The 56402-nt window shown below is 64.2% G+C and carries 54 protein-coding genes and 1 other annotated feature (2 of these 55 cut by a window edge); of the genes, 24 read left to right on the forward strand and 30 right to left on the reverse strand.

Annotated elements, in window-relative coordinates:
• The 5 genes from GM910_RS01025 to GM910_RS01045 all read left to right on the forward strand — a co-directional run.
• Positions 1 to 42 carry the 3' end of an ABC transporter substrate-binding protein gene (locus GM910_RS01025; protein WP_159585616.1) on the forward strand. Its footprint begins 1098 nt before the window's first position, so 42 of the gene's 1140 nt are visible here — the last part of the coding sequence; its start codon lies off the left edge, out of view; it ends in the stop codon at positions 40 to 42.
• Positions 43 to 153: 111 nt separating this feature from the next.
• Positions 154 to 1074, forward strand: coding sequence for a branched-chain amino acid ABC transporter permease (locus tag GM910_RS01030; protein WP_159585617.1), 921 nt, complete (start codon positions 154 to 156; stop codon positions 1072 to 1074).
• Positions 1071 to 2054, forward strand: a complete 984-nt coding sequence (locus GM910_RS01035) for a branched-chain amino acid ABC transporter permease (RefSeq protein ID WP_159585618.1) — start codon at positions 1071 to 1073, stop codon at positions 2052 to 2054. The genes GM910_RS01030 and GM910_RS01035 overlap by 4 nt, the downstream gene beginning before the upstream one ends.
• A complete protein-coding gene (locus GM910_RS01040; RefSeq protein WP_159585619.1) occupies positions 2047 to 2796 on the forward strand; it encodes an ABC transporter ATP-binding protein in 750 nt (249 codons plus the stop codon). The genes GM910_RS01035 and GM910_RS01040 overlap by 8 nt, the downstream gene beginning before the upstream one ends.
• Positions 2793 to 3479, forward strand: coding sequence for an ABC transporter ATP-binding protein (locus GM910_RS01045; RefSeq protein ID WP_159585620.1), 687 nt, complete (start codon positions 2793 to 2795; stop codon positions 3477 to 3479). The genes GM910_RS01040 and GM910_RS01045 overlap by 4 nt, the downstream gene beginning before the upstream one ends.
• Positions 3480 to 3488: 9 nt before the next feature.
• Here the strand turns inward: GM910_RS01045 and kynU are convergent, their stop codons facing one another.
• The 8 genes from kynU to GM910_RS01085 are packed head-to-tail and all read right to left on the reverse strand — an operon-like array spanning position 3489 to position 12654.
• The gene (gene kynU, locus GM910_RS01050) at positions 3489 to 4736 is read right to left on the reverse strand and encodes a kynureninase (protein WP_159585621.1); all 1248 of its coding nucleotides are present in this window, start codon (positions 4734 to 4736) and stop codon (positions 3489 to 3491) included.
• Positions 4733 to 6718, reverse strand: coding sequence for a 3-hydroxyacyl-CoA dehydrogenase NAD-binding domain-containing protein (locus tag GM910_RS01055; RefSeq protein ID WP_246225797.1), 1986 nt, complete (start codon positions 6716 to 6718; stop codon positions 4733 to 4735). The genes kynU and GM910_RS01055 overlap by 4 nt, the downstream gene beginning before the upstream one ends.
• A gap of 7 nt (positions 6719 to 6725) precedes the next feature.
• A complete protein-coding gene (locus tag GM910_RS01060) occupies positions 6726 to 7121 on the reverse strand; it encodes a RidA family protein (protein WP_159585622.1) in 396 nt (131 codons plus the stop codon).
• Positions 7122 to 7165: 44 nt separating this feature from the next.
• The gene (locus tag GM910_RS01065; protein WP_159585623.1) at positions 7166 to 8314 is read right to left on the reverse strand and encodes an acyl-CoA dehydrogenase family protein; all 1149 of its coding nucleotides are present in this window, start codon (positions 8312 to 8314) and stop codon (positions 7166 to 7168) included.
• A complete protein-coding gene (locus GM910_RS01070) occupies positions 8314 to 9117 on the reverse strand; it encodes an enoyl-CoA hydratase family protein (RefSeq protein WP_159585768.1) in 804 nt (267 codons plus the stop codon). The genes GM910_RS01065 and GM910_RS01070 overlap by 1 nt, the downstream gene beginning before the upstream one ends.
• Before the next feature lie 11 nt (positions 9118 to 9128).
• Positions 9129 to 9605, reverse strand: coding sequence for a MarR family winged helix-turn-helix transcriptional regulator (locus tag GM910_RS01075; protein ID WP_159585624.1), 477 nt, complete (start codon positions 9603 to 9605; stop codon positions 9129 to 9131).
• A complete protein-coding gene (locus GM910_RS01080; RefSeq protein ID WP_159585625.1) occupies positions 9599 to 10363 on the reverse strand; it encodes an SDR family NAD(P)-dependent oxidoreductase in 765 nt (254 codons plus the stop codon). Before GM910_RS01080 ends, GM910_RS01075 begins: the two co-directional genes overlap by 7 nt.
• Positions 10363 to 12654, reverse strand: coding sequence for a bifunctional salicylyl-CoA 5-hydroxylase/oxidoreductase (locus GM910_RS01085; RefSeq protein WP_159585626.1), 2292 nt, complete (start codon positions 12652 to 12654; stop codon positions 10363 to 10365). Before GM910_RS01085 ends, GM910_RS01080 begins: the two co-directional genes overlap by 1 nt.
• A gap of 206 nt (positions 12655 to 12860) precedes the next feature.
• On the opposite strand from GM910_RS01085, the gene GM910_RS01090 reads away from it, so the two are divergent.
• A complete protein-coding gene (locus tag GM910_RS01090) occupies positions 12861 to 13460 on the forward strand; it encodes a YdeI/OmpD-associated family protein (protein WP_159585627.1) in 600 nt (199 codons plus the stop codon).
• A gap of 77 nt (positions 13461 to 13537) precedes the next feature.
• Here the strand turns inward: GM910_RS01090 and GM910_RS01095 are convergent, their stop codons facing one another.
• The 7 genes from GM910_RS01095 to GM910_RS01125 form a co-directional block, all read right to left on the reverse strand.
• Positions 13538 to 15085, reverse strand: a complete 1548-nt coding sequence (locus GM910_RS01095) for a sulfatase family protein (RefSeq protein WP_159585628.1) — start codon at positions 15083 to 15085, stop codon at positions 13538 to 13540.
• Positions 15086 to 15115: 30 nt separating this feature from the next.
• A complete protein-coding gene (locus GM910_RS01100) occupies positions 15116 to 16009 on the reverse strand; it encodes an SUMF1/EgtB/PvdO family nonheme iron enzyme (RefSeq protein ID WP_246225798.1) in 894 nt (297 codons plus the stop codon).
• Between the two features lie 55 nt (positions 16010 to 16064).
• The gene (locus GM910_RS01105; RefSeq protein WP_159585630.1) at positions 16065 to 17618 is read right to left on the reverse strand and encodes a sulfatase family protein; all 1554 of its coding nucleotides are present in this window, start codon (positions 17616 to 17618) and stop codon (positions 16065 to 16067) included.
• A gap of 23 nt (positions 17619 to 17641) precedes the next feature.
• A complete protein-coding gene (locus GM910_RS01110) occupies positions 17642 to 18751 on the reverse strand; it encodes an ABC transporter ATP-binding protein (RefSeq protein ID WP_159585631.1) in 1110 nt (369 codons plus the stop codon).
• 13 nt (positions 18752 to 18764) lie between these two features.
• Positions 18765 to 19643: a carbohydrate ABC transporter permease gene (locus tag GM910_RS01115; protein ID WP_159585632.1), complete on the reverse strand. Its 879-nt coding sequence runs from the start codon at positions 19641 to 19643 to the stop codon at positions 18765 to 18767.
• Positions 19636 to 20604, reverse strand: a complete 969-nt coding sequence (locus GM910_RS01120; protein ID WP_159585633.1) for a carbohydrate ABC transporter permease — start codon at positions 20602 to 20604, stop codon at positions 19636 to 19638. The genes GM910_RS01115 and GM910_RS01120 overlap by 8 nt, the downstream gene beginning before the upstream one ends.
• Before the next feature lie 224 nt (positions 20605 to 20828).
• Positions 20829 to 22373, reverse strand: a complete 1545-nt coding sequence (locus GM910_RS01125; RefSeq protein WP_246225799.1) for an ABC transporter substrate-binding protein — start codon at positions 22371 to 22373, stop codon at positions 20829 to 20831.
• Positions 22374 to 22515: 142 nt separating this feature from the next.
• Between GM910_RS01125 and GM910_RS01130 the strand changes: the two genes are divergently transcribed.
• Positions 22516 to 23433, forward strand: coding sequence for a LysR family transcriptional regulator (locus GM910_RS01130; protein ID WP_246225800.1), 918 nt, complete (start codon positions 22516 to 22518; stop codon positions 23431 to 23433).
• A gap of 59 nt (positions 23434 to 23492) precedes the next feature.
• Here the strand turns inward: GM910_RS01130 and GM910_RS01135 are convergent, their stop codons facing one another.
• The 9 genes from GM910_RS01135 to GM910_RS01175 all read right to left on the reverse strand — a co-directional run bounded on the left by GM910_RS01135 (position 23493) and on the right by GM910_RS01175 (position 31537).
• Entirely contained in the window at positions 23493 to 24380 is an 888-nt protein-coding gene (locus tag GM910_RS01135; protein WP_159585770.1) for an amidohydrolase family protein, read from the reverse strand.
• The gene (locus tag GM910_RS01140) at positions 24380 to 25522 is read right to left on the reverse strand and encodes a vWA domain-containing protein (RefSeq protein ID WP_159585635.1); all 1143 of its coding nucleotides are present in this window, start codon (positions 25520 to 25522) and stop codon (positions 24380 to 24382) included. Before GM910_RS01140 ends, GM910_RS01135 begins: the two co-directional genes overlap by 1 nt.
• Positions 25519 to 26400, reverse strand: coding sequence for an AAA family ATPase (locus tag GM910_RS01145; RefSeq protein ID WP_159585636.1), 882 nt, complete (start codon positions 26398 to 26400; stop codon positions 25519 to 25521). The genes GM910_RS01140 and GM910_RS01145 overlap by 4 nt, the downstream gene beginning before the upstream one ends.
• 3 nt (positions 26401 to 26403) lie before the next feature.
• Positions 26404 to 27417 carry a molybdopterin cofactor-binding domain-containing protein gene (locus tag GM910_RS27710; RefSeq protein ID WP_159585637.1) on the reverse strand — a complete coding sequence of 338 codons (1014 nt, stop codon included), beginning with the start codon at positions 27415 to 27417 and terminating at the stop codon, positions 26404 to 26406.
• 3 nt (positions 27418 to 27420) lie between these two features.
• Positions 27421 to 28788, reverse strand: coding sequence for a molybdopterin cofactor-binding domain-containing protein (locus tag GM910_RS27715; protein ID WP_159585638.1), 1368 nt, complete (start codon positions 28786 to 28788; stop codon positions 27421 to 27423).
• 11 nt (positions 28789 to 28799) lie between these two features.
• Entirely contained in the window at positions 28800 to 29282 is a 483-nt protein-coding gene (locus GM910_RS01160) for a (2Fe-2S)-binding protein (protein ID WP_159585639.1), read from the reverse strand.
• Positions 29283 to 29331: 49 nt separating this feature from the next.
• Entirely contained in the window at positions 29332 to 30132 is an 801-nt protein-coding gene (locus GM910_RS01165; protein WP_159585640.1) for an FAD binding domain-containing protein, read from the reverse strand.
• A 15-nt stretch (positions 30133 to 30147) separates the two neighbouring features.
• On the reverse strand, positions 30148 to 30588 hold the full coding sequence (locus GM910_RS01170; RefSeq protein WP_159585641.1) for an SRPBCC family protein: 441 nt from the start codon (positions 30586 to 30588) through the stop codon (positions 30148 to 30150).
• 118 nt (positions 30589 to 30706) lie between these two features.
• Positions 30707 to 31537 carry a helix-turn-helix transcriptional regulator gene (locus GM910_RS01175; RefSeq protein WP_159585642.1) on the reverse strand — a complete coding sequence of 277 codons (831 nt, stop codon included), beginning with the start codon at positions 31535 to 31537 and terminating at the stop codon, positions 30707 to 30709.
• Between the two features lie 321 nt (positions 31538 to 31858).
• On the opposite strand from GM910_RS01175, the gene GM910_RS01180 reads away from it, so the two are divergent.
• Genes GM910_RS01180 through GM910_RS01200 form a run of 5 tightly spaced genes read left to right on the forward strand, consistent with a single transcriptional unit; the run spans position 31859 to position 36662 of the window.
• On the forward strand, positions 31859 to 33007 hold the full coding sequence (locus GM910_RS01180; RefSeq protein ID WP_159585643.1) for an extracellular solute-binding protein: 1149 nt from the start codon (positions 31859 to 31861) through the stop codon (positions 33005 to 33007).
• Between the two features lie 5 nt (positions 33008 to 33012).
• On the forward strand, positions 33013 to 33891 hold the full coding sequence (locus GM910_RS01185) for an ABC transporter permease (RefSeq protein WP_425482642.1): 879 nt from the start codon (positions 33013 to 33015) through the stop codon (positions 33889 to 33891).
• 2 nt (positions 33892 to 33893) lie between these two features.
• Positions 33894 to 34718 (forward strand): ABC transporter permease, encoded by an 825-nt coding sequence (locus GM910_RS01190; protein WP_159585645.1) that lies wholly within the window; start codon positions 33894 to 33896, stop codon positions 34716 to 34718.
• A 17-nt stretch (positions 34719 to 34735) separates the two neighbouring features.
• Complete coding sequence (locus GM910_RS01195; RefSeq protein ID WP_159585646.1) at positions 34736 to 35827, forward strand: ABC transporter ATP-binding protein; 1092 nt, start codon at positions 34736 to 34738, stop codon at positions 35825 to 35827.
• The gene (locus GM910_RS01200; RefSeq protein WP_159585647.1) at positions 35820 to 36662 is read left to right on the forward strand and encodes a glycerophosphodiester phosphodiesterase; all 843 of its coding nucleotides are present in this window, start codon (positions 35820 to 35822) and stop codon (positions 36660 to 36662) included. The genes GM910_RS01195 and GM910_RS01200 overlap by 8 nt, the downstream gene beginning before the upstream one ends.
• Positions 36663 to 36760: 98 nt before the next feature.
• Here the strand turns inward: GM910_RS01200 and GM910_RS01205 are convergent, their stop codons facing one another.
• Both GM910_RS01205 and GM910_RS01210 read right to left on the reverse strand, forming a co-directional pair.
• Complete coding sequence (locus tag GM910_RS01205) at positions 36761 to 37573, reverse strand: inositol monophosphatase family protein (protein ID WP_159585648.1); 813 nt, start codon at positions 37571 to 37573, stop codon at positions 36761 to 36763.
• A gap of 78 nt (positions 37574 to 37651) precedes the next feature.
• Positions 37652 to 38881: an MFS transporter gene (locus GM910_RS01210; RefSeq protein ID WP_425482640.1), complete on the reverse strand. Its 1230-nt coding sequence runs from the start codon at positions 38879 to 38881 to the stop codon at positions 37652 to 37654.
• An 84-nt stretch (positions 38882 to 38965) separates the two neighbouring features.
• Between GM910_RS01210 and GM910_RS01215 the strand changes: the two genes are divergently transcribed.
• From GM910_RS01215 to GM910_RS01225, 3 genes are all read left to right on the forward strand, one after another.
• Positions 38966 to 39811: an AraC family transcriptional regulator gene (locus tag GM910_RS01215; protein ID WP_159585650.1), complete on the forward strand. Its 846-nt coding sequence runs from the start codon at positions 38966 to 38968 to the stop codon at positions 39809 to 39811.
• Between the two features lie 81 nt (positions 39812 to 39892).
• Positions 39893 to 39948 (forward strand) — a sequence feature (sul1 is cis-regulatory element that is thought to sense ions involved in sulfur or methionine metabolism; They are found in Alphaproteobacteria).
• Positions 39949 to 40023: 75 nt separating this feature from the next.
• On the forward strand, positions 40024 to 41508 hold the full coding sequence (locus GM910_RS01220; protein WP_159585651.1) for a SulP family inorganic anion transporter: 1485 nt from the start codon (positions 40024 to 40026) through the stop codon (positions 41506 to 41508).
• 17 nt (positions 41509 to 41525) lie between these two features.
• A complete protein-coding gene (locus GM910_RS01225) occupies positions 41526 to 42380 on the forward strand; it encodes a universal stress protein (protein ID WP_159585652.1) in 855 nt (284 codons plus the stop codon).
• Positions 42381 to 42432: 52 nt separating this feature from the next.
• Here the strand turns inward: GM910_RS01225 and GM910_RS01230 are convergent, their stop codons facing one another.
• Together GM910_RS01230 and GM910_RS01235 are read right to left on the reverse strand one after the other, a co-directional pair.
• Positions 42433 to 42939, reverse strand: a complete 507-nt coding sequence (locus tag GM910_RS01230) for a GFA family protein (protein ID WP_159585653.1) — start codon at positions 42937 to 42939, stop codon at positions 42433 to 42435.
• A 9-nt stretch (positions 42940 to 42948) separates the two neighbouring features.
• Complete coding sequence (locus GM910_RS01235; protein WP_159585654.1) at positions 42949 to 44193, reverse strand: NAD(P)/FAD-dependent oxidoreductase; 1245 nt, start codon at positions 44191 to 44193, stop codon at positions 42949 to 42951.
• A gap of 346 nt (positions 44194 to 44539) precedes the next feature.
• On the opposite strand from GM910_RS01235, the gene GM910_RS01240 reads away from it, so the two are divergent.
• From GM910_RS01240 to GM910_RS01280, 9 genes are all read left to right on the forward strand, one after another.
• On the forward strand, positions 44540 to 45619 hold the full coding sequence (locus GM910_RS01240; protein WP_246225802.1) for an amidohydrolase family protein: 1080 nt from the start codon (positions 44540 to 44542) through the stop codon (positions 45617 to 45619).
• Entirely contained in the window at positions 45616 to 46713 is a 1098-nt protein-coding gene (locus GM910_RS01245) for an amidohydrolase family protein (RefSeq protein ID WP_159585656.1), read from the forward strand. The genes GM910_RS01240 and GM910_RS01245 overlap by 4 nt, the downstream gene beginning before the upstream one ends.
• Positions 46710 to 47165, forward strand: a complete 456-nt coding sequence (locus GM910_RS01250; RefSeq protein ID WP_159585657.1) for a Rieske (2Fe-2S) protein — start codon at positions 46710 to 46712, stop codon at positions 47163 to 47165. The genes GM910_RS01245 and GM910_RS01250 overlap by 4 nt, the downstream gene beginning before the upstream one ends.
• A gap of 286 nt (positions 47166 to 47451) precedes the next feature.
• A complete protein-coding gene (locus GM910_RS01255; RefSeq protein WP_159585658.1) occupies positions 47452 to 48573 on the forward strand; it encodes a C4-dicarboxylate TRAP transporter substrate-binding protein in 1122 nt (373 codons plus the stop codon).
• Entirely contained in the window at positions 48574 to 49104 is a 531-nt protein-coding gene (locus tag GM910_RS01260) for a TRAP transporter small permease (protein WP_159585659.1), read from the forward strand.
• 10 nt (positions 49105 to 49114) lie between these two features.
• Positions 49115 to 50428, forward strand: coding sequence for a TRAP transporter large permease (locus GM910_RS01265; RefSeq protein WP_159585660.1), 1314 nt, complete (start codon positions 49115 to 49117; stop codon positions 50426 to 50428).
• 8 nt (positions 50429 to 50436) lie between these two features.
• Positions 50437 to 52089, forward strand: a complete 1653-nt coding sequence (locus GM910_RS01270) for a GMC family oxidoreductase (RefSeq protein WP_159585661.1) — start codon at positions 50437 to 50439, stop codon at positions 52087 to 52089.
• A 21-nt stretch (positions 52090 to 52110) separates the two neighbouring features.
• The gene (locus tag GM910_RS01275) at positions 52111 to 53580 is read left to right on the forward strand and encodes an FAD-dependent oxidoreductase (protein WP_201285379.1); all 1470 of its coding nucleotides are present in this window, start codon (positions 52111 to 52113) and stop codon (positions 53578 to 53580) included.
• A gap of 48 nt (positions 53581 to 53628) precedes the next feature.
• Positions 53629 to 54522 carry a LysR family transcriptional regulator gene (locus tag GM910_RS01280; protein WP_159585662.1) on the forward strand — a complete coding sequence of 298 codons (894 nt, stop codon included), beginning with the start codon at positions 53629 to 53631 and terminating at the stop codon, positions 54520 to 54522.
• A gap of 76 nt (positions 54523 to 54598) precedes the next feature.
• Here the strand turns inward: GM910_RS01280 and GM910_RS01285 are convergent, their stop codons facing one another.
• Together GM910_RS01285 and GM910_RS01290 are read right to left on the reverse strand one after the other, a co-directional pair.
• Positions 54599 to 55504 carry a LysR family transcriptional regulator gene (locus GM910_RS01285; protein ID WP_159585663.1) on the reverse strand — a complete coding sequence of 302 codons (906 nt, stop codon included), beginning with the start codon at positions 55502 to 55504 and terminating at the stop codon, positions 54599 to 54601.
• Between the two features lie 58 nt (positions 55505 to 55562).
• Positions 55563 to 56402 carry the 3' portion of a TRAP transporter large permease gene (locus GM910_RS01290; RefSeq protein WP_159585664.1) on the reverse strand. Its footprint extends 483 nt past the window's final position, so the window shows 840 of its 1323 coding nt (coding positions 484-1323); its start codon lies beyond the right edge, outside the window; the stop codon is at positions 55563 to 55565.

Consider the following 56402-nt stretch of genomic DNA (forward strand, 5'->3'; position numbering starts at 1 on the left):
GACCACAAGGACGCCTACGCCGAACAGTGCAACATGCAGTAGACGGCACAGTTGCCTTCATGCCGCGCCGTCGTGAGTGACGGCGCGGCCACTCCGCCAGCTTGACGCTGAGGAAACAGCGATGCGTCAAATCGCAGATCCGGATCGCCCTCCTTGTCCACCGCACTCCTGATCGAGCAACTGCTGAACGGACTCCAGCTCGGGGTCATGCTGTTCCTGATGGCAGCGGGGCTGACGCTCATCTTTGGCGTCATGGGCCTGATCAACCTCGCCCACGGATCGTTCTACATGGCCGGCGCCTTCGCTTGCGCGACCGTCGCTGCCGCCACCGGCTCCTTCTGGATTGGGCTGATTGCGAGTTTGATCACTGCTGCCGCCGCCGGCGCGATCGTCGAGATGGCCGTCATCCGACGGCTTTACGAACGCGACCATCTCGACCAGGTGCTTGCCACCTTCGCGCTGATCCTGATTTTCTCGGAAGGCACGCGCTGGCTGTTCGGCTCCTTTCCGCTCTATCTCGATATCCCTCCCCTGCTCCAGGGCGCGGTCCCGCTGCCGGGAGGCGGGCAATACCAGCTCTACCGGCTCGCCATCATCGGCGTTGGCATCGTCGTGGCGATCGGGCTCTACCTGCTCATCTCCCGTACGCGGCTCGGCATGCGCATCCGCGCCGGCGAATCCGACCGCGAGATGATCGCCGCACTCGGCGTCGACATCTCGACGCTCTACACGGTCGTCTTTGCGCTGGGTGCGGCACTTGCCGGGCTTGCGGGGGCGCTGGTCGGCGCGCTGCAATCGGTGCAGGTCGGTATGGGCGAGCCGGTGCTGATCCTCGCGTTCGTGGTCATCGTCATCGGGGGCATCGGCTCCATCAAGGGCGCGCTGTTCGGCGCCGTCCTCGTTGGCGTGGTCGATACGATGGGGAGGTTCCTCCTGCCACAGGCACTCATGCTGGTGCTTCCCCCCTCGCAGACCGCACTCATCAGCGGTGCACTGGCGTCCATGTTGATCTACATCGTCATGGCGCTCATCCTTGCCTTCCGGCCAACCGGCCTCTTCGCCGCACAGCCATGAGACAGATCGTAACGCGCGAAGCCATCACCAACGCGGGCCTTGCCCTCCTGCTCCTGGTGGTGCCGCTTGCGGCTTCCGTCATGGATGAACCCTTCTACGTAACGCTCGCCACGCGCATCACCGTTCTGGCGCTCGCGGCAGTCGGGCTCAACATCGCTCTCGGGCTCGGTGGTCTGGTCTCTTTCGGCCACGCGGCCTTTTTCGGCCTCGGCGGATACGCCGCCGGCATTCTTGCCACCCATGCCTTCAACGCTCAGCCGCTTTTCCTCGGCATTCAAGCCACCACCTCCATGCCGGCGATCTGGCTGGTGGCCGTCGTCGCCTGCGGTCTCGTGGCGCTTCCTGTCGGTGCGATAAGTCTGCGTACCTCCGGCGTGTACTTCATCATGATCACGCTCGCTTTCGCGCAGATGATCTACTACTTCGCCATTTCCTGGCCCGCCTATGGCGGCCAGGACGGGCTGTCGATCTATGTCCGGAACACCTTTCCGGGCGCCAACACGGCGCAGCCGCTCCCTTTCTTCCTGATTTGCTACGGGCTGCTTCTTTTGGGGCTTGCGCTCTTTTGGGCGCTCGGCGGCTCGCGCTTCGGCGCCGCGCTTCACACGGCACGGCAGAACGCAACCCGGCTTGCGGCCGTCGGCATCGCGCCCTTCAAGATCCGGCTCACGGCCTTTGCCATCTCGGCAATGGTCACCGGGCTAGCCGGCGCGCTTTTTGCCGACCTCAACCGGTTTGCAAGCCCGTCCATGCTCTCCTGGCATATGTCGGGCGAGTTGATCGTGCTCATCATCCTTGGCGGCAAGGGCCGGCTGTTCGGCCCGGTGGCGGGAGCGATGCTCTATGTGCTCTTCGAATACGCTCTCGGCGGCATCACCGAGCGCTGGCAACTCTTCCTCGGCCTTATCCTTCTCGGTGTCGTGCTCTTCGCGCGTGGCGGGCTCATGGGCCTCGTTGCGGGAAAGGAGCGATATGGCTGAGCCGGTCCTCGAAATCCGCGATCTGAGGAAGAGCTTCGGTGCGCTGAAGGCAACCGACGGCGTGAGCCTTCATCTCGTTTCCGGCGAGATCCACGCCCTTATCGGCCCCAACGGTGCCGGCAAGAGCACGCTCATCCACCAGATCTCCGGCTCGCTGACGCCGGACAGCGGGACGATCCACTTCCTCGGGCAGGACATGGCAGGCCTCGACATGGCAGCGCGGGCGCAGCTGGGGCTGGCGCGCAGCTTCCAGACCTCCTCGCTGGCGCAGGAATTTTCCGCGCTGCGCAATGTGATGCTCGCGGTGCAGGCAAGGCAGGGGTCGAGCCTGCGCTTCTTCCGCCCGGTGATGCGCGACAGGAGCCTTGCGGAACCGGCCATGGCCATGCTGGAGCGCGTCGGCCTTGCGGATCGTGCGCATGTGCCCGCGGAGGAGCTGTCGCATGGCGAGCGCCGGCAGCTTGAGATCGCCATTGCGCTGGCGCTCGGACCGAAGGCGTTCCTGCTGGACGAGCCGATGGCCGGCATGGGACCGGAGGGCTCGAAGAACCTGACGGGATTCCTCGACGCTTTGCGCCGGGAAGCGCCAATCCTTCTGGTCGAACACGACATGGATGCGGTGTTCGCGCTCGCCGACCGCGTTTCCGTGCTCGTCTATGGCCGCATCATCGCCACGGGCAAGGTAGACGAGATCCGCAATGATCCCGAAGTCCGCCGGGCCTATCTCGGAGAACCGGCGTGAGCCTGATCGAGCTTAAAGGGGTGGAAAGCTTTTACGGTGCCTCGCAGGCACTGTTCGGTGTAGGCCTCGATGTGCAGGAGGGCGAGGTAGTGGCTCTGATGGGCCGCAACGGCATGGGCAAGACGACGACGATCGGGTCGATCTTCGGTCTCGTGCGCCTGCGCTCGGGCTCCATCCGCTTCGCGGGACGGGAAATCGCCGGCCAGCGACCACACCGCATCGCGCAGCTGGGGCTTGGGCTGGTTCCGGAGGGCCGCCGCTGCTTCCCCAACCTCACAGTCTCGGAAAACCTCGTTGCGGCAGCGCGCGCCGGCGAATGGACCTTCAAAAAGGTGGTGGAGCTCTTTCCCCGCCTGGCTGAACGGCGCGACCAATACGCCAACACGCTGTCGGGCGGCGAGCAGCAGATGCTGGCGATCGGCCGCGCCTTGATGACCAACCCGCGCCTCCTGATCCTCGACGAGGCGACGGAGGGCCTCGCGCCCGTGATCCGCCGCGACATCTGGGCGGCGATCGCCAAGCTCAAGGCCGGCGGCCAGTCGATCCTCGTGGTCGACAAGACGCTCGCCGAACTCCTGCCCGTTGCCGACCGCTGCTTCGTCCTGGAGAAGGGCGCGACGGTGTTCGAAGGTCCGCCCGAGGCACTTACGCCAGAGCTTCAGGACCGTTATTTGGGGGTGTGAGAGCCCACCTCACGTTACCGCTGCACGGGCGGCGAAGCGTTCATCCTTCCAGGCCTGCGTCCGCAGCACCTCCTCAAGCGCCTCGACCGCGCGCCAGACATCCAGATAACGCAGATAGAGCGGCGTGAAGCCGAAACGCATTGTGGCGGGCGCGCGGAAATCGCCGATCACGCCACGTGCGATCAGCGCCTGCACGATTTCATAAGCGTGGTTATGGGCGAAGGAGACCTGGCTGCCACGCTTTGCGCCCTCACGCGGGCTTTCGAGCACGAGGCCGAAAGATCCGCACCTAGTCTCGGCGAGCCGGATGAAGAGGTCCGTGAGTGCGAGACTCTTCTCCCGCACCAACGCCATATCGACGGCATCCCAGACGTCGAACGCCGCTTTCAGCGCCCGCAACGAGAGGATAGGCTGCGTGCCGCATTGGAATTTGCGGATGCCCGTATCCGCGTCGAAGCGCGGTTCGAAAGCGAAGGGTCGCGCGTGACCCCACCAGCCGCTGAGTGGCTGACGCGCCTCGGCCTGATGGCGCTTGGCGACATAGATGAAGGCTGGCGAGCCGGGGCCTCCGTTCAGGTACTTGTAGGTGCAGCCGACGGCGAAATCGACATTCGCGCCATCGAGGTCGACAGCCAGTGCGCCCGCCGAATGGCAGAGATCCCAGACGACCAGAGCGCCGGCTTCATGTGCTCTGCGTGTCAGCGCCGCCATATCGCGCAGTTCGCCGGACTTGTAGTTCACGTGGTTGACGAGGACGACGGCGACGCGGTCGTCTATCAATTCCTCGATCGTCGGCGCATCGACACCTTCGAGGAGCAACCGCGTGCCCGGCCGGGTGGAGACGACGCCTTCCGCCATATAAAGATCGGTCGGGAAACTGCCCCCTTCAGCGACGATGACCGAGCGGCCAGGCCGCAGGCCCATGGCTGCATGGAGCGCCTTATAGATGTTGATCGAGGTCGTGTCGCCGACAACGGTTTGCCCGGGCGCTGCACCAGTCAGCCGGCCGATGCGGTCGCCGAGCTCGATCGGCAGCTCGAACCAGCCGGCGCTGTTCCAGCTGCCGATCAAGCCTTCGCCCCACTCCTCTCTCGCGGCCTTTTCCAGTTCGCCGAAGACGGAGGGCGATGCCGGCCCGAGAGAGTTGCCGTCGAGATAGACGACGCCGTCGGGCAGGCTGAACCGGTCGCGCATCGAGCGCAGGGGATCTGCCTCGTCCATGGCTTCGATGGCGGCGAGATCCGGAAGCTGGTTCATGGGCGCAATCCTTCCTTCGCCACATACATCGGCCCGCCCCTATGTGCGGGAAAGCCGTAGCCGTTGATGATGACGAGATCGATATCGCTCGCCCTTTCGGCAATGCCTTCGGCCAAAAGGGCATCGCCTTCCGCAGCCATGGCCGCAAGCAGGCGTGATACGATCTCGCCGGAAGAAACCTGCCGTGGAGCGATGCCCTTGGCCTTCCGGCACGCCTCGATCACGGCGGTTACCTCCGGATCGACGGTACGCTTTCCATCCGGATAGGCGTACCAGCCGCGGCCCGTCTTCTGGCCGAAACGGCCCATCTCGCAGAGCCGGTCTGCGATCTCGACATAGCGCTGCGAAGGGTCGCGGGTGGCCGCCTGGCGCTTGCGCCGGGCCCAGGCGATCTCGAGGCCTGCCAGATCGAAGACGGCAAACGGGCCCATGGCGAAACCGTAGTCCTCCATCGCCGCGTCGATCTCCTGTGGCCAAGCGCCGTCCTCGACCAGGAACTCGGCCTCACGCCGATAGGCGGAGAAGATGCGGTTGCCGATGAAACCTTCGCAGACGCCGCACACGATGGGCAGTTTGCCGAGCCGGCGCGCGACGGCGATTCCAGTCGCCAGCACCTCCGGGTTCGTCTTGGCGCAGCGCACGACCTCGACCAGCCGCATCACTTGCGCGGGCGAGAAGAAATGGAGGCCGCAGATGCGCTCCGGCCGCGATGTCGCCGCCGCGATGGCGTCGGGATCGAGATAGCTTGTGTTGGTGGCGAGAATGGCGTCCGGCCGGACGATCTTGTCCAGCTTCTCGAAAAGCTTCGTCTTGACATCCAGGTCGTCGAAGACCGCTTCGACCACGAGATCGGCAGCGGCAAGGGCTTCCAGATCGCTGCCGACAGAAAGGCGCTGAAGGCGCTCGGCCCGGCCCGCCGCATCGATGCGCCCTGACTTTATTGCCCGATCCAAGAGCCCGGCGATCCGATCGAAGCCTTTCTCCGCCGCCTCCGCATTCTGCTCGACAACGATGACGCGATAACCCGCATTGAGCGCGGAGACGGCGATGCCGGAGCCCATTAGCCCGCTCCCAACCACGCCGATGGTTTGCACCATCCGCGGCTCGACGCCTTCGAGGCCGGGCACTTTCGCTGCCGCGCGCTCGGCGAAGAAGACATGGCGCAATGCTTTCGCCTGGTCGGAATCGCGCAACCGCAGAAACGTCGCGCGTTCATCGGCGAGCCCCTCCGCAAGGGAACGTTCGCCGGCACGTCTCACAAGGCGCACCGCTTCGGCCGGCGCCGCCCTTCCACGCGCGCGTGATAGAGCCTTGTCGGCCGCTTCATCAATCACTTGCGGGTCTTCCGCCGGCAAGGCCAATTCGCCCGTCCGGCGCAACGGTTGAGATGCGAGATCCCGTGCGGCGGCGACCGCGCCAGCGGCGGGATTGCCTGCCACCACCTGGTCTATGATGCCAAGGGAGAGGGCCTCGCCGGCAGCCACGCTGCGCCCGGCGGCAATCAGTTCCACCGCCTTGGCGACGCCGACGAGGCGGGGGAGGCGCTGGGTGCCGCCCGCCCCTGGCACAATGCCGAGTTTCACTTCGGGTAGGCCGAGGGTCGCTGTATCGCTGGCGATACGGCGATGGCAGGCAAGCGCGATTTCGAGACCGCTGCCAAGGGCGGGGCCGTTGATGGCTGCCACGACAGGCTTACTGCACTTCTCGATCGCGTCGACAACCTCCGGCAGGATAGGCTCGGTTCCCGGCTGGCCGAACTCCTTGATGTCGGCACCGCCGACAAAGGTCTTGCCTGCGCCGGTGACGACCACCGCGCGGGCGGCATCCTCAGTGCCGGCATGGCGGATCGCCGCCAGGAGGCCGGAACGCATGTCCGCCGAGGCGGCGTTGACCGGCGGATTGTCGATGGTGACGACCAGAACGCCGTTCTCCAGCCTTGCCGAAACAGTCTCGGAGAAACGGATCGGTGTCACCTCGCCCATGGAAACCTTACTCCGGTACGACGGCCGTCGCCTGGATCTCCACCTTGGCGCGATCTTCCATCAGCGCGACCACCTGAACGACGGCCATGGCGGGATAGTACCAGCCCATCACCTCGCGGTAGACAACGCCGATCTCCTTGAGATTAGTGAGATATTCGGCTTTGTCGGTAAGATACCAGGTCATGGAGGTGATATGCTCTGGCCGCGCGTCAGCCTCCGCGAGCACGGCTGCCACGTTGAGGAGCGTCTGCCGTACCTGCGCGACAAGGTCGTCGCTCTCGAACGTGCACTTCTCGTTCCAACCGATCTGACCGCTGACGAAAACGAGCCTGCCGCGGGCGGCGATGCCGTTTGCATAACCTTTGGGTCTTGCCCATCCCTGGGGTTGCAGAACGCTATGCATGAAACTCCTCAATTTGCGAAACCATCAAGAATACACGAGTGGCGCTATACCGCGCCCAACACCTGCCTGGCGATCACCACCTTCTGGACGTCGGATGCGCCCTCGTAGATGCGCAACGCCCGGATCTCGCGATAGAGGCTTTCCACGATGTGTCCGCGGCGGACGCCATCGCCGCCGTGAAGCTGGACGGCACGGTCGATCACACCTTGAGCGCGGTCCGTGGCGAAGAGTTTCGCCATGGCCGCCTCGCGGGTGACACGGGCAGCACCCATGTCCTTCGTCCAGGCGGCGCGGTAGACGAGAAGTGCCGCAGCGTCGACGTCCAGCGCCATATCCGCCAGGTGCCCCTGCACCATTTGCAACTCGGCCATTGGCGCGCCGAAGAGCTTCCGCTCGGCCGCCCGCTTCACGCTCTCATCGAGTGCACGGCGGGCGAAGCCGAGAGCGGCCGCACCCACCGTCGAGCGGAACACGTCGAGCACCGACATGGCAATGCGGAAGCCCTCGCCCGGCTTGCCGATCATCGCGGAGGCTGGAACACGCGCGCCCTCGAAGGAAAGGCGGGCAATGGGATGCGGCGCAATCACCTCCAGCCGCTCGGCGATTTTCAGCCCCTGCGTATCGGCGGGCACCAGGAACGTGGAAATGCCCTTGGCGCCCGGCGCCTCGCCGGTGCGTGCGAAGACAACGTAGAGATCGGCGATGCCGCCATTGGAGATCCAGGTCTTCTCGCCGGTAAGAACGTAGGAACCGCCGTCGCGTGTCGCGCTCATGTCCATGTTCGCCACATCGGAGCCCGAACGTGGCTCGGAAAGGGCGAAGGCGGAGATCGCCTCGCCGGCACGGGTCTTGCCGAGCCAGCGTTGCTGCTCCGGCGTCCCGAAGAAGCTGATGGCGCCGGTGCCGAGCCCTTGCATGGCGAATGCGAAGTCGGCGAGCCCGTCATGGCGAGCCAGGGTCTCACGGGTGATGCAGAGCGTGCGCACGTCGAGGGGCGCGGGATCGGCGGGATCGACCGCGGTCGGCTTCAGCCAACCGTCGCGCCCGAGCATCCGCACCAGCTCGTGGCATGCGGCGTCCACATCCGCGTGGTCAACTGGCAAGTTCGCCGCGCACCAGGCTTCAAGCCGCTCCGCGTATTGGCGGTGACGGTCCTCGAAGAAGGGCCAGGTGAGGAAGCTTTTGTCCGCCATCAATCGCCCTCGAACACCGGCTTTTGCTTGGCGACGAAGGCGCGGTAGGCGCGTTCGAAGTCGCGGGTCTGCATGCAGATCGCCTGCGCCTGCGCTTCGGCTTCGATCGCCTGGTCGAGGCTCATCGACCATTCCTGATTGAGCTGCGTCTTGGTGATGCCGTGCGCGAAGGTCGGGCCGGAGACGATGCGCGCGGCCAGATCGAGGGCTTCCGCCTCCAATTTGTCGGCGGAGACGAGCCGGTTGTAAAAGCCCCAGCGCTCACCCTCCTCCGCGCTCATCGTTCGGCCGGTATAGAGAAGTTCCGCCGCCCGCCCCTGGCCGATGATGCGTGGCAGGATCGCACAAGCGCCCATGTCGCAACCGGCAAGGCCAACGCGGGTGAAAAGGAAGGCTGACTTGGCCTCGGGCGTTGCGAGGCGGATGTCGGAGGCCATGGCGAGGATGGCGCCGGCCCCCACCGCGACGCCGTCCACCGCGGCGATGATCGGCTTGCCGCAATTGAGCATCGCCTTAACGAGATCGCCCGTCATGCGGGTGAAGGCCAGGAGTTCCTTCATCTCCATGCCGATCAGCGGGCCGATGATGTCGTGCACGTCGCCGCCGGAGCAGAAATTTCCGCCGTTCGGCAGAAGCACAACGGCATCGACATCCTCGGCATAGACGAGGTTGCGGAAAGTGTCGCGCAGCTCCGCGTAGGAAGCGAAGGTGAGCGGGTTCTTCCGCTCCGGCCGATCGAGTCTCACGACCGCGACCCGGCCCTCCATCCGCCAGAGGAAGTGCTTGGGCTCAAGGCCCGCCATCTCGATTGGGGTCAATGCTCGCCCTCCCAGTTGCTGCGGAATGCGTGGAGCATTTCGGAAAGGTGGTGCACCTCGGCTGTGTCTACGCCACCGAGGAGCTCGGCGATCCAGCGTTCATGGGCGGCCGCCATCTTCTCGAAGGCTTCCACGCCTGCCGGCGTCAGGCGCACCACGGAGGTGCGCTTGTCCCCGTCGCGCTTGGCGCGTGCCACGTAGCCGTCGGCCACCAGTCGATCGACGATGCCCGTGACGTTGCCGTTGGAGACCAGCAGGAAGCGCGAAAGGTCGCTCATCAGCATGCCTTCGCGCTCACGGTGGAGCGCCGACATCACGTCGAAGCGTGGGAGAGTGGTATCGAAGCCGCGTTTGAGCCGTTCGCGCAACTCCCCTTCAACGATGCGCGTGGTGCGCAGCATCCTGATCCAGAGGCGCAGGCGCTCCTTGTCGCCCGACCGCGCATCGATTACCGACAGCGGCGCGCTCACCATGTCTCACCCCCCGAAACCGATATGGCCTGGCCGGTGATGGAGGCCGCTCCCGGGCTGCAGAGCCAGAGCACCGCCGAGGCCACCTCCTCCGGCTGAATGAACCTGCCCTGCGGATTGGCCGCCATCAAGCTCGCGCGCGCCTCCTCCTCCGTGCGTCCCGTCTTCTGCGCAATGCGGGCGACGGATCTGATCAACATCTCCGTCTCAACGAAACTCGGGCAGACGGCGTTCACCGTGATCTCCGTCTTGGCAAACTCCACCGCGAGCGCGCGCATGAGGCCGACCACCCCGTGCTTGGAGGCAACGTAGGGCGCGACATAACCATAGCCTTTGAGACCCGCGACTGAGGCGACGAAGATGATGCGTCCCTTCTTCCGCGTGGCCATTCCCTCAAGCGCCGGTTGGACGGTGAGGAAGGCGCCGGTGAGGTTGATGTCGAGCGTCCTCCTCCAATCTTCAAGCGTCGTCTTCGCGGCAGGCGCGCTGGACGCGATGCCGGCATTGGCGATGACGATGTCGATCGGACCGCGCGCGGCCTCGGCACCCCGGTAGAGCCGGTCCATCGAGGACTGGTCGGTCACATCGCCGATTGTCGCATGGATATGCGGGCGCTCGCCGGCAACAGCCTGCAGCGGCTCGATACGCCGGCCGCAGATGGTGACCCGTGCGCCGGCATCGGCCAGCGCCAGTGCGATCGCCTTTCCGACGCCCGAGCCGCCGCCGGTCACCAGCGCGTGCGTTCCGACGACCGCGGCCATCACACCTTCCCCGGCATGATATCCCGCCGTTCCGCGAGCCGGTAGGCCTGCTCGCGGCCGCGCAGGTAGGGATCAGGCCATCTGACGTGGCGATCGCCGAGCGCAACGGCGGAATGCAGCGTCCAATAGGGATCCGCAAGGTGCGGCCGCGCAAGGCACACGAGGTCGGCACGGCCCGCCATCAGGATCGAATTCACATGGTCCGGCTCGTAAATGTTGCCGACCGCCATGGTGGCCATGCCGGTCTCGTTGCGGATGCGGTCCGAGAACGGGGTCTGGAACATGCGGCCATAGACGGGCTCTGCCCGAAGCGAAGTCTGACCAGCCGAGACGTCGCAGATGTCGACACCCGCCGCCTGCAGCATGCGGGCGATCTCCACGGCGTCCTCCGGACGGATGCCTTCTTCGCCCACCCAGTCATTCGCCGAGATGCGCACGGAGATCGGCTTTTCATCCGGCCACACCGCGCGCACCGCGTGGAACACCTCCAGCGGGTAGCGCATGCGGTTTTCCAGGCTGCCGCCATATTCGTCAGTGCGCCGGTTGGTGAGCGGCGTTATGAACGCCGACAGGAGATAGCCGTGCGCCATGTGAAGCTCCAGCATGTCGAAGCCGGCACGGGCGGCCATCTCGGCCGCGGCAACGAAGGCCTCGCGCACCTCGTCCATGTCTTGGCACGTCATCTCCTTTGGGGTCTGATGGAGGTCGCTCCAGGGGACCGTCGAGGGCGCCAGCAGCGGCCAATTGCCGGAAACGAGCGGCGCTTCGGAATCCTCCCACGGGACCTGGGTCGATCCCTTCGGGCCGGAATGGCCGATCTGGGCGCAGATCTTTGCCTCGGTCTCACGATGGACGAAATCGACGATCCTCTTCCAGGCAATTTCGTGCTCGTGCTTGTAGAAGCCGGGGCAACCTGGCGTTATCCGCCCTTCGGGCGTCACGCAGGTCATTTCGATATAGACGAGCCCCGCCCCGCCCTTGGCGCGCTCGGCATAGTGGACGAAATGCCAGTCGGTCGGGCAGCCGTCGACCGCCTTGTACTGGGCCATGGGCGAGACCACGATGCGGTTGACGAGCCGCATGTCGCGCAGCCGGAAGGGCGCGAACATTGGCGGGCGGGCGCCATTTACATTGCTGCCTGCCCGGTGCTGGAACCAGGCCTCGGCGCTTCCCAGCCATTCCGGGTCACGCAGGCGCAGGTTTTCGTGGCTGATGCGCTGCGACCGGGTGAGGAGTGAATAGTTGAACTGAACCGGATCGAGGTGGAGGTAGCGCTCCACGTCCTCGAACCATTCGAGCGAGTTGCGCGCCGCCGACTGCAGCCTCAGCACTTCCGTGCGGCGGGCATCCTCGTATTTCACGAAGGCAGCCTCAAGCGTCGGCTCTAAGTGGAGATAGTCCGCCATGGCCACCGCACTTTCGAGTGCAAGCTTTGTGCCCGAGCCGATGGAGAAATGCGCGCTCGCCGCCGCATCGCCCATGAGCGCCAGGTTCCTGTGCGACCAGCGCGCGCAGAGCACACGGGGGAAACTGATCCAGGCAGAGCCGCGGATGTGGCTGGCGTTGGACATGAGCTCGTGGCCATCGAGATGTGCGGCGAAGATCCTCTCGCAGGTGGCGATGGACTCTTCCTTCGACATCTCGCCGAAGCCGAATTTTTCCCACGTCTTCTGCGAGCACTCGACGATGAACGTGGCCGTGTCGTTATCGAACTGGTAGGCGTGCGCCCAAACCCAGCCGTGTTCCGTCTCTTCGAAGATGAAGGTGAAGGCGTCGTCGAATTTCTGGTGTGTGCCGAGCCAGACGAACTTGCACCTGCGGACGTCGATGTCAGGCTGGAAAACATCGGCGAAGACCGTACGCGACTTGGAGTTCAGGCCGTCGGCAGCGATGACGACGTCATGGCTTTCCATGAAGGGGCGTGGATCGTCGATCTCCGCCTGAAAACGCAGATCGACACCAAGCTCGCGCGCCCGCTCCTGCAGGAGAACGAGCAGCATCTTGCGGCCGATGCCGCAGAAGCCGTGGCCGGTCGAGACCGTCCGCGTGCCGCGGTAGAGGACGGCGATATCGTCCCAATAGGCGAAGTGCTCGCGGATCGCGGCGGCACTCACGGGATCGTTGGCCGTGAGGTTGGTGAGCGTCTCGTCCGACAGCACGACGCCCCAACCGAAGGTGTCGTCCGGGCGATTGCGCTCATAGACGGTGACCTCGTGGCCGGCCTCCCGCAGCTTCATCGAGATCGCAAAGTAAAGGCCGGCCGGACCGCCTCCCAGAACCGCAACCTTCATCCCACATCCTCACTCTCGGCGAAAGCCTGAGGCAGGATCGCACCTGAGGTGAGATATTTCAAGCCTAAAGTATCAGAGCTAGAAAGTGTTGGCAAAGCCAGTGTACCGCCGTATGGGAGGAACGTTCGATGAGGAGGTGCAGAGTGTGCTTGCAGTGCTGCGGGCCTTCGCCTCTTGGCTTTCAACCCTCCTCGGAGTGCTGACTGATGGCGCCAATCAACGTTAATCCCGATAAGGTCCGCGAGTTCGAGGATTCGGAGAGTTTTTATCGGTGGCTCGGCACGCATCACAACAAGGAAGATGAGGTCTGGATCAAGATTCACAAGGTCGGTTCGGGGCTCAGGTCGATCACGCCCAAAGAAGCCATCGACGTGGTGCTCTGCTGGGGCTGGATCGACGGGGTACGCAAGGGGTTCGACGACAGGAGTTATCTGCAACGCTATACGCCGCGGCGAGGCAGGAGCATATGGAGCCAGATCAATGTCGACAATGTCGCCCGGCTGATCGAGGAGGGCCGGATGACCGAGCACGGACTCAAGCAGGTCGATGCGGCGAAGGCCGACGGCCGCTGGGGCCGCGCTTATGCAAGCGGCAAGGACATGAGGATACCCGATGACCTCCAGTCGGCGATCGATGCCGACCCAAAGGCCCGGGAAACGCTAGAGAAACTGAACGCGCAGAACCGCTACGCGCTGGCCTTTCGCACCCAGCATATGAAGACCGAGGCAGGCCGGAAGAAGAAGATAGAGGCCTTCGTCGACATGCTGGCGCGCGGCGAAACGATTTACCCGCAGCACAAGAAATGAGCCATGGAGAGATCTTTCCGCCGGCCCATCCGTCACGCGCAGTTTTCCGATACCCAATCGTGGGATAATCGATCATCTCATTCGTCATTCAACGCGCTGGCACGACTGTCGGTGCCGGGCTCGAGCCCGAGCCACGCATAGCTTTCGGCCGGAGCGTCATGGGCCGCCATGTAGGCACGGAGGCCCGCATAGAGCCGCGCCTCGACCGCGGGATCACGGATCGGCGTCGTCTGGCCGGGATCCGTGTCAAGGTCGTAGAGCCGGAAGCCCTGGTCCTCGAACGAGCCGCCGAGATTGGGCGGCCTTGCGGCCTCTCGGGTAGCGGCAATCTTCAAAAGCGGCATTTTCTGCGTGAAGTCGAAAGGTGGGCTCAGTTCAGCGGTACGGAGCTCGCCCGCGGTGAAGGGACCCACCATGTGCTGCGGCATGAGCGTATACTCATGGAGGCCCTCGCCTAGCACGTCCCGCGGATAATGAAACATCACGTATCGTCCGTCCGTGACGCCTACAGGACCGGCGAAAAGGCCGAAGGCGACGATGCGGTCTGTTTCAGCCTCCGGCGTCGGCATGTGCGAGAGCAGCGACCGGCCGGTGACCTCGACGGGGGCGTCGCATCCGAAGATGTCGAGGATTGTCGGCATGATGTCGGGGGTCTGGGTCAGGGCGTTGCCCCGCCGGCCACCGGCGCCTGCATGGTCCGGATGATAGACCATGAGGGGGACGTGGACGACCTCCTCGTAGTAGGGCATCCGGCTCTTGCCCCACCAGCCATGCTCGCTAAGCAGGAACCCGTGGTCGGTGGAGAGCACGATGGCGGTGTCCTTCCACATGTCATGCTCGTCCATATAATCCAGCAGGTGGCCGAAGTACTCGTCGCACATCCTGATCAGCGCGGCGTAGTTGGCTCGTATCTCGGAGACTTCCTCCTCCGTCTCCGTCACGCGCTTGTAGTCGGGCCAGTCGAGCACCGCGCCCTCATAGGCACTGTCGCCTTCCCGCCGAAAGCGCGCCGGCGCGTGGAAGGGCTCATGCGGGTCGAAGAGCTCGAGTTGAAGCATCCAGTTGTCGGCGCCGCGGTTGGCGTCGAGGAACTCGAAGACCGAGGCATAGCAGCGCGGCATCGGCAGGTCCGCCTCGCCTTTCTCGTACGCGCGGTTGACCAGATGGCGCAGACGCCGCCTCTTCTTCACCGGGTCGTAGTGACGCCGGTCGTAGGTCTCGGCGAATTTCTCAAGCGGCGGCTCGGACATAGCCTTCCACGGGTCGTATTCCTGCCCACGGATGAAATCCCATGTGTCGTACTGGGTGTGGTAGTCCGAGCCGCCCGGTTCGAAATAATGAAAGTGGTCGGTAACAAGATGCGTGTGTACGCCCTTCCTCCGCAGGCTCTCGCAAAACGACCTGTCGTACGGCTCCATCGGGCCCCAGCTCCGGTGGAAGAAGCCCGCGCGCCCCGTCTGGATGTCCCGTCGCGCGGGAATGCATGGGAGGCTGCCGACATAGTGGCGATCGAAGGTGACCGCCCGTTCGGCGAAGCGGTCGAAATTCGGCGTTCCGATCGTCCCGCCATAGGGGCCGAGCGCCAGGCGGTTGAGGGAATCGAAGAGGACGAAGATCAGCCTCATGGGAGTTCCGTTGGGTCGATAGGGGCTTGGTCAGGCATCGTAGAAGACCCTGAGGCCGGAATTGCTGGCCCCGCTGTCGGCCGGAACGCCCGAGCGGGCGGCGATGCGGTAGCGATAACAATAGCTTCGGTGGCACAGGAAGCTGCCGCCCTTCAGCAGCTTCTGCTTCGTTGCTCGCGCCTCCTCGTTTCTGAGCCGCGCCGCACGGGTCTGCGAGCGCACCATGAAGGGCTCCGACGTCCATTCCCACACATTGCCGGCCATGTCGTGGAGACCGGCCTCGTTCGGGGCGAAGGCGGTGACGGGGGAAGTGCCCAGCCAGCCGTCGGCGCGGGTGTTTTCGTAGGGAAAGCGTCCCTGCCAGATGTTGCAGGGCAGGAAATCCCCCTCATCGGGTTCCCGGTCGCCCCAGGGAAAGCGGGGGTCCTCGAGCCCGCCGCGCGCCGCGTGCTCCCACTCTGCCTCGGTCGGCAGGCGCCCGCCCGCCCAGGCCGCGAATGCCTGCGCATCGGCCCAGGAGATATGTGTGACCGGGTGGTCCGCGCGGTCGCGGACATGGCTGCCGGGCCCCTCCGGGGCGAACCAGGCCGCGCCGTCGCACACGACCCACCAAGGCGTGGCGGATGCCGAAGGCGGGATCGCCTCGGGGTCGGGCAAAAGTCTGCGGAAGACAAGCCCCCAGCCGAATGTCTCGGCCTCGGTCACGTATCCGGTCTCGGCCACGAAAGCGGCAAAGCGCGCATTGGTGACCAGGCAAGCCTCAACCGCAAAGGGACGGACTTTCACCGTGCGCAACAGCCCCTCCCCGTCCTGCGGTATCTCCGGCTGGCGGGTGCCGACATGGCTCGCTCCGCCTGAGAAATGAACGATCTCGGGCCGGCGGGCATCCGCGATCGCAAGCGCCTCCGAAGCGTCCGTCGGCACGGTTGAAGGTGCCGTCGAACCAATCGCCGTACGGGAAGCGCCGCAGCAACTCATCTCAGGCCGCTGCCCTGTCCAGGCGCGCGGCACGTACGGCTGTGCTGTCGTGCTCCGGCACATCGCCGATCTTGGCCATCTTCGCGTCGAGTTTCGCCAGCATCGTCTCGAAGACCTCGTTGTAGGCCGGATCGTCGGCCAGGTTCTTCAGTTCGAAGGGATCCTCCCGGCAATCGAACAGCTCCCATTCCGGCGGCGCGCCGCCCGGCCGGGCGCCCAACTGCCCGAGATCATCATTATACCAATAGATCAGCTTATAACGCTGATCGCGAACGCCGTAATGCGCCCACGCCTCGTGGATCTCGTCGTTGTGCATCCAGTATCGATGATAGGCGACTTGCTCCCAATCGTCAGGCGTATTGCCTTCCAGCACCGGGCGCATCGAGCGGCCCTGCATATAGCTGGGCACCGGCACGCCGGCATAGTCCAGGAAGGTCGGCGCAAAGTCTACATTGCAGGCGATATCCTTGCTCGTCGAGCCGGGCGCGATTTCGGGCGGATAGCGCACGAGGAACGGCATCCGCAGGGATTCCTCGTACATGAACCGCTTGTCGAACCAGCCATGCTCGCCCAGGAAGAAGCCCTGGTCAGAGGTGTAGACAACGATGGTGTTGCCCGCGAGGCCCTTTGCATCGAGCTTGTCGAGGATGCGGCCGACATTCTCGTCGATCGACTGGACGGTGCGAAGATAGCGCTTCATGTAGCGCTGGTATCTGAACTCCGCGAATTTCTGCGGATCGTCGAAAGTGTGGTTTTTTCCTGTCTCCGCGCAGACCACGGTGATCGTCTCGCCGGACTTCAGCTCCGGCACCTTGCGGGCGAACCAGCCGTCGACCATCAGCTCGCCCGCCCGCGAGGCCGGACCTTCAGGCTGCACGAGGCCGAGATCCTCCCAATTCATGTCCGAGCGAATACGCATCCTCGCGGCCGCGGCCGCGGCCGCCCGGTTCGCATAGTCGTCGTTGAATGTCTCCGGCAGCGGCAAATCCTCGTCGGCCCACAGATGGTTGTACTTCGGATGCGGCTGGAAGTTGCGGTGCGGCGCCTTGTGGTGGCACATCAGGAAAAATGGCTCTTCTCCGCAGCGGTCGATGAAGTCGAGCGACATGTCGGTGATGACATCGGTCGCGTAGCCGGGGACGCGCTTGCGCCCCTCCGGGCCGATGAAGGCGGGGTCCCAGTAGTCGCCCTGCCCCGGAACCACGGCCCATTCATCGAAACCTGTCGGTTCATGCGCCTTGCCCTCGCCCAGATGCCATTTGCCGAAGATCGCGGTGCGGTAGCCGGTCTTGCGAAGATGCTTGGCGACGTTGGGCAACCGGTTGTCGATATGCGTGTTGAGCGTCGTCACGCAGTTCACATGGTTGTGGGTGCCGGTCAGGATCGCCGCCCGGCTCGGCGTGCAGATCGAATTGGTCACGTAGGTTGCGTCGTGGCGCATGCCTTCCCTGGCGAGCCGGTCGATGTTCGGCGTGTGGTTCAGCCCCGCCCCGTATGCGGAAATGGCGCGGGCGGCGTGGTCGTCCGACATGATGAAAATGATGTTGGGGCGCATCCTCGTCCTCGTATGTGCGGAAATTATGCGGAGAGCCTTGCTTCTGAAATGGTGTTGCCGGGGGTGACACCGGTCAGCCCGCGGCCGTCGGCATCGAAGAAGTGGGTACGGCCGCCAAGGGCGAAGCTGATCCGCTCGCCGACGCGAACCTTCGCACCCGGCTCGAAGCGCGCCACGATCTCCTGGTCCCAAGAGGTGCGGACATAGACGAACACCGCGTCACCCAGTTGCTCGACCACGGTGACCTCGCCGGTGAACACGCCGTCGCGGTCGACATGCTTGAGCCCGTCCGCCCGCACACCGAGCGTCGCGACGCTGTCGGCCTCGGCGCCCGACAGCGTGAGCCGGCTGCCGTCCGGCAATTCCGCCGCGGGCTGCCCGCCATTGCTTGCAGCGCGGAGCTTGATGAAGTTCATCTTCGGGCTGCCGATGAAGCCCGCGACGAAGAGGTTCGCCGGCCGTTCGTAAAGCTCCATCGGCTCGCCCATCTGCTCCACCCGCCCGTCGCGCAGCACCACGATCCGGTCCGCCAGCGTCATCGCCTCGACCTGGTCGTGCGTGACGTAGATCATGGTCGAACCCTGGAGCTGACCGTGCAGCTTGGCGATCTCGAGCCGGGTCGCCACGCGCAGTTCGGCGTCGAGGTTCGACAGGGGCTCGTCGAACAGGAATACCTGTGGATCGCGGACGATGGCCCGGCCGATGGCGACGCGCTGGCGCTGCCCGCCCGAAAGCTGCCTGGGCTTGCGGTCCAAGAGGGGCTCGATCTGCAGGATGCGCGCCGCCTCGGCCACGCGTTTGGCGATCTCCGCCTTCGGCACGCCGTTCATACGCAGGCCGAAGCCCATGTTCTGCGACACGGTCATGTGCGGATAGAGGGCATAGGTCTGGAAGACCATCGCCGTGCCGCGTTCGGAAGGATCGATATCATTCACCCGGTGGCCGCCGATCTCCACCGAGCCGGCAGTGATATCCTCCAGTCCGGCGATCATGCGCAGAAGGGTGGACTTGCCGCAGCCGGAAGGCCCGACGAATACGCAGAACTCGCCTTCCCTGATCTCGATGTCGACGCCGCGGATCACCTCGACGGCGCCGAACTTCTTGCGGATGTCCGTTAGCTTGACACCGGCCATTTTCTTCTCCTTGTCAGCCCTTCACCGCACCGGCCAGGCCGTCGATGAAGTAGCGCTGAAGAAACAGGAACAGGATGATGACGGGCACGATGGTGATGGTCGAACCGGCCGTCATGCCGCCCCAATCGATGAAGTGCTCGCCCCGGAAGGAGTAGATGCCGACCGAGAGCGTGCGCAGCGCCGGGTTGGCAAGCGTGATGACCAGCGGCAGCAGGAAGTCGTTCCAGGCCTGCAGCGTCTGCATCACGACCACCGTCACGATGATCGGCTTCGACAAGGGCAGCATCACGTACCAGAAGGTCTTGACCGGGCCGACGCCATCCATGCGCGAGGCTTCCTCGAGTTCCTTCGGCATCTGGCTGAAGTAGCCGGCGAAGAGCAGCGTGAAGATCACGATGGAATGGCCGCAGGTGGCGAGCATCAGTCCCCACAGGGACTGGCCGAGCCCTAAATTCGACAATAGCTCGAAGACCGGAATGATGGTGTAGCCCTGCGGGATGAAGAGCGTGAAGAGCATCAGGCCGAAGAGCGCCGCCCGCCCCGGAAACGGCCGCCGGCCGAGCGCATAGCCCATCAGCGCCGCCGAGATGGTCGTGATGAGGACCGAGCCGACCGTCACGAAGAGCGTATTGAAGAAATACGCGCCAATGTTGGCTTCATGCCAGGCCCGCACGAAATTCTCGAAGGTCGGGTTCTCGGGGATCAGCCCGCCACCGGCGAAAATCTCGCTGTTCGACTTGAACGAGGCGGAGACCATCCAGACGAGCGGATAGACCCAGAGGATGCAGATCGCGGCAAGCACGACCGAGGTGATAAGCCGCCGACGGCGCGGATTGAGGAAAGACTGCCGGCTCGTAATCGCCGAACTGCGGGACAGGGCGACATCAGCCATTGGCCGGGTCCTTCCTGCGGGCGCGGCGCACCGCGACGATCTGGAAGATGGTGAGGATCATGACGGCGAGGCCGAACAAGACGCCTGCAGCGCTTGCATAACCCAGTTGCGGGACCATGCCGCCCGACGGTGCGAAGGCGATGCGGAAGATGAAGACCTCCATCACCTCCGAGGCGAAGAAGGGGCCGCCCTGCGTCGTCGACTGGATCAGCGGGAAGACGTTGAGCGCGGCAATGGCCGAGATCAGCCCGATCACGACCGCAAAGGGGGCGATGATCGGCAGGACGACAAAGACCGTCACTTGCCAGGTCCTCACGCCGTCCAGTTTGGCCGCCTCGTACAATTCGTCCGGCACCGTCTGAAGTGCTGCAAGCCAGTAGATCAGCGTGACGCCCGTCCATTTCCACACGAAGACGCCGGCGAGCGTCCAAAGCACGAGTTGCGGACTGCCGAGGAAGTCGACCGCACGTTCGAAAAGCCCGGCATCGAGCAGGAGGCCGTTGATCGGCCCGTTGAAGGGGCTCAGCATGAGCGCGATGACAATGGCGATAACGGCCACCGGCGTTACCACCGGCAGGAAGATCATCGTGCGGAAGAGCGTGGAGAGCTTGAGCAGCTTGTTGTTGAGCAGGATCGCAAAGACCAGGCTTATGAACATCTGCAGCGGCACGGTCGCCAGGGTGAAGAGGAAGGACCGTTTGAAGGCGTTGAGGAAGAACTCATCCTGCAGGAGTTCGCGGTAGTTCTGCAGGCCGACGAATTTCTTGGCCGCGCCGAAGCCCGTCCAGGTGAGCAGCGAGTAGTATTCGGAGGCAATCAGCGGCCAGACGATGAAGGCGCCGAAGATGAGGAGCCCCGGAACGAGGAACAGATAGTCGATCCGCGACTTCCAGATGCGGGCCGCAAGGCCCTGTCTCGTTGCAGCCGGCGCGTGCGATATGTGCAACTCTGTGGCGCTCATCGGATTGTGCTGCCTCGTGTTTCCCGGGAGCTATCGCCACATGGCCCCTGAACCGGCACATTCCCCGTCATCCCGGAAACCGGAGCGAAGTGGAGGTTGTCCGGGACCCACTCCGTGACTCGTCCATATTCCGGAATGGATCCCGGACAGCCGCCTTTCGCTTCGCTCAAGCCGACTTCCGGGATGACGCGCATAGGACTAGCCCAACCAGAATTCATCATGCTCTAGGAAGCGTAGTCGACGCTCGGATCCCAGTCCGAATAGACGAGGTCCTCGCGGCGGACATTCGCCCCTTCCGCATTGGCGTCGGCAATCGCCTTGTCGAGCGCCGCGTTCATGGCGCCCTTTAGTTTGGAGAGGTTCTCCTTCACGCCGCTGAGCTGGCCGGTGTAGAGGCCCTGTACGACGTTCGCCAGGTTCGGCGTCGGCTCCTCGTAGAGCTGCGCCACCTTGGTGAAGCCAGGGCTGCGCGCGTAGACCACGGGGCTGACGCGCACCTGCTTTTCCTGCAGCGCGATGACGGCCTTCGAACGCTCCGACATTTCGGCCTCCTCGGCCGCCTTCGGGAAGATTGGCGGGTCCGAGGGACCGACGACGTTGCCCCAGGCGACCTGGCCCTCAAGCGTACCCATGTAATGAAACACGTCGGCCGCATAGGCGGGGTTCTTGGCCGCGGCGTTCACATACATGGTATTGGCCGCCGAGGGCAGCGCGTCGACGATGGTCTTGCCGTCCTTGCCCTCGGGTGCCGGTGTCGCGGTGAAGCCGAAATCGAAATCCGGATTGTTGGCCTCCCAGATCGGCACGTTCCACGGCCCTTGCAGGATCATGCCGGCGCCGCCCTGTTCGACGAAGGCGCGCGCCTGCGGCGCGTTGAGGCTCATGATGCCGGGGAACATGCTGCCGTCGTCGCGGATGGCCAGCAGGAGCTCCATCGCCTGCACGAACTCGTCGCTGTCGATAACGATCTCGCCGGTCCTGTAGTCGACGCCGGTCAGGCAGCCGGCAACGCTGCTCGCGCAGGCCGCGCCGGCGCGGTTGGCGAGTTGGACCAGATTGGCCGACCAGCGGTTTCCCTGATTGCCGCCCATGATCAGGCCGAACATGGATCCGCCGGAATTCTCGGTGATCTGCGCTGCCGCCTTGCGGAACTGATCCCAGGTAAGCGGCGAATCCGGACCGGGATCGAACTCGGTCAATTCCATCGCTTTCCTGTTGAACAAGAGCAGAGACGAGCAGCGGCGCTCGGACGTGTAGGGCAAGCCGTAGGTCTTGCCTTCGATCACGTTGACGCCTTCGACAAAGGAGCCGGCCGGGAAGCCCGCCTTCCAGGCCTCGAAATCGGGGATTAGCTCGTCGAGCGGCTGAACCCAGCCCTCCGCGACGGCGACCGCCGGCGGCATTCCATTCGGCAGGTTGAAGGCGTCCGGCGCCGAGCCGTTGCGAATGCCGAGCGGCAGCACGGTCGCGATCTCGTTCCAGGGCAGCCCGTCATAGACGACCTCAATTCCCCGCGCCTCGGCGTATTTCGGGAAGAACTGCCGATAGAACACGCCCTTCTGACCGCCGCTGTCCAGCCACCGGAATGGGCCGTCGGCCGGCGGCAGGTCGAGGCTCGGGTCTGCGATCGGTATCTTCTCGGCAAGGCTCGGGTCGATGTTCTTGACTTCCTGCGCGAGGCTCCGCCCCGCGAGCGCGGCAAGCGCGAACGCGCTGCTCGACGCCAGAAAGGCGCGGCGCGAAAGGCCGTCAATTCGTCTGATGGACATATTCTCCTCCGTGGACCGCTGCTGCCCGCCTCCCGCGAGCCGTTGAGCGCCGGCGGTCACACTAGCGATTGCAGTCATGCATGAATAATGCAAAAAGGCGCGGTGGCGATGTTATAAAGTTATCGCTCAGATGCTCGATCTCATGACCCATCTTTTCCGCCTGCAAGCCATCGTCGAAGAGGGCAGCCTGCGACGTGCGGCGGAAAGATTGAGCATCACCCAGCCGGCCCTGTCGCGCTCCTTGGCAAAGCTTGAAAAGCGGTTCGGACGACCACTCCTGGAACGCGGCGCCCGCGGCGTCACGCCCACGGCCTTTGGCGCGAAGGTCCTGTCGTCGGTGCTGCGGCTATCGCGCCACTGGGAACTGGCCGAGCAGGAGCTGCAGTCCAGCAATACCAGCAAGAAGATGCGTTTGCGCATCCGGGCGGGGCCGCTGTGGCGGGCCGTCGTTCTTCCCGGGCTGATCGGGGAACTCCAGCGAGCATTTCCGAACCTGGTGATCGAGCTGCAGAACGCCGATTTCGAGACGGCGATTCCCGACCTTCTGGAAGGTCGGGTCGATGTGTTTTTCGGCGGGCTGCAGATCGCCGACGAGGTCGACAAGCGGCTCAGCCGAAAGCAGTTCACGGTCGTTCATGACCGTGTCGTCGCGCGGGCGGATCACCCTCTCTTTGGTCGACTGAGACCGAACGGTTCTCTGGAACCACAGGTTCTCCTGGACTATCCTTGGCTGATATACTCCAACGATCCGGCGTACGAGAGCGCGACGGTGCATGCCTCGATCGAACGCCTGGGCCGCACACCCGAGATCCGCATCACGTGCGAGTCCCTCATCTCCGCTATTGGCCTCTTGCAGAAGAGCGACTGCCTGAGCATCCTGCCGGACGCGGCGGTCACGGAAGCGCGTGGTCCGCAGATCATTCCCGTCCCCGTCCAGCTCGGTCGAAAGCGGACACGCTCCGGCGCGATCTTTCGCGATGAGATGGCGGACTGGCCGCCCCTCGAGTATCTCCTGGCCCTTTGCTCTGCGCGCTTCGCTTCGATAGAGCCTGTGAGTTGAGGTGACGCTACGCCACCGAACTTCGGTACGCATGCTTGCAGCCGATCAGAAACTGAACCTTACACCGGCCGATAGATGCGTTCGGCGGTGTTCCAGAAGATGTTGGCCTGATCTTCAGTGGAGAGCGGGGCGGCGGCGGCGCGATGGGCGTTCATCATCGACAGGTGGTCGGTCCACAGCTTCTCGATCGGAAAGTTCGAGCCGAACATCAGCCGCCTGCTGCCGAAGATGTTCGCCGCCGTGGCGACGATGAAGGAAATGAGTTCCGGGTCGTTCCTGTGAACGAAGGTGCCAAGACCGGAGAGCTTCGCGGAAACGTTGGGTTGGGCGGCCAGCATCCGCAGCCCTGCCTCCCATTCGGCCACCGTGTCGGGCGACATATCGGTCAGCATGCCGGTATGCGTCAGGATGAACTGCGTTTCCGGATTTTCGGCAATCATCGTAGCGCCATCGCGCATCTGGCCTGGGAAGAGCTGGAGATCGAAGGAGAAGCCGTAGTCCTTCAGGTGCGCGATGTTGGCACGGACCGTCGGGTCGACGACCTGGCGCGGCGAGGCGGCGAACCGGTATTCCGGCGTCTCGTGCCAGTGGAGCTGCATGCGCACCCCGCGCATGAGCGGATAGCGCTTCAGCCGGTCGAGCTGCGGGCGGACGTCTTCCACCGTCATGTCGGCGTAACCGACGATGGCGTGCGGCCACCCGGTCTCCTCCGCCGTCGCCTGTACCCAGGCCGCCTCGTCCTCGAAGCGCTCCCTGGCCCAGTTGGTCTGTACGTAGACGGCCTTCTCGATGCTCGAATCCTTCTGGTCGTCGAGGAATTCCCCGATCGTATAGTCGCGCCGGATCGGCTCGTAGGGACCGAAGATGCGGGGCACCATGGGGCCGACGAGCCAGGGCAGGTCATTCTGCCGCCAGATGTGGAAATGGGTATCGATGGCTTTCTGCATCATGTTGCCCTCTGCCATATCTCGGCGGCCGGTCTGGCGGGCCGTCCGAGCGAAAGCATGAAGCGCGTCAGCTCCGCCGTGGAGGAGCCGTCGACAAGATCGTCGAGCGCGGGAAGGATGGCTTGCAGTCCTGCTGTTTCGGGCCGGAAATGCGGGTCGCCGGCCAGCGGTGTGCACAGCGAGAGCCGGTGCGCCCGGGAGGAGAGCCGACGCATCGCAATCTCCATCTCCGCGTGATCGCCCCGCTCGAGACCGTCGGAGAGGACGAGCACCGCCGCGCCGCGCGCGAAGGAGGCAAAGCGCGGCACGGACAGAAAGGCGAGCAGGGTCGGCCCGATGCGAGTGCCGCCGTCCCAGTCGTCCACGCATTCGGCAGCGCGCGTCAGCGCCTGATCGCGGTTGCGGATCCTGAGCGCCGGGGTGATGCGCGTCAGCCGCGTGCCGAAGGTGAAGACCTCGGCCATCCCAACGCCCTGAACGGCGGCGTGGGCGACCTTCAGATAGTCCTCAGTGTGAAGTTTCATCGACCCGGATATGTCGATCAGGACGAGCAGCCGGCGCGGCACCACCTGACGGCGACGCAGGATGGGTTCGGGAATGTCGCCGTCGAAACGCACGATCTCCCGCAGCGACCGGCGCAAATCGATCCTTCCGCGCGAGCGGACGCGCAGATGCCGAAACGTCCGGCGGCGTGGCAACGCCTTAGCCAGATGGCGGCCAAACCCATCGAGCGCCGTTTCCGGCGCCCGCGCGAAATGGCGCACAGCCAGCTGCTCGGCGGTGGAAGACCGTTCTCCGCTTTCGTCATGCGCACGAATCTCGATGTGCTCTTCGCAGGATCTCCCCTCGTCCTTGACCTGCGTTTCCTCCTCGTCGGCGTCATCGGAAACCGTTACAGCCGCCTCGCCGTAGAAATGGCTGCGGAAAAGTACCTCGAACTCCATGAATCGTTCCGGCGGCGGCGCGAATGTCGCAATGGCCGCCTGGCGAATGTCTTCCATGGACCTCGGACCGAGCAGCGACACCGCCTCCATGAAACTCTCGACCTGCTCAGGTGCCGCGCCATGGCCGAAGCCGCGCAACAACCGGCCGAACCCGACAAAGGGTTGCGCGCCTTTCGGGAGCGGGCGGGCCGGCATCATTCCAGCGCCTCCTCGACCACGCGGCCGAGTTCGGGCGCGAGGAAGGTAAGGTCCTCCTCGTCCTTGATCAAAACGCCGACCGCCCTGCGGAAGGCTTCCGGCCACGGGCTGCCGCCCTTCTCCAATACCGTCGCCGCGTTGGCCCATTCGATGGCCTCGGAAATTCCGGGCGGCTTGGCCAGCGGCCGCGAGCGGATTTCGCGCACCGCCTTCGCCGCCGCCCGTGCCGTCCGCTCGGCGACGTCGCCGGCGCGCAACATGATGATTTCCGCCTCCCTGTCGGGATCGGGATAGCCGATCCAGTGATAGACGCAGCGCCGCCGCAAGGCCTCCGCGAGTTCGCGCGTGCGGTTGGAGGTGAGCACGACGACCGGCCGCGCCGTGGCGCGGATCGTGCCGCGTTCGGGGATGGATATCTGGAAATCGGACAGGAATTCCAAGAGCAGCGCTTCGAACTCGTGGTCCGTCCGGTCGATCTCGTCGACCAGCAGGATGTTTTCTTCAGGCGCCTTCAGGACCTTCAGAAGCGGGCGGGCGATCAGGAAACGGTCGTCGTAAAGATCGACCTCGCCCTCGCCGGCCTGACGGATGGCGAGAAGCTGGCGCTGGTAGTTCCACTCGTAGATGGCATGCGCCGGGTCTATCCCCTCATAGCATTGCAGGCGGATCAGGCTTCGGCCGAATATCTCGGCGATCGCCTTCGCCGCTTCCGTCTTGCCGACGCCCGGCGCGCCCTCCAGAAGCAGCGGCTTGCCGAGGCGGATCGCCAGGAAAATGGCGGTCGCAAGCCCGTCATCCGTCACATAGCGCGCACTGGCCAGACCCGCGGTGATCGCCTCGGGAGAGGCCGTGAGGGATGCGACCGGCTTGCGCGCCATGGCTCAGGCCGCCGCGCCGGCGTCGCGCTGCTTCAGGGCCCGCAGCACGCGCTCGGGCGTGATGGGGAGCGTGTCGACGCGCACGCCGACAGCATCGAAGATGGCGTTGGCGACGGCCGGTATCTGCGGGTTTGCGCACATCTCGCCTGGCCCCTTCGCTCCGAATGGACCGTCTCCCGACGGACGCTCCAGGACGGCGATCTCGGTCTCCGCGAGGTCTCCCGGCCCGGGCATCAGATATTCGTTGTAATCGCGCGCGCCATGATGCCGGTCCGGATAGTAGGGCTCCGTCGTCTCGTAGAGCGCATGGCTGATCCCCATCCACGACCCGCCTACAAGTTGCTGCTCGACCATCTTCGGGTTGAGCGCGCGACCGATCTCGAAGACGTTCTTGACCGAAAGAACGACGACCTCGCCGGTCTCCTCGTCCACCTCCACCTCGGCCACCGTGCAGGCATGGGCATAGCAGGTGGAGGGCTTCATGGCGCCCGTCTCCGTCTCCGGATAGGAGCGCGGGACGAGGAACATGCCGCGCCCCGAAATCGAGCGGCCGTGCTTGAAATGCGCGGCGAGCGCCGTGTCGAAGATCGAGATGGAGCGCGACGGCGCGCCCTTCACGTGGATGTTGCCGCTGCCGTCGGTATCGAGGTCGGAGGCGTTCACCTCCAGTTCCTCGGCTGCGACTTCCAGCATCACCTGCCGCGCCTCGCGCGCCGCCTGGATGACGGCATTGCCGGCGCGGTGCGTGCCGCGCGAGGCGAAGGTGCCCATGCAGTGTGGCCCGGTGTCGGTATCGGCCGTGTCGACGGTGACGCTCTCGGTCGGCACGCCGATCGTCTCGGCGCAGATCTGCGCCATGATCTGCTTCAGCCCCTGCCCGAGGTCGACGCTCGACAGCGTCACCATGAAGCTGCCGGTGGGGGTGGAGTGGACGAGCGCCTGGGTGGGATCACCGCCCAGGTTCATGCCGGTCGGGTAGTTGACCGCCGCCACGCCGCGGCCGCGTTTTACGGCCATCGCTCAGCCCTCCCTCGTTTGCGAGGACATCTTCATGAAGCGCTCGTCCACCGGCCAGCCGGCGATGACGGAAGCTTCCTGCATGCATTCGATCAGCGCGGCTCCCTCCGTTGGCTGGCGGTGCGCTTTCATGTCGCCGTCGCGATAGGCGTTGATGAAGCGGAACTCCAGCGGATCCATGCCGATCAGCCGCGCCAGCTTGTCCGTCTGCACCTCGAGCGCGAAGTCCCCGATCGTCACGCCGAAGCCTCGCATGGCGCTCGACGGCGTGCGGTTGGTGTAGACGCAGTAGCTGTCGATGGCGACGTTCGGGATCGTGTAAGGTCCGGGGAAATGCGCCGCCGATTTCTGCGCGCCATAAGGGGAATGGCGGGAATAGGCGCCGGCATCGATGTAAGCCATGACCTGGCGCGCGACGATGCGCCCGTCCTTCATCACCCCGTCCTTGATGACGATCTTCTCCGCCGCGCGCGGCGAGGAGACCTGCATCTCCTCCTCCCTGGAGTAGATGAAGGATACCGGGCGTCCCGTGAGCTTGGCGGCGAGGATCGCGACCGGCTCGACGGTCACATCCACCTTGCCGCCGAAGCCGCCGCCGACCGTGCCGCCGACCATATGCAGCTTGTGGCCCGGCATCTGCAGGATGATCGAGGCGTTGTCGAGGGTGAAGAACATCGCCTGCGTGTTGGTATAGCAGGTGAAACGGCCGTTCGCTTCGGGCGTGACGATGCAGCCGCTGGTTTCGAGCGGTGCATGCTCGATCGGCCCGGAGGAGTAGCTCTCCTCAAGTATGTGGTCGGCCTGCGCGAAACCCTTCTCCGCGTCGCCGAAGCGGACCTTCCGGCATTCGCCGCTGTCGTAGAGATAGTAGTTGCGGCCGTGATGCTCGTTGACGATGGGTGCATCGGGCTTCAGCGCCTCCTCGATGCTGAGCACGGCGGGCAGAACCTCGTAGTCCACCTTGACCTTGGCGGCTGCCTCCTCCGCCGCGCGCGCGGTCTCGGCGAGCACGGCCACCACCGCCTCGCCCTTCCAGCGTACCTTGTCCTCGGCGAGCACGTGCTCGTCCTCCGGTCCCACCTGGATCAGGATCAGTATGGTGTAGAGGTTCTGCGGCACGTCCTTCGCCGTAATGATCCTGGCGACGCCCGGATGTTTCTCCGCCTCGCTCGTGTCGATGCCGCGGATGCGTGCGTGGTGGTGCGGGCTGCGCACCATCTTCAGATGAAGGAGGCCCGGAAAGGTGCGGTCTGCGAAATAGGCGGTCCTGCCGGTGACATGTCCCCTGATGTCGGAACGCGGGCGCGGCTGGCCGATCTCGACGAAATCGTCGGTGCGCTCGTCGGCGAAATAGCTTTTCGACAGCTTCATTCCCGTCTCCCTCAAGCAGCGGACGTGGAATTGGCGCGCGCGGCGAGAAGCACGGCCTGGATGATCGGCTCGTAGCCGGTGCAGCGGCAGACGTTGCCGGAGATCGCCTCCACCACATCGGCCCTGTCCGGATTGGGATTGCGCTCGAGCAAGGCCGCGGCGGCCATGATCATGCCCGGCGTGCAAAAGCCGCATTGCGCCGCGAACGCGTCCTCGAAGGCGCGCTGCAGGGGATGCAGCACTTCGCCGTTTGCAAGCCCCGCCGTGGTGCGGATTTGCGCGTCGTTGCACGTCTCCGCCAATGTCAGGCACGACAGCCGCAACTCCCCGTCGACCATCACTGTGCAGGCGCCGCAGGTACCTTGAAGGCACCCGCCCTTGGGCGAGGTGTCGCCCATCTTGTCGCGCAGCGCGGCGAGCAGCGTGCTTCCGCTTTCCACGAACTCAGCCCGCTCGCTGCCGTTCAGCGTGAATTGGACCGGAACCTTTGCCATCGCTTCCTCCCAGTCGACGGTGTGGTGGCTTGGCTTCTTCCAGGCCTCCCTAGCCGAGCAGCAGTCTGCCCAGATGAACGGGCAGTACCTCACGCCTGTACCAGGCGCTGGCGATCGCGTCCGTTGGCGGATCGATGCCCTCGAGCGCCGCCGTCAGCGCGGGCGCTATGCCTTCCTTCGTGCGCGGCCGCCCGACAAGTGCCGCTTCGGCCGCATGCGTGCGGATTGCGCGGTCGGCCATGCAGCCAAGGGCGATCCTTGCCTGAACGACCGAGCCGGCTTCTTCGCGAATATCGGCGGCGATGGTGAGAACGGCCGCACCTTTGGGATGCACCCGGCTGACTTTCAGGAACCGGAAGCTGTCCGTTGCCGGCGCAGCGAAGGTCACGGACGTCACCAGCGCGGAAGCGCCGAGGCTGTCTCGTTCCTGCAGGAAAGCTTCGAGCGCCATTTCGCCGCTGCCGCTGACGGACACCTTCGCGTCGAGAGCGAGAAGTGCGACCGTGAAATCCCCATAGGGCGCGGGCGCAAACAGATTGCCGCCCACCGTCGCCATATTGCGGACCGCGGGGCCACCCACCGCACGCGCCGCCGGCGCAAGATAGCTCAGCCCGGGATGCGCGAGGACCATGCCCATCGTCACGGAGGCACCGACCCTCACGCCGGCGTCGGATGTTTCAATCGCCGACAGGGCAGGATCGGTCGTCCTGACAATGGTCGAAAAGGAGAGGTCCCCTTCATTCACAGCCCGGACCACGAGCGTCCCGCCGCCCATGTAGCGAACACCGGACGCACCAAGGGCCGCCTGCGCTTCGCTTGCGGTTGAAAAGGTCTGAAGGCTCATACCCATCGCCGGTCCTCCCGCTCAGCCTCCCGCGAAGCGCTTCTTCAGCGCGTCGAACCCGCCCTGGAAAACATTCGCTCCCATCCCCTCGGCGATCTTTTCAGCTTCCTCGGCGGGCGCGTCGAAACTTGCCGTCCAGATGGCGCAGGTGCGCTCGCCGTCGGTGATCGGGATGAGCTTCAGCGTGGCGACATGGTTCGAGATCGGCTGAGGCGTCTCGAGAATGGAATAGGTGACGCTATAATCGCGATCGGAGAGGCCCAGCAGCTTCTCCCTGATCGTCGCCCCGCTAGCGATCTCGAACTTGCGCACGCATCCGATCTCGCTCGATGGCCCGCCACCCTCGATCTCGCTCTTGACCATTCGCGGATGCCAGTCAGGAAGACCGTTGAAGTCGCGGATGCACGCCCAGACATCGGAGGCGGGTGCATCGATGACGCTTGAGACCGTGACCGTCGCCATGAGAAAACGCTCCTTGCTGCCAGCCCTCACGGCGATCATAGCCAGCCTGCCGGACGATGCTTATCAATGCGTCTGGAACGCCTATCAAACAGTCTGAAAAAATGGAGCGGCGCGGCGGTTAATGCCGAAGCCTGCGGGCGGCCGAACGGTAGGCGTTGGGCGGCACGCCGAAATGGTCGCGGAAAAAGCGGGAGAAATTTCCCTGTGTTGAAAAGCCGAGCCCGCAGGCGATGTCGATCAGCGACTGTTCCGATGCCCGCAACCGGCGCGCCGCCTCGGCCATGCGCATCGAGTTCCAGTACACATTGGGGGTGAGCCCCATCTGCTCCTTGAAGAGCGCGAAGAAGTGCGGCCGTGACAGGCCAACGCTGCGCGCGACCTGGTCGAGGCAGGCCCGTTCGCAAACATGGCTTTTCATCAGCGCGGCAGCCTTGCGCACGCGATGGTCCCGCGCGGCCACGCGGACACGCACGCTCCTGCGCCGCTGCTGCGAGGCGGCGGTGTCGAACACCGAGTCGATGAAGCGCTCGGTCTCGTATTCGACCAGATGAGCAGGCATGTTGCCGCTCGTCAGGCTTTCGAGGAGCCTGAAGGCGGATTCGTTCAAGCGCTTGTCCGTGGGAATCGCGCTTGCAGCGAAGACATTTTCCTCGCGACGGCTGCCCCTGCGGCCGGCAATCCAGTCCGGATCGATGTAAAAGGCGAGAAATCGCCCTTCCTTGCCGCCGGCCGGAAAGTCATGACGATGCGGCTGCAGCGAGTTGACGCCCACGGCGACATGCTCGCCGGGCAGCACGCGCTCGTTGCCGACAGTCATCTCTCCAGCCACGCCGGCCAGCCAGATGATGATGTGGACCTCCTCGTGGGCGTGGGTCACAAGGTCGTTCGCCACGTTCAGGATCGAGACATGGCCGAACGCGCCATCAAACAGCTTAATGGAGCTGGTCATCGTTTCCTCCCGGGCCTTTGACAGCCCTTTGAGGGAATACTCGTTACGCTTCGGGATCCAGTCAAGCCGGGAAACGGCCGACGCCTATGCATGACGGCAATCGACGACGGAGACAAAACGCCTGTGCAGCGCACGGGGTGCCCACCAGTTTTCCCACCCGTCGAGTGTAATACGACTGTTGCAAAACAGTGATCTCTTCGAACGGTGTCTGACGTCTCGCTGCCTGCCGACAGGCGGGCTGCGGGGTGTTGCTGTGCAATCCATCGGGCGAAGAACCAACGGGAAGCCGATCGCGCCGAGGCAAAACGGGAGAACGGAATCATGAAAAGACGTGAATTCATGCTTGCGACGGCCGCCACGGCAGGCACGCTGATCCTGCCGCGCATGACCTCGGCAGCCGAAGGGGTCATCGACTGGTATACCAGCTCAGATTCAAACATCTACGACTTCTGGGCCAACATCGTGAAGCCGGCCTTCGAGGCGGCCAATCCGGGCATCACCATCAATCTGGTGGACGCCGGCGACGGCGCGGGCATCATCGCCATCGGCGAGCGCGCCATTGCCGCAAAGCAGACCGGGACCGATCCCCAGGCCGACTATTTCGAAACCGCCAATCCACGCCTGCCCGCGGGCGCCATTGAGGCCGGCATCTACACCAACGTCAAGGATGCCGGGCTTTCGAACTATTCCAAGGTCAATCCGCTGGCCATCGACAGCGACTACAGCCTGCCATATCGCGGCTCGCAGGTGCTGCTCGCCTATGACAGCACCAAGCTGGACCCAGCCAATACGCCCAAGAACTGGGATGCGCTGGTCGAGTGGATCAAGGCCAATCCCGGCCAGTTCGTCTATAACCGCCCCGACAAGGGCGGGTCGGGCGGCAATTTCGTCCGCCGTGCCATCCATCAGGCCAATGGCCGCGACCCCTCCCTGTTCACGGTGGACAACTACACCGAGGAGTTCGGCAACGAGGCGCTCGGCAAGGCCTGGGCCATCCTTTCCGACATCGCGCCCTCGCTCTATGACAGCGGCGCCTATTCGTCGGGCAACACCCAGTCCATCCAGCTCCTCGCCCAGGGCGTGGTGACCATGACTCCGGTGTGGTCCGATCAGGTGCTCCAGGCCATCGACCAAGGCGTGCTGCCGCCGGAAACCGGTCTCGTGCAGCTTCAGGACCTGGCGCTGTGCGGCGACTTCTCGCGCGCCGTGATCATCGAGAACGGCACCAACAAGGATGCCGCGCTCAAGCTGGCCGATTTCGTCCTCAGCGAAGACATCCAGAGCGCCATCCTCACCGAGCTCGGCGGCTTCCCGGGCGTGTCCTGGGACTATGTGGAGCCCGCGCTGCGCGAGCGCTTCGCAGACATCGTGCCCACGACCATCCCCACCTTCCCGAGTGGCCAGTGGGAGGCGGCCATCAATGATGGCTGGTACCGGAACGTGGCACCCAACGTCACACGCGACTCGTGACCGACCTGACCCAAGCAGCCGCCTCCCGGCTGCTGATCGATACCAATCACAACAGGAGGCCGTGGGGCCTCCTGCTCGTTGCCGTTCCGGTGTTCCTGGTGGGGTGGCTGGTGATCTGGCCGACCATCAGCGCCATCGCGCGCACCGTCTGGCGGCTCGATGCCGACGGCAATTACGGCTTCAATCTTTCCAGCTACGTCTTCTTCTTTTCCGACCAATATAGCCTCAACAATCTTGGCATCACGCTGTGGACCACAGGCATGTGCGCCTTGCTGCTTCTGGTGATTTGCCTCCCCATCGCGCTCTATCTGCGCTTCTCCAGCGGCCGGCTGCCCGCCTATGTGCAGGGCCTTGCGATCTTCCCTCTATTCGTGCCGTCGATCATCCTGGCATACGCTTTCATCCGTGTGCTCGGCCCAAACGGCATGGTGGATATCCTGCTAAACTCGGTGGGCCTGCCCAAGATCCGCACGCCTTACCTGACGCCCTGGGGGCCGGTCATCGGGCTGGTCTGGGACAATATTCCATTGACCGTGCTAATCCTCCTTGCGGGGCTCGGCAACGTCGCCAATCAGTCGATCGAGGCGGCCCGTGACGTGGGCGCAAACAGGCTGCAGGTATTCTGGCATATCATCCTGCCGCGCATCTCCAATTCCGTTCTGGTGGCGCTCTCCTTTTCCATCCTGGGCATCTTTTCCGCGTTCACTCTGCCCTACCTTCTGGGCCCGGCCTCCCCGGAGATGATGGGCCCGTTCATGCAGCGCACCTTCCGCGAGGTGAACGATCCGCTCAACGCCATCACCCAGGCGGTCATCGCCTTCGGCTTCTGCATCGTGTTCGGCCTGTTCTACGTGCGCTCGGTCGCGCGCAACCAGGGTGGGTGATCATGGCGGCGCTCTCCTCCAACCGCCAGCGCATCGACTGGCCCGGCATCGTCTTTGCCATGCTGTTATCCACCGCAATCATCCTCCCGCTGGTGGTGGTGGGCACGTGGGCCTTCACAGAGATCTGGCGCTATCCGGCCGTGGTGCCGCAGCAATTCGGGCTGCGGTTCTGGAACCAGACGCTCAGCCGTTCGGACGTCTGGGGGGCGCTGACGCTCAGCCTGCAGCTTTCCACCGTGGTCACGCTGCTCTCCGCGCTTATCTGCCTGCCGGCAGCCTATGCCTTCGCGCGCCTGAATTTTCCCGGCCGGAACATTTTGTTCTTCTCGTTCCTTGCCGGCCACGCCTTCCCCAAATTCGGTTTGCTCATCGCCATTGCGGCGATCTTCCTTCAGCTCAACCTCATCGGTACGTTCTGGGGCGTGGTTCTGATCCAGCTCGTGGGCACGCTGATGTTCATGATCTGGATTCCAGTCGCCGCCTTCCAGGGCGTGGATCGGCGGATGGAGGAGGCAGCCCGTGATGCGGGCGCCGGTCCCTTGCGGGTATTCTGGTCCATCACCTTGCCGCAGGCAGGCCCCACCATCGTCGCTGCGCTTCTTTTGAGCTTCGTCGGCACCTTCTACGAAACCGAAGGGGCTTGGCTCATCGGCGCCCCCGGCATCCGCACCATGCCGGTACTGATGATCAGTTTCATCAACAACCAGATGGTCATCCAATATGGAGCGGTGCTCTCGGTGCTGCTCTGGGTGCCGTCATTCATCGCCCTGATGTTTGCCCGCAGGGTCATAGGTGGCAGCGCGTTTGCGCGCGGCTTCGGAGCGTGAACGGGAAGGTTCGGATCATGGCGCGTTTGGAAATAACAGGGGTTTCCAAGCAGTTCGATACAACGACGGCCGTGGCCGATTTCACCCTTGAGGTGGATAACGGCGAACTCGTCTGCCTGCTCGGCCCCTCGGGATCGGGAAAATCGACACTTCTGCGCATGGTGGGCGGCTTCGAGCGCCCCACAGCCGGCTCGATACGGATCGACGGGGAGGAGATCATCCATCTGCCGCCCGAAAAGCGCCCCACGGGGATGGTCTTCCAGAGCCACGCGCTCTGGACCCATATGAACGTTTTCAAGAATATCGCCTTCGGGCTCAGGCTGCACCACGCTCCGCGCGACGAAATCCGCCGCCGCGTGGAAGCGGTGCTCGAACTGGTCGGCCTTACGGGCTACGCCTCCCGTCTCACGCACCAATTGTCCGGTGGCCAGCAACAGCGCGTGGCCTTGGCCCGCTCGCTGGTGCTGGAGCCCAAGATCCTGCTGCTTGACGAACCCTTCGCCAGTCTCGACCAGCATCTGCGGGAAAGGCTGCGCGAGGACGTGCGCGATATCCAGCAGCGGCTGGGCATCACCACTTTGTTTGTCACCCACGGGCAGGACGAAGCGCTGGCCATGGCGGACCGTATTGTGGTGATGCGCGATGGGCGCGTCGAGCAGGTGGGCCCTCCCTCCGAGGTCTATCGCGCACCTGCGACCCCGTTCGTCGCCGGGTTCATCGGCCAGATGAACCTGCTCGAAGGTATCATAGACACCCAGGTCTTTGCATGTCCCGGCCTTGCCGCCCGCATTCCCATTGCCGACGGCCCCGCGACCCTTGCTGTCCGTCCCGAGGCTCTCGGCCTCTCGCCGGCCCAGGGACAGGGGATGGGTATTATTCATCGCGCAGTCGACTATGGTTCGCATGTCATGATCGATGTCGAACTGCCCGACGGGCACAGGGTGAAATCCATGATGCCTGAGAGCGATGCGTGGACCGCGGGCCGACCGGTCGATTTTAACGTCGGTACCATCCTCGCCTACCGCGACAACGTACTGATCTATCGCGGGGCCCAGGTCGAGGAGCAATCGCGGCCCGCCGGAAGACGCGCGGTCCGCAGCAATGCCTGACCCTCGCGTGATTATCCGCAATGGCCACCGCACCTGGCTCAAGTGGCATCGCGGCCGGCGCCGGGCCGGTGATCCGGTGTTCACCGGCCGCCGTATCCACGAAGGCATGCGCCTTGGCGCCAGCGTCGAGGTGGACCTGGTGATCCACGCCGACCGCGGCTACGCCGTCCTGCACGATCTGACGCTGGAGCGGGAGACGACCGGAGCCGGCCGCGTCGTCGATTGCCGCGCCGAAACGCTGCGCGCGCTCAATCTTCGCGGTAACGACGGCCGGCCCATCCCGGACCGCGTGATGTTGCTGGAGGATCTGGGCGCCCTGCTCGCCGAAGGCCCCATCCATCCTGATGCGCTGCTTCAGCTCGATTTCAAGGAAGATGCTGCAGCGCTGGACGCCACCGCCATTGCCGCCTTCAAAGCCAGCGTCAGGCCAGTCGCCCGCCACATGATCCTGTCCTCGGGCGATGCGGACGCCGTCCGGCTGCTGGCCGAGGACGTCGAAGGGCTCCGTGTTGGCTACGATCCCTGCTATGGCCCAATCTTTGAGCGCCTGGAAGCCTCGCGTGATTTCTCCGCCTTCGCCGCCGAGGCCCTCGCTGCGGCTCCCGAAGCAGAAATGATCTATCTCGACTACGGCCTGGTGCTGGCGGCCGATCGAGCCGGCTTCGACCTTATCGGCGCCTTCCATAATGGCGGCCGGCGCGTCGATGCCTGGACGATTCCCGACGCAAGCCCGGCCAGCCTTGCCGCAGCCGAGCGCCTGCTGGCGCTCAAGGCGGACCAGATCACCACCGACGATCCGGAGGGGCTCGCGATGGCGCTGGAAGCGTCCTTCTAGGGCAATTCCAGGAAAAGTGGAGACCGGTTTTCCGTCCGGAATTGCGACAAAACATGGAGTTAGACCAAGCCATCGATTCCATGAAACGATGAAGTGGTCTAACGCGGGTCCTTGCGCGGGGCATCCTTGAGTTTTTCGAGAAGATAGGCGTGACAGGCCGGATTGGCGACGATCACTGCGCCGGTCTTTTCATAAAATTCCGGCCCGCGTCCCCACCAGTCGGTGACGATCCCGCCTGCTTCCTGCACCAGAAGGACGCCCACGGCCCAGTCGAGCAGGCCGGACTCCTCGAAATATCCGCTCAGACGCCCACAGGCCACATGCGCGCAACTGTTGGCGCTCGACCCCACGACCCGCACCGCACCGATGGGGTTGCGAATTCGGTCGAGCCGTTCATAGGCGCCCGGGTAAAGGGCGAGGTTGCTGGTGGGCAGTCCGGTTCCCACGGCAAAAAAGCGCGGATCCGCCTGCCGCGATACCGACAAACGCCGCCCGTTGAGATAGGCGCCCTCGCCCCTGATGGCGGTAAACATTTCGTCGGCGACCGGATTGTAGAGCGCGCCGCATACGGTCTCGCCCCCGCAGCGCAGGGCGATCGAAATGGTGTAATGCATGCCGTTGATGAAATTGGTGGTGCCGTCGATGGGATCGACCAGCCAGCGATAGCGGGTGTCCGCGCCTTCGATTGCCGCGAATTCCTCGCCGGTGAAGCTCCATTCGGGATATTTGCCGAGCAGCCTTTCGCGGATCAGCGCCTCGGATTCCATATCCGCTTCAGACAGGAAATCAGCCGGTCCCTTGACCCGGATTTCCAGATCACGAAACCGTCCGAAATACTCAAGCGTCAGCGCTCCCGCCTCGCGGGCTGCGGAAACCATGTCGGCAAGGACGGCATCGTAGGAAACAGGCAAGGAAGTCCTCCACTCATCTCAAGAGGACAGACCATGTCGCCCCTTTATGTCACGTGCGCGACATGTCCGTGCCGGCAGTCACCGCGACCTCGTCCGCGCCGCCGGCCTGATGTTCGGAAGCAGAACGGTCAGAAGCCCGAGCAGCGGCAGGAACGAGCAGAGCCAATACACGTAACCGATACCCTTCGCGTCGGCCACCACGCCCAGCAGCGCCGCCGCGACGCCGGCAACGCCGAAAGCGAAACCGAAGAAGATACCGGCCACCATCCCAACGCGTCCGGGAACGAGCTCCTGCGCCATCACGACGATGGCGGGGAAGGCCGAGGCGAGCACCAAGCCGATAATGGCGGAGAGCACGATGGTCCATTCGAGGTTGGCATAGGGCAGCGCGAGGGTGAACGGCACCACCCCCAGAATAGAGACCCAGATCACCACCTTGGCGCCGAGACGGTCACCGACCGGCCCGCCGAGGATCGTTCCGGCCGCGGCCGCCCCGAGAAAGACGAAGAGGAGCACCTGCGAGGTCTGTACCGATACGGCGAACTTGTCGATGACATAGAACGTGTAGAAGCTCGAGAAGCTGGCGACATAGATATTCTTCGAGAAGGTGAGGATCGTCAGCACGACAAGGGCGATCACGATCTTTCGCCGCGGAACGGCTACTGTCGGGATAGCTTTGGGCCGCCGTACCGCGGCGGCCTGATAGCGGGCGTACCAGTTGCCGACCTGCCAGAGGATCATCATCCCGACGAGCGCGGCGGCGGAGAACCAGGCAACACTGGCCTGGCCTCGCGGCACGACGATGAAGGCGGCGAGCAGCGGCCCGACCGCGGAACCGAAATTGCCGCCGACCTGGAACAGGGACTGCGCGAGCCCGTAACGCCCGCCGGAGGCAAGCCGCGCCACGCGCGAGGATTCGGGATGGAAAACCGCCGAGCCAAGTCCGATCAGCGCAGCCCCGAGGACGAGGAGGGCATACTGGCCGGCGAAAGCGAGGAACATCAGTCCCACGAAGGTCGCGCCCATGCCGACGGGCAACGAATAGGGCAGCGGGCGCTTGTCGGCGAAAAGCCCGATCATCGGCTGCAGCAGCGATGCCGTTCCCTGGAACGTCATCGTCAGCAGCCCGATCTGCCAGAAGTCGAGCCCGTAGTCCTGCTTCAGCATCGGATAGATCGCCGCGAGCAGCGACTGCATCACATCGTTGATGAGATGACAGACGCTGACGGCAGCGATCACAACGAAGGCTGTGGTCTCGGCGGAGCTTCTGGCGGTGACTGCGGACGTGTCGCTCAAGATCGGTTCCATGACGTTGCGGTGGTTCCTCATAGGCCGATTGCTTGTGTTCTTCTTTCGTGTTTTGGTCCAAAAGTTTCGAAAGTGGGCCAAGCAATGGTGGAATTGCGCGCGCATGAGGCGGACGACGGGCCGCTGGCCGGCGCCGACCGGTGGCGGCGTCAATGGATTGAGGCAGCGGAAGCCAATGTGGTTGCGCTGCCGGCCGACTATCCGGATGGGCACCATGTAGAAACGCACCGCCACAACCGATCGCAGCTTCTCTATGCGCTCTCCGGAGTCGTCATGGTGAGCACCGGCACCGGACGCTGGATGGTGCCGCCGGAACACGCGATCTGGCTGCCGGCCGGCGTCGACCATGCGGTGGACATGCTGGGCGACGTCCAGATGCGCTCCGTCTACGTGCGGCTGGGCGCGATCGCCGGACTGCCGGAGGACCTGCGCGTATTCTCCATCACCGGTTTGATGCGGAACCTCATCGTCGAGGCGATGGCGCTGCCGCGCGAGGAACCGCCCGCCGGCCGCGGCACACTTATCCTGGATCTCCTCCTGCACGAGATCCCGCACCTGCCGGAGCGGCCGCTGGCACTCCCCTTTCCCGCCAACCGACAGCTCGCCCTCCTCTGCCGGCGCTTCCTCGAGGCGCCCTCGCCGCACACCACGATCGATGAATGGGCTAAGGCGGCGGGGATGAGCCGCCGCAGCTTCACCCGCACGTTCCATCGTGAAACCGGGCTGAGCCTTTCCATGTGGCGGCAGCAGGCATGCCTGTTCGCCGCGCTGCCACGCCTTGCCGATGGTGAGCCGGTCACCACCATCGCGCTCGATCTCGGCTATGACAGCGTCGCCGCCTTTATCACCATGTTTCGGCGTATGATTGGCGAACCGCCGCGGACTTGGCTCAAACGCGGGCAGCGTAGCACGGCGGCAGTGCCCAGATGAATCGCGTAAGCCAGGCGCATAGCAGCCATGCAGACGCGCCATTGCGGCAACGGCACCGCTTCAGTATGGCGTAGCCATCCATCAGGACCCGGTGAAATCCCGGGTGGCTCTTCCGGCCGCCGATCCGCCGGACTACCGTTTGAACAAAGCCGTTGCCCTGCGTGGCCCACTCTTCGGTCGCGCACCCTCCAAAGATCGGAACCATCACTGACATGCCCTTTCTGTCCGCCTATCGCGCGCAGTGGTTCGGCAATGTGCGCGGAGACCTGCTCTCCGGCCTCGTCGTCGCCCTCGCGCTCATTCCCGAGGCCATCGCCTTTTCCATTATCGCCGGCGTCGATCCAAAGATTGGCCTTTATGCCTCCTTTTCGATCGCCGTCCTGATTGCCTTCGTTGGCGGGCGGCCCGGCATGATTTCGGCGGCGACCGCGGCAACCGCCGTGCTGATGGTCACGCTCGTGCGTGATTACGGTCTGGAATATCTTCTCGCCGCGACGGTGCTTGCCGGCCTTCTCCAGATTGCCGCCGGGCTCTTGAAGCTCGGCTATGTCATGCGCTTCGTCTCGCGCTCGGTGATGACCGGCTTCGTCAATGCCCTGGCGATCCTGATCTTCATGGCGCAGATCCCGGAACTGACCGGCGTGCCCTGGCTCACCTATGTCATGGTCGCAGCGGGCCTGGCGATCATCTACCTCTTTCCATATCTCACCAAGGCGATCCCCTCGCCGCTTGTCTGCATCATCGCGCTCACATCCGTCGCCATGATCTTCGGCTTCGACCTGCGTACCGTCGGCGACATGGGCGAGCTGCCGTCGACGCTGCCGGTCTTCCTGATCCCCGACATTCCGCTCAATCTCGAAACGCTGATGATCATCCTGCCCTATTCGGCGGCGGTCGCGGCTGTCGGGCTTCTGGAATCGCTGATGACGGCGCAGATCGTCGACGACCTCACCGATACGCCGTCGAACCGCAACCAGGAATGCATCGGCCAGGGTATCGCCAATACGGCCACCGGCTTCATAGGCGGCATGGCCGGTTGTGCCATGATCGGCCAGTCGATCATCAACGTGAAATCCGGTGGCCGGGGGCGGCTCTCCGCCTTCGCCGCCGGCGCGTTCCTGCTGTTCATGGTGGTCGTGCTCGGCGACCTTGTGAGTGCCATTCCCATGGCGGCGCTGGTGTCGATCATGATCATGGTGTCGATCGGCACCTTCTCCTGGTCGTCGATCAAAAGCCTGCGGACCCACCCGAAATCGTCCTCGATCGTCATGCTGGCGACCGTCGTCTGCGTGGTCTTCACGCACAACCTTGCGATCGGGGTGGGCGCCGGCGTGCTTCTGTCCGGTCTCTTCTTCGCCTGGAAGATCGCGCAGATCTTCCGCGTCTCCTCCACGCTCCTTGAAGACGGCCGCGAGCGCCGCTACACCGTCGAGGGCCAGATCTTCTTCGCCTCGGCGGAGGACTTCACCGCTGCCTTCGACTTCAAGGAGGCGCTGGAGAAGGTCACGATCGACGTCAGCCGCGCGCATATCTGGGATATTTCCAGCGTTGCGGCCCTCGACATGATCGTGCTCAAGTTCCGCCGGGAGGGGGCGGATGTCGAGATCATCGGTCTCAACGAAGCGAGCGAAACCATCGTCGACCGGCTTGCGATCCATGACAAGCCCGGCGCGATGGAACGCCTGATGGGCCACTAGGCCAAGGAGGGGAAACCATGACGAAAATCACAGCCCTTATCGATGGCTCCGTCTATGCATCGAGCGTATGTGACCATGCAGCCTGGATCGCCGGCCGTACCCAAGTCGGGATAGAGCTGCTTCACGTGATCGGCCGGCGCGACACCTCCAGCGAACCGGCAAACCTTTCCGGCAACATCGCGCTCGGCGCGCGCTCGGCGCTTCTCGAAGAGTTGAGCGCCCTCGACGAAGCGCGCGCAAAGCTTGCGCAGAAGCGTGGCCGGGCCATTCTCGAAGATGCGAAGGCGCGTTTGGTCGAGGCCGGTGTCGATGACGTGTCGATGCTGCTTCGCATCGGCGACGTGGTCGAGACGGCGGCCGAATTCGAGGCGCAGTCGGAGATGCTCGTCATCGGCAAGCGCGGCGAAGCGGCCGACTTCGCCAAGCTTCATCTCGGCTCCAATCTTGAACGTGTGGTGCGCGCCGCGAAAAAGCAGGTCTTCGTCGCCTCACGGGCCTTCAAACCGATACAGAAGTTGCTGATCGCTTACGATGGCGGGACGAGCAGCATGATGGCGCTCGACCATGTAGCGCGCAGCCCGCTCTATGCGGGGCTCGACTGCCATCTGGTAACCGTGGGGCCGGACACGCCCGAGAACACGAAGAAGCTCGATGACGCCCGGCGCCTTCTCGAAGGCGGCGGCTACGATGTGACGTCCCGGCTTTTGCCGGGTGAGCCTCACAAGGTCATCAGCGGGATCGTTGAAGAGGAGGGCATCGACTTGCTCATCATGGGCGCTTATGGGCACAACCGCATCCGCAACCTCATCATCGGTTCGACGACGACCGAGATGATACGCTCGTGCAAGATACCGGTGGTGCTATACCGGTAGGACCGAAGTCTGAGATCCTTCAGCGAAGCGCCTTTCCGTATCTCACCAGCCCCTATGAAATCGTTGTTCCGCCGACCATCCGGCGCCAGTGATCCCGTAGCGCCTGCATGTCCGGACCGTGATCGAACAGGAGAGCACCCGTTTCGGGCAACGGGACCCAAGGTTGCCGGCTCGCGGTGAAGATGTGCCCCGCCGGTTTCAGCCAGGAGGTATCGTCAAGCGTGCCTGGCTTTACCACGACGACGTCGCTGCCCTGAATTTGGTGCGTCACGCGTCCGCCGCAGGTGGGGCAGAAGACGCGATCCGACATCCTGCCCGAGCCACCCCTGCAGACGTAAGTCTCAAACGGACCGTGCAGTTCGATGTCCTGCGCGGGAACCATCAGAGACGAGCCGTACGCACTGCCGGACTGTTTCTGACAGTCCGTGCAATGGCAGACGTAGTAAGTGAGGGGCGCCTCGATAATTCGATAGCGGAGGTTGCCGCACTGGCATCCCCCCTCGATCGGCAGTTCGGGAAGCCTCACTCGCGGGATATCACTTGTCGTCTTTTTATCCATCCGTTTTGCCTATTCTGCGGCCGAACGTTCAATGGAAAGGGCCTTGACCCTTTCCCGCAGATCGAAGGCTTCGTCGGCGATCTCGGCGCGCGTGATCACCGCGTCCGCCTCCAACAGCTTGCGCGCCATGACATAGGTCGCCGCGTCGTTCAGGCAGTCCACCGCGATCAACCACCCTTGTCTGAAATAGAAGAACGAGACCGAGCCCTCGCGCTTGCCCGGCCGCGCAAGCACGGCGTCATAGCCCCGGTTGAATCCGGCGATCTGCAGCTTCACATCATACTGATCGGACCAGAACCAGGGATGCGGCTTGTAGACCGTGGGTATCCCGGCGATGTTGGCGGCGGCAATGGCGGCCTGGTCCTGCGCGTTCTGTACGGATTCGAGGCGGGTGGGCATCCCCTGGAAAGGCAAGACGGTGCAGTCGCCGGCCGCGAAGATGGCTGGGTCGCTCGTGCGACAATGGTCGTCGACGACGATCCCATCCGTCACATCCAGCCCAGCCGCTTGTGCCAACTGCGCGTTCGGGTCGATGCCGATGCCGATAATTGCAAGGTCGAGCGCCAGTTCCCGGCCATCCTTCAGCCGCACCGCGCCGGCCAGCCCGTCCCTCTCAAGGATGCGTTCGACGTGCACATTCTCGAGAATTTCCACGCCGTGCGCCTTGTGAAGCGCGCGGAAGGCCGCGGCGGTTTCCTTGCATGCCACCCGCTTCAAGATCCGATCGGCGGCCTCGATCACCGTGACCTCCAACCCCTTCTTGGCTGCTTCCGCGGCCGCCTCCAGACCGATATATCCGCCGCCGATCACCACCGCCTTCATGCCGGCCGTCATTTCCGCCATCAGCCATCGGGCGTCCGACAGCGTACGCATGACGCGCACATTGGAAAGGTCTCCGCCCATTTCAGCCGGCAGACGGCGCGCGCCGGCGCCCGTGGCAAGCAAGAGCGCATCGTAGGCGAGCGTGTCGCCGTCGGCGAGCCGGACCGCTTTCTTGCGCCGGTCTATCGCGGTCGCAGCAGCGCCGAGGCGCACGCCGATGCGCCGTTCGTCGTACCATTCGCGCGGCCGCAGCCGCAGCCGCTCGATGCTCATGGCGCCCGACATGTACTCCTTCGACAAGGGCGGCCGCTGATAGGGAAGCTCGTCTTCCTCGGAGACGATGACGATCTCCATCCCCGCCGCGTATTGGCGCAGCGCGCTGGCCGCGGCGATTGCCGCGTGGCTTCCTCCGATGATGACGGTTCTTGCCATATCCGATCCATGTGCCGTTTTTCTCATCGCAATGATCGGCGGCGGCCCTGCGAACGCCGTGATCGTGAGACTTGGGGTTGCGTTATTGCAGGGTGTCGAGGCCCGCGTGAAGAGTGGATTTCGGCGCGCCTGTTTTTCTCCAGCGCGAAAACCGGCGGGGTGACGAGGCATGGCCTGAATGACGGCAGCCGGCCGATCCGAATTGCAGTGCGGCCAACAGCACGCCGATGAACCCGTGCGCGGGAGCGCTCGTTTCGCGACAGGTGCTTTCGTGAATTGCTCAGTTCCTCAGGGCAGAGGCTGGAAATATGATCCGCGTTCGAGACGAATGCCGGGAGGAAGCGACGTGCCGTCACGGAGACCGTTGCGCATCGATGCGGATTTTCATCTGCCGCAGGCGGAGGTCGGCGACCTTTTACCCTTCCTCGACGAATACTGGCAGATGCAGGTGACCGATCGCGAGCTTCCCTCGATGCCGTTCCGGCTGACCTCCTATCCGGCGAACGCGCCGCTTACGCGCAATCCCGATTTCGAGGGGCTGGACGTGCCGGCGGCGCTCGACCGCTTCGGGACCGGTATCGCGATTGCCTCGATGCTCCACGGCGTCGTGGCGCTCCACAATCCCCACATGCGGGCGGCACTCTTAAGCGCTGTCAACGACTATGTGGCGGCGACCTGGCTCGACGCCGAACCGCGCCTGCGCGGCTCGATCTACGTCTCGGGCGAGGACCCGGCGGCTTCGGTCGCCGAGATCGAGCGGCTTTCGGGCGACCGGCGGTTCGTGCAGGTGCTGATGCTTGCCATGCAGGAGATCCATCACGGCAACCGCCACTACTGGCCCATCTACGAGGCCTGCCAGAAACACGGCCTCACGCTGGCGATCCATGCAGGCGGGCTCTACCGCATCCCGCCGAGCGTGTCCGGCTGGCCGTCCTACCAGTTCGAGGACTATGTGATGCAGTCCATGGCCTTCGAGAACATCCTCACGGGATTTCTCGGCGAAGGCGTGTTCCAGAAGTTCCCCGACCTGCATGTCGTCTTCCTGGAAAGCGGCTTCGCCTGGCTGCCGACGACGATCTGGCGCAATGACAAGACCTGGCGCGGGGTGCGCCAGGAGGTACCATGGCTGGACCGCAAGCCCTCCGAGGTCATGGCGGGTCGTGTATTCCTGTCGCTGCAGCCGGCCGATCCGCCGGGTGCCGACGAACTCCGCCAGACCCTGAAACACATCGGCAGCACCGACATGTTGCTTTATTCGACCGACTATCCGCACCGGCAGTTCACCGGCGACGAGCCCCTGCCGGCCGGCCTGCCCGAGGAAGCCCTTCCCGGCATCCTGGTCGCCAATGCGCTGAGGGCCTACCCGCGCCTTGCCGACGACCCAGCGGTGCGGCAGGCCGCCGAAGCCATGGAGGAGACGACATGAACCGGCCGCTCGTGGAAACGGAGGGCACGACGCGGCTTCGCATCGTCGACTGCGATATCCATCCGACCCAGAAATCGCCGGCGGCACTCTTTCCCTATATGGAAAAGCGCTGGGTCGAGCATTTGCAGACCTTCGGCTCGCATATCCGCCAGGCACTGGTTGGGCAGCTCTCCTACCCACGCATGACCGCGAACGGGATGCGCATGGACGCCCGTCCCACGGATGGACCGCCTGGATCGAGCCTTGAGATGCTGCGCGAACAGCATCTTGACCTGCTCGACATCGAGGTGGGTCACCTGATCGCGCTGGGGCGCGGCGGCATGGAAGAACGCAATCCCGACCTCTCCGCCGCCATGGCCCGGGCGGTGAACGACTGGCAGATTGCCGAATGGGTGGAGCCCGAGCCGCGTCTCAGGGCGGGGATCGTGGTGCCGCAGGACAACCCTGAAGCCGCCGTCGCCGAGATCGAGCGCCGGGCCGGCGACAGGCGGTTCGTCCAGGTGATCATGTCCACCCGCCCGAACGAGACGCTCGGCGCCCGCAAGTACTGGCCGATATATGCGGCGGCGGCCGAGGCGGGTTTGCCGCTCTGCCTGCATCCGGCCGGCTATTCCTCGGGCAAGCCCTCCACCGGGACCGGCTGGCCGAGCTTCTATTTCCAGGAGCACTACACCTTCGTTCCAGGCTCCGAGGCACTGGTGACCAGTCTCATCATCGAGGGTGTTGTGGAGGCCTTCCCAAAGCTGAAGGTGGCGATCATCGAGGGTGGCTTCTCCTGGGCGCCGGCGCTCGGCTGGCGAATGGACAAGCACTTCGACACCTTCCACAAGGAGGTTCCGCATCTGAAGCGCAAGCCTTCGGACTATATGAAAGAGCACTTCTGGTGGGCGACCCAGCCCATGGAAGAGCCGAAGAACGGCCGCCACATCGCCGACGTGATCGACTGGATCGGCTGGGACCGGATTCTCTATTCGTCGGACTACCCACACTGGGATTACGACGACGCCTACCGCATCTTCCGCTTCCCGGTCGAGCCGCATCAGCGCGAGAGCGTGCTCGGCGGCAACGCTCGCAAGCTCTATGGCTACGCATGACCCGGCACGTCGTGGCAAGTGTGGACGGCTTCCCGGACAAGGGCATCCGCCGGATCGAGGTCGCCGGCAGGGAAATCTGCCTGATACGGGTGGGCGAGGAGTTCTTCGCCCTCCTCGATCGGTGCCCACACGCCGGCGCCCGCCTGTCGGGCGGCCGGCTCTCCGGAACGGTGGAGAGCGACGGGCCGGGGGACTACCGCCTGTGCCGGAAAGCGGAGATGCTGAAATGCCCGTGGCACGGCTGGGAATACGACGTGCGCACCGGGCAATCCTGGAGTGACCCGAAATCCACCCGTACCCGCGCCTATGCCGTAGAGGCTGTCGCCGGCGGGGAACTCGTCAAGGGGCCGTATGTTGCCGACACCGTGCCGGTGGAGGTCGAGGGCAAATATGTGGTGGTGGATCTTCCGGAGCCGGCCGCCAGGCGGGCGGATACTTCCACCAAGGCATGATGCATGCCGACACTGCCATCGTTTGCTGGTCGGCCTTCGCGTTTTGCGAAAGATGTAAGCGCTAAATCAGTCATTCCCTGTCGAGTCACGATTGAATAGCCTCCTGACCGGGAGGAATGCCAGTGCAGCTAGAAGGTAGCGATATTACAGCGTGCAGCTACCGGCGAAGCGGTGGCGCGTTCGCATCGCTCCCCGTTCGACGCAGCATTTCCCCCTATTCCGGAATACCCCAATCCGCGCGGCAAAGGCGCGGAACGAATTGCTCATCAAAGGGAGGAGAGACTTGATGAGACGTCTGGCTGTATTCACCTCGACGATCGCTCTGGCGCTTTCCACGGCCACGGCTTCCGCGGCGGAACTCACCTACGGGTCCTGGGTCCCGGCCTCCGACTACATCAATTCCGATGCCCTGCCGGAGGTCTTCCGGCGGATCGAGGAGGATACGGGCGGCGAGATCAAGTGGAACCTGATCGCCGGCGGCCAGCTCGCCGGAGGGGTCGAGACATTCGCCGCAATCCAGGACGGGCTGATGGATGCCGGCGTGGCGGCCACCAACTACGTCCCGAACCTTCTGCCCTCCACCGCCACGCTCTACGGACTTGCCGTACCGGGCGACGACCCGGTCGCGGCAGCTGGCGCGGCGAACGAGGTGGTGATGCTGCACTGCCCGTCGTGCATAGAAGAGACCAAGAAGCTCAACATGGTGCCGATGGGGGGATATGCCAGCGCGCCTTATATGCTGATCTGCCGAGATCCGATTGAAACCGTCGACCAACTCAAGAACCTGCGGGTACGTTCCTCCGGCGCGCCGCTCAACATCATGCAGATGGCAGGCGCCAACACGGTCCAGGTCTCGTTGATCGATACGGTCTCCCTGCTCCAGCGCGGCGGCATCGACTGCACCACCGGCATCGGCGACTGGCTCAAGACCTTCGGCTATGGCGATTTCGCCAAGAACGTGACTGACTTCTCGCTCGGCGTTTCGGCCCCGATCATCGGCCTGATGATCAACCGCGATGTCTGGAACAGCTTCACCGAGGACCAGAAGCGCGCTCACCTTAAAGCCGTGGTGCATCTTTCGGCGGCGCACACGATCAACAATTTCATCATCCGCACCAACGAGGTGTTGGAAGACCAGATCGCCAACAACGGCGTGAAGATGGTCGAACCGCAAAATCCCGAAGAATGGCAGGCGCTGATGGACAATTTCATCCGGGACCAGCGCAACATCGCCATCGATTTTGCCAAAGGTTTTGGCGTCGAGAACCCCGAAGCGTTTCTCGACGCCTACGACACCGCGCTCGTGAAGTGGCGCGGCCTGTCGGCCAAGATCGGGACCGATGTGGAGGCCTTCGAGAAAGCCCTCTGGGACGAGGTTTACTCCAAGGTCGATCCGGGGAGCCTCTAATTGCTGGACCGGATCGATCGGCTCCTGGAATTGTGGTCGCGGGCACTTCTGGCGCTCGCGATCCTCGCCGGATTCGCGATGATGATCCATGTCAGCGTGGATGTCTTCGCGCGCACGGTGCTGAATGCGCCGCTCCGGCAGGCGAACCAGACGGTCGCGGCCTACTACATGATCGCCGTGGCCTTCCTGCCGATCGCCCTTCTTGGCAAGTATGACGACCATATCTCGGTCGGCGTGTTCACCGACGCCATGCGGCCGTGGATGCGCCGCGCGCTCGCCATCTTCACCACGCTTCTCGGTATGGCCTACATGTTCGCCTTCACCTGGGAGAGCTGGGTTTCGGCCGCACGACGCACGGAACAAGGCGAAGTGCTGGAGATCTCCGGCGGTTACATGATCGTCTGGCCGGGGCGCTGGCTTTTGCCGATCGCCGGGGCCAGCCTGTTCCTCTGCCTAACGCTGCGGCTCGCCCGTCTGCTTTTGCCGGACGACGGCGAGAGCCCCCATCACGCCCGCATCCCCGACGCATGAGCGCAAAGCCATGGATGGATTGATCCTGAGCCTGGTCTGCCTCTGCGCCGTACTGACCCTGATCGCGGTCCGCACACCGATCGGCGTGGCGCTCGGCGTCGTCAGCTTCGCGGGCTTCTGGTGGCTGCGCAACTTCAACGCCGCGCTCGGCCAGCTGCGCGAGATCCCCTACTATTTCGCCGCCAACTGGGACCTTTCGGCGATCCCGATGTTCCTGCTCATGGGCTCGATCGTCTATGTCTCAGGCATCGCCACCGCGCTCTTCAACGCCGCCCGCCTTTGGCTCTCTGCCCTTCCCGGCGGCCTCGCCGTCGCCGCCAACGCCGCTTCCGCGGGCTTTGCCGCGGGCTGCGGCTCGTCGGTCGCCGCCGCTGCCGCGATGGGACGCCTCGCCATCCCCGAGATGCTGAAGGCGGGCTACGACAAGGGCCTTGCCTCGGGTGTCGTCGCCTCTGCCGGCACCATCGCCGCGCTGATCCCGCCCTCGATCCTCATGGTGCTTTACGGCATCTTCGCCGAGACATCGATCGTCAACCTCCTGATCGCCGGTATCATTCCCGGCCTCATGACCGCCGTTGCCTATACGATCATGATCGTCCTGCGCTGCTGGCGCAATCCCGCCCTCGCCCCGCGCGTCGCCCACGCGGGCGGCAACCTCCGCCGCGAGCGCTGGCGGGCGCTGGCCGAGATCTGGCCGCTCTTCGTTCTGGTTCTCGGTGTGATCGGCGGGCTCTATAGCGGCACCGTCACTCCGACGGAGGCGGGTGCGGCAGGCGCGCTCCTCGCCCTTGCGATCGCCGTCGTGCAAGGCCGCATGACGCTTGCCAAGCTCTGGCGGGCGGTGCGCGAGGCGGTGATGACGACGGCGCAGATTTTCTTCGTCGGCATGGGCGCGTTGATGTTCACGCGCCTTTTGAGCTTCTCGGGCGCCTCGGCCATGCTGACCGACCTCGTCGCCCCGCTCGGGCTCGATCCCTTGGCTGTCGTTCTCGCCATGACGGCAATCTACCTGGTCCTCGGCATGTTCCTCGATCCGATCGGCATCATGCTGATCACCATGCCGGTCTTCATCCCGCTTCTGAAGGCGCTCGACCTCGACCTCGTCTGGTACGGCGTGCTGGTGGTGAAGTTCATCGAGATCGGCATGCTGACCCCGCCGCTGGGCTTCAATGTCTTCGTGGTCAGCGGCGTCGCGGGCCGTGAGATTCCGGTGACCACCATCTTCCGCGGCGTCGGCTGGTTCCTGGTCTGCGACCTGATCGTGGTGACGCTCCTGATCGCCTTTCCGCAACTGGCACTGTTCCTGCCTGCGTTGATGAACTGAGGGGACCGATGAGCGGACTTACCTATGACTACATCATCGCCGGCGGCGGCACCGCCGGCTGCCTGCTTGCGAACCGCCTCAGCAAGGACCCGAACATCCGCGTTTTGATGGTGGAAGCGGGCGGCTCCGGCCGACACCCTTACATCGAGGTGCCGCTGTTGCTTCCGAAGCTCCTCGGCAACCCAAAATTCGACTGGATGTACAAAAGCGCGCCCGAGCCCCACTGCGGCGGGCGCACCATTCCGCTGCCGCGAGGCCGGATGCTGGGTGGTTCGTCCGGCATCAACGGCATGGTCTATGTACGCGGCCACCGATGGGACTACGACAACTGGGCGGCACAAGGGAACGAGGGTTGGAGCTGGGACGACGTACTGCCCTATTTCATGCGTTCCGAAAACTTCATCGGCGAGGACCTGCAAGGGCGCGGCAAAACGGGGGAGTGGAAGATCACCGATCCGGGAATGCGCTGGCCGGTGCTCGACGCCTACGCCGAGGCGGCCACCCAAATCGGCATCCCGGCGACACGCGACTACAACTCCGGCGAGAATGAAGGCGTTCAGTATTTCCAGGCGCAGGTCATGCGCGGCCGCCGGCAATCCACCGAAAAGGCGTTCCTCCGCCCCGCCTCCGGCCGCAGGAACCTGACAATCCGCACCGGCGCCCTGGCAGAGCGGGTTATCTGTGAGGGCAGACGCGCGACGGGGCTGGCATTTCGTGCGGACGGCAAGAGCGTCACTGCGACAGCGCGGCGCGAGGTGATCCTGTGCGCGGGCGCGTTCGGCACGCCCACTCTCCTGGAGCGTTCGGGCATCGGTGCAGCAGAGCGGATAAGGGCGCTCGGTGTCAATCCCGTGCATGAGCTGCCGGGAGTCGGCGAGAACCTGCAGGACCACTGGCATATCCGCGTGCAGACACGCGTGCGCAATACCAGGACGCTCAACAGCCGGGCGAGCTCACTCTTGGGCAAGGCGCTCATGGGTGCCGACTACACACTCCGCCGCCGCGGCCCCCTCTCCGCTCAGCCGGCGCTCCTTGCTGTCTTCGGCAAGGTCATGGCGGACGCACCCGCCCCCGATATCCAGATTCATGCCTCGGCCGCCAGCTACGATCGCGTGGGCGGGCCGATCCATAACTACCCAGGCATGACATCGGCGGTCTGCATCCTGCGCCCCGAGAGCCGAGGGCACGTCCACGCCACGGCTCCGAACCCCGAGGCCCCACCGGCAATCCTCAACAACTTCCTCGCCGCCGACTACGACTGCGAAATCGCCGTCCGTTCGGTCGAATTCGTCCGCCGCATCGTCGGCGCCCCCGCCATGGCGTGCTTCGAGCCCGAGGAGATCGCGCCCGGCACCCGGCTTCGGACCCGCGACGAAATCCTCGACTACGCGCGCCAGACCATCTCGACCACCTTCCATCCCGTCGGCACCTGCAAAATGGGGCCGGGACCGGAGGCAGTGGTCGATGCGCGGTTGCGGGTCCATGGCATTGCGGGACTGCGCGTGGTCGACGCGTCGATCATGCCGACCATCCCCTCGGGCAACACCTGCGCGCCGGTCGTCATGATCGCCGAGCGCGCTGCGGGCATGATCCTCTCCGCAGAGCCGGCGGATAACCTCGGTGGCCACGCGCGCGCCAGCGCGTCCCCCGTCGGAGAATGAGGCAAGAGGGAAAGAGCGATAATGAAAGAGCCGAAACCGCGCATCCGGGAAATTCGCCAGACCGAAGAGCGCTTCCTCAGCTCCGACATCTTCGAGGAGCGTGCCCACACATTGCCTCCGCGCAATGGTAAGGGAACGTATCGGGAAGCGGCGCGCGACGTGCCGGTCTATCATCATTGCGATGTGGTCGTGGTGGGCGGAGGGCCGGCAGGCTGTGCCGCGGCGTTGGCTGCTGCGCGGACCGGCGCCGATGTGGTCGTGCTCGAGCGTTACAACCACCTCGGCGGTCTTTCCACGGGCGGCGTCGTCATCTGGATCGACCGCATGACCGACTGGGAGGGCCGGCAAGTCATCAAAGGCTTCGCCGAGGAAGTGATCGATCGACTGCCCAGCGATGCGGTCGCCGGCCCTGACCGGACGCTTTGGGGCGTGCGTGACGAGGCGCAGGCGAAATACTGGCGGCTGCGCACCTCGGCTTTCCATGGCATCGTGACCTGGGCGCCGACGATCGATCCCGAGCAGCTCAAGCTCACTTCTCAGGAGATGCTGATCGAGGCGGGCGTGCGCCTCGTCTTCCACGCCTGGATGGCCGCACCCATTGTCGAGGCGGGCGCGGTGAAGGGCGTCGTCTTCGAGAGCAAGGAGGGCCGGCAAGCGTTGTTCGCCAAGGTCGTGGTCGACTGCACAGGCGACGGTGACGTTTTCGCCAGAGCAGGCGCGGGCTTCGATACGGACATCGAGGAAGGCGACGTCCACCACAGCATGAACACCGGTTTCATGCTGGGCGGAGTCGATATGAAGACCTGGCTCGACTTCCGCCTGAACGAGCCCGAGGCGTTCTCCGAGCTCAACAAGCGCGGCCGCGAGCAACTGGGCTTTTTCCAGGCGCCCTACGTTTCCTGGCGCAATGACGTCGCGCTGTTTCTCGGGCCGCGGCAGTCGGGGCTGTCGGCGCTCAACGTCGACGACATGACGGAGGTCGAGATTCGCTCGCATCGCTTCACGCAGGCGCATTGCGCGTTCTTCCGCAAGCATGCTCCAGGCTTCCAGAACGCCTGGGTGATGCTCAGCGCGCCGCAACTGGGCGTGCGCCACACAAGGCGCCTTGCAGGCGTCGGCCGGATCGAGAGGCAGCAATGGTCGTCCGGCGAGATTCTGCCGGACGAAATCGGGGTCAGCCCTTCCGTCTCCCCCAAGTTTCCCGTGATCTCGGTGCCTTACAGCGCGCTGGTGCCGACGCGGCTCGACGGGCTTGTTGCGGCGGGGCGGCACATCTCGTGCGATGCCAACTCGCACGGCTTCATGCGCGAGATCCCGCAATGCTGGCTTACCGGGCAAGCGGCCGGTGTGGCCGCGGGCGTCGCCGCCAATCGGGGGCTCCAACCGCGGCAGGTCGACGTCACCGAGGTCCAAGCCATCCTGCGCACGCAAGGCTCCTTCGTGCGAGATCACAAAAACTTTGCCGAGACAGCGGCCGGTGAGGGAGGCTGATCAAGGAGGCCCGTTGTTCGGCGGGTATTCAGGGATCGCTTTTGCTGAATGGACGTCATCTCCAACATACGAGCGTTTCTGACTGTCGCGCGGGTCGGCAGCTTCTCGGCCGCCGCTCGTAAGTCCAACACGGTACCATCGGTCATCTCGAAGCGGATCTCGCAGCTTGAGCACCAGTTGAAGACACAGCTCTTCATGCGCTCTACCCGCGGCCTGAACCTGACAGAGGCCGGACGCGGCTATCAGCAGCGCTTTATCGCCCTCCTGGCCGATCTGGAGGCCGCTATCGACGGTGTCGAGGGCGCCCGGGTGCAGGAGCACATCCGCATCAAATGCCCGTCCACGCTCACCGCGCTGCATCTGAGCGACGCGCTGATCCGGTTCCGCATCGACAATCCGGGTGTGCGCGTCGATCTCGTCATGATCGACCGCACCGTGAACCCGCTGGAAGAAGGATACGATCTGGCGCTCGGCGCGTTGCCTGCGACCTATCCGCATGTGATCGACGTCCCCCTCTGCCCGCTGCCCAGAACGATCGTGGCTTCATCCGCCTATCTTTCACGACGCGGGCACCCGCAGCATCCGCGCGATCTGGCCCACCACGACTGCATCACATTTCCGGCGAGCGGAACGCGGTGGGTCTTCAAAGGTCCCTCTGGCGAGGTGGGCGTTGAAGTCAACAGCGTCTTCAGCGCAACCGACGGCCGTGTCCTGCGCGATGCCGCGGTGCATGGCGTCGGCGTTGCAATCGTCTCCGACTACATGGCACGGCCCTCGCTGGCGGCCGGCGACCTGACGGAAATATTTCCCGAATTTCGTGTACCCGATCTCTACATGAAGATCCTGGTTCCCGAAAGCCGCCAGGCGAACCCGACCGTCCGAGCGATCATCGATACTCTTGTCGCGGCGTCGCAGCCCCTTCCGCCGTGGGAGAGCCGCTAGAGTAACCCCCAGGAACGTGCAGACAGGTTTTCGTCCGGACCAAGCAAAGGGGGAAGGCTCCGGCCCGCGGCAAGCTTTATCGCGGATCGCTGCCACAGGGAGGCAGGGAAACGAACTCCTCCTTGAGATGCTGCACCAGGGCAGCGACCTCCGGACGCTCCAGGCGGTTTCTCGGCACCAGCGCCTTGAACCACAGCGGCGTCATTGGATAATCCTCCAGGATCGAGCATAGGCGCCCGTCGCGAATTTCAGCATCCGCCAGAAAGCGCGGCAGGACCGTTATGCCGAGCCCTTCCAACGCCGCGGCAAGCAGAACACGGCTGTCGTTGACAAGGAAGACCGAGCGGGTATCCACCACCTGCGTTCCTCCCTCGCTGTTGAAAGTCCAGGAAATGCCGATAGGAAGGAAGGCGAGGCAATTGTATCCGATGATCTCGGCCGGGCGGCGAGGCGCACCGTAGCGTGTTATGAAATCCGGCGATGCCACGACCACGCGGTGATACTGGCAGAGAGGAACGTCCTCCACGCTGTTGTAGGAGGAAGGCAGCGCGCCAAGTGCCACGTCGAAATTCTCTTCCAGAGGATTGACCGAGCGATCCATCATCAAGAGTTCGGTCGTGACACCTGGATTGGCCTTCTGGAACCGCGCAAGCGACTGTCCGACAAACATGGTGCCGACCGTCGTGGGTGACTTCACCCGTAGTCTGCCGCGGATGGATTTGTCCCGAATTGCGCCGTTGAGAACGGTTTCGTGCAACTCGGCGAGGACCACCTGCAACCGCGGACGCAGGCGCTCGCCGTCGAGCGTCAAGGCAAGCTTCCGCGTGGAGCGCGTGAACAGCTTCGTCCCGACGACATCTTCCAGCCGCGAAACGCGTTTGGTGACGACCGATGTGGCCGTCCCCATCTCGCGCGCGGCAGCAGAAAAGCTGCCGAGGCGCGCCGTAGCCAGAAACGCCTCCAGATCGACCAGCTGAAACATTCACGTCCACCCGCTCAGGAATTGAGGGATGAAGAATGAATGCTTTTCCGCATGACGGTCAATTGCGCATCATGTTGGGAAGGAACAGCGACAGTTGCGGAAAGCTCAGCAACAGAACCATGATGATCGCCTCGCACGCAAGGAACCAGCCGATACCACGGAAGATCGTCTCGAGCGAGATCCGGTCGCCGACAACGTTCTTCACCACATAGGCGTTGAACCCGACGGGCGGCGTAATGAGGCCGATCTCGATATATTTCACGACGATCACGCCGAGCCAGATGGGGTCGAGTCCAAGCGCGGCGAACATCGGCTGCACGATCGGCAATGTGAGCAGGAGCACGCCGAGCGGATCGAGAAACATGCCGAGAATGATGTAGATGATCGACACCGCGACCAGCATCAGAACCGGGTCCAGCGCCCAGTCGCCCATCAACGCCGCCATCATGCCGGGCACGCCGGCAAGCGCGAGGAAGCGCGTATACATTACCGCGCCGAAAGCGACGAACAGCAGTTGCGAAGTGGTCTTAATCGTGTCGAAGACCGCCGAAAACAGCATGTCCATCGTCAGCCGGCGCTGCGCGAAACCGACCGCGCAGGCCAGGAACGCGCCTGCGGCGCCGGCTTCCGTGGGGGTCACGACGCCGGCATAAAGGCCGCCGATGATTCCGACGATGAGGATCAGAAGCGGCCAGATCGGCAGGAGCGAGGCCCAGCGCGCGCGCCACAAGGCGCGTCCCTTCATCGTATGGTCGAGCCGGGGCGCCACCTCGGGTTGGAAATAGCATCGGCCGATAATCATGGCGGCATAAATAAAGGCCGTCAGCAGCCCGGGGATGACGCCGGCGATGAGGAGCCGCGTGATCGAGACTTCGGCGAAAACGCCATAGATGACGAA

This window comes from Chelativorans xinjiangensis (assembly GCF_009812055.1).
Classification (GTDB): Bacteria; Pseudomonadota; Alphaproteobacteria; order Rhizobiales; family Rhizobiaceae; genus Chelativorans; species Chelativorans xinjiangense.

Bases quoted from the DNA above. Each gene is read 5' to 3' on its own strand.
- GM910_RS01090 (WP_159585627.1), top strand. From the start codon at position 12,861: ATGGCGCCAATCAACGTTAATCCCGATAAGGTCCGCGAGTTCGAGGAT.
- GM910_RS01280 (WP_159585662.1), top strand. From the start codon at position 53,629: ATGGACGTCATCTCCAACATACGAGCGTTTCTGACTGTCGCGCGGGTC.
- GM910_RS01235 (WP_159585654.1), bottom strand. From the start codon at position 44,193: ATGGCAAGAACCGTCATCATCGGAGGAAGCCACGCGGCAATCGCCGCG.
- GM910_RS01040 (WP_159585619.1), top strand. From the start codon at position 2,047: ATGGCTGAGCCGGTCCTCGAAATCCGCGATCTGAGGAAGAGCTTCGGT.
- GM910_RS01035 (WP_159585618.1), top strand. From the start codon at position 1,071: ATGAGACAGATCGTAACGCGCGAAGCCATCACCAACGCGGGCCTTGCC.
- GM910_RS01095 (WP_159585628.1), bottom strand. From the start codon at position 15,085: ATGAGGCTGATCTTCGTCCTCTTCGATTCCCTCAACCGCCTGGCGCTC.
- GM910_RS01180 (WP_159585643.1), top strand. From the start codon at position 31,859: ATGAAAAGACGTGAATTCATGCTTGCGACGGCCGCCACGGCAGGCACG.
- GM910_RS01080 (WP_159585625.1), bottom strand. From the start codon at position 10,363: ATGGCCGCGGTCGTCGGAACGCACGCGCTGGTGACCGGCGGCGGCTCG.
- GM910_RS01125 (WP_246225799.1), bottom strand. From the start codon at position 22,373: ATGTCCATCAGACGAATTGACGGCCTTTCGCGCCGCGCCTTTCTGGCG.
- kynU (WP_159585621.1), bottom strand. From the start codon at position 4,736: ATGAACCAGCTTCCGGATCTCGCCGCCATCGAAGCCATGGACGAGGCA.
- GM910_RS01160 (WP_159585639.1), bottom strand. From the start codon at position 29,282: ATGGCAAAGGTTCCGGTCCAATTCACGCTGAACGGCAGCGAGCGGGCT.
- GM910_RS01140 (WP_159585635.1), bottom strand. From the start codon at position 25,522: ATGATGCCGGCCCGCCCGCTCCCGAAAGGCGCGCAACCCTTTGTCGGG.
- GM910_RS01195 (WP_159585646.1), top strand. From the start codon at position 34,736: ATGGCGCGTTTGGAAATAACAGGGGTTTCCAAGCAGTTCGATACAACG.
- GM910_RS01270 (WP_159585661.1), top strand. From the start codon at position 50,437: ATGAGCGGACTTACCTATGACTACATCATCGCCGGCGGCGGCACCGCC.
- GM910_RS01145 (WP_159585636.1), bottom strand. From the start codon at position 26,400: ATGGCGCGCAAGCCGGTCGCATCCCTCACGGCCTCTCCCGAGGCGATC.
- GM910_RS01130 (WP_246225800.1), top strand. From the start codon at position 22,516: ATGACCCATCTTTTCCGCCTGCAAGCCATCGTCGAAGAGGGCAGCCTG.
- GM910_RS01065 (WP_159585623.1), bottom strand. From the start codon at position 8,314: ATGGCGGACAAAAGCTTCCTCACCTGGCCCTTCTTCGAGGACCGTCAC.
- GM910_RS01255 (WP_159585658.1), top strand. From the start codon at position 47,452: ATGAGACGTCTGGCTGTATTCACCTCGACGATCGCTCTGGCGCTTTCC.
- GM910_RS01245 (WP_159585656.1), top strand. From the start codon at position 45,616: ATGAACCGGCCGCTCGTGGAAACGGAGGGCACGACGCGGCTTCGCATC.
- GM910_RS01230 (WP_159585653.1), bottom strand. From the start codon at position 42,939: ATGGATAAAAAGACGACAAGTGATATCCCGCGAGTGAGGCTTCCCGAA.
- GM910_RS01175 (WP_159585642.1), bottom strand. From the start codon at position 31,537: ATGACCAGCTCCATTAAGCTGTTTGATGGCGCGTTCGGCCATGTCTCG.
- GM910_RS01135 (WP_159585770.1), bottom strand. From the start codon at position 24,380: ATGCAGAAAGCCATCGATACCCATTTCCACATCTGGCGGCAGAATGAC.
- GM910_RS27710 (WP_159585637.1), bottom strand. From the start codon at position 27,417: ATGGCCGTAAAACGCGGCCGCGGCGTGGCGGCGGTCAACTACCCGACC.
- GM910_RS01225 (WP_159585652.1), top strand. From the start codon at position 41,526: ATGACGAAAATCACAGCCCTTATCGATGGCTCCGTCTATGCATCGAGC.
- GM910_RS01105 (WP_159585630.1), bottom strand. From the start codon at position 17,618: ATGCGCCCCAACATCATTTTCATCATGTCGGACGACCACGCCGCCCGC.
- GM910_RS27715 (WP_159585638.1), bottom strand. From the start codon at position 28,788: ATGAAGCTGTCGAAAAGCTATTTCGCCGACGAGCGCACCGACGATTTC.
- GM910_RS01120 (WP_159585633.1), bottom strand. From the start codon at position 20,604: ATGAGCGCCACAGAGTTGCACATATCGCACGCGCCGGCTGCAACGAGA.
- GM910_RS01275 (WP_201285379.1), top strand. From the start codon at position 52,111: ATGAAAGAGCCGAAACCGCGCATCCGGGAAATTCGCCAGACCGAAGAG.
- GM910_RS01200 (WP_159585647.1), top strand. From the start codon at position 35,820: ATGCCTGACCCTCGCGTGATTATCCGCAATGGCCACCGCACCTGGCTC.
- GM910_RS01075 (WP_159585624.1), bottom strand. From the start codon at position 9,605: ATGGTGAGCGCGCCGCTGTCGGTAATCGATGCGCGGTCGGGCGACAAG.
- GM910_RS01060 (WP_159585622.1), bottom strand. From the start codon at position 7,121: ATGCATAGCGTTCTGCAACCCCAGGGATGGGCAAGACCCAAAGGTTAT.
- GM910_RS01190 (WP_159585645.1), top strand. From the start codon at position 33,894: ATGGCGGCGCTCTCCTCCAACCGCCAGCGCATCGACTGGCCCGGCATC.
- GM910_RS01070 (WP_159585768.1), bottom strand. From the start codon at position 9,117: ATGGCGGGCCTTGAGCCCAAGCACTTCCTCTGGCGGATGGAGGGCCGG.
- GM910_RS01115 (WP_159585632.1), bottom strand. From the start codon at position 19,643: ATGGCTGATGTCGCCCTGTCCCGCAGTTCGGCGATTACGAGCCGGCAG.
- GM910_RS01170 (WP_159585641.1), bottom strand. From the start codon at position 30,588: ATGGCGACGGTCACGGTCTCAAGCGTCATCGATGCACCCGCCTCCGAT.
- GM910_RS01220 (WP_159585651.1), top strand. From the start codon at position 40,024: ATGCCCTTTCTGTCCGCCTATCGCGCGCAGTGGTTCGGCAATGTGCGC.
- GM910_RS01210 (WP_425482640.1), bottom strand. From the start codon at position 38,881: ATGGAACCGATCTTGAGCGACACGTCCGCAGTCACCGCCAGAAGCTCC.
- GM910_RS01165 (WP_159585640.1), bottom strand. From the start codon at position 30,132: ATGGGTATGAGCCTTCAGACCTTTTCAACCGCAAGCGAAGCGCAGGCG.
- GM910_RS01265 (WP_159585660.1), top strand. From the start codon at position 49,115: ATGGATGGATTGATCCTGAGCCTGGTCTGCCTCTGCGCCGTACTGACC.
- GM910_RS01215 (WP_159585650.1), top strand. From the start codon at position 38,966: ATGGTGGAATTGCGCGCGCATGAGGCGGACGACGGGCCGCTGGCCGGC.
- GM910_RS01285 (WP_159585663.1), bottom strand. From the start codon at position 55,504: ATGTTTCAGCTGGTCGATCTGGAGGCGTTTCTGGCTACGGCGCGCCTC.
- GM910_RS01085 (WP_159585626.1), bottom strand. From the start codon at position 12,654: ATGAAGGTTGCGGTTCTGGGAGGCGGTCCGGCCGGCCTTTACTTTGCG.
- GM910_RS01110 (WP_159585631.1), bottom strand. From the start codon at position 18,751: ATGGCCGGTGTCAAGCTAACGGACATCCGCAAGAAGTTCGGCGCCGTC.
- GM910_RS01250 (WP_159585657.1), top strand. From the start codon at position 46,710: ATGACCCGGCACGTCGTGGCAAGTGTGGACGGCTTCCCGGACAAGGGC.
- GM910_RS01055 (WP_246225797.1), bottom strand. From the start codon at position 6,718: ATGGGCGAGGTGACACCGATCCGTTTCTCCGAGACTGTTTCGGCAAGG.